This window comes from Polaromonas sp., from assembly GCF_030689685.1.
Lineage (GTDB): Bacteria > Pseudomonadota > Gammaproteobacteria > Burkholderiales > Burkholderiaceae_C > Polaromonas.
Genome location: NZ_JAUYEY010000068.1, coordinates 1 through 51702, shown reverse-complemented (window position 1 = coordinate 51702; position 51702 = coordinate 1). Strand labels below are relative to the sequence as shown.

General features: G+C 62.0%; 49 protein-coding genes, 2 pseudogenes and 1 riboswitch. Of the genes and pseudogenes, 23 read left to right on the top strand and 28 right to left on the bottom strand.

Annotation, left to right across the window (positions count from 1 at the left end; translation table 11 throughout):
* The first annotated feature begins 282 nt into the window (after positions 1 to 282).
* From Q8O29_RS16035 to Q8O29_RS16025, 3 genes are read left to right on the top strand one after another with little or no spacing between them, the layout of a single operon-like run.
* Positions 283 to 585 carry a YqjD family protein gene (locus Q8O29_RS16035; protein WP_305564563.1) on the top strand — a complete coding sequence of 101 codons (303 nt, stop codon included), beginning with the start codon at positions 283 to 285 and terminating at the stop codon, positions 583 to 585.
* A gap of 27 nt (positions 586 to 612) precedes the next feature.
* A complete protein-coding gene (locus Q8O29_RS16030) occupies positions 613 to 1041 on the top strand; it encodes a phage holin family protein (RefSeq protein ID WP_305564561.1) in 429 nt (142 codons plus the stop codon).
* A 19-nt stretch (positions 1042 to 1060) separates the two neighbouring features.
* On the top strand, positions 1061 to 1432 hold the full coding sequence (locus Q8O29_RS16025; protein ID WP_305564559.1) for a hypothetical protein: 372 nt from the start codon (positions 1061 to 1063) through the stop codon (positions 1430 to 1432).
* A 75-nt stretch (positions 1433 to 1507) separates the two neighbouring features.
* Here Q8O29_RS16025 and panC read toward each other — a convergent pair whose 3' ends face one another.
* The 14 genes and pseudogenes from panC to Q8O29_RS15955 all read right to left on the bottom strand — a co-directional run bounded on the left by panC (position 1508) and on the right by Q8O29_RS15955 (position 16246).
* Positions 1508 to 2356 (bottom strand): pantoate--beta-alanine ligase, encoded by an 849-nt coding sequence (panC, locus tag Q8O29_RS16020; protein WP_305564557.1) that lies wholly within the window; start codon positions 2354 to 2356, stop codon positions 1508 to 1510.
* A 58-nt stretch (positions 2357 to 2414) separates the two neighbouring features.
* Positions 2415 to 3287, bottom strand: a complete 873-nt coding sequence (gene panB / locus Q8O29_RS16015) for a 3-methyl-2-oxobutanoate hydroxymethyltransferase (RefSeq protein WP_305564555.1) — start codon at positions 3285 to 3287, stop codon at positions 2415 to 2417.
* Positions 3284 to 4300, bottom strand: a complete 1017-nt coding sequence (gene bioB / locus Q8O29_RS16010) for a biotin synthase BioB (RefSeq protein WP_305564553.1) — start codon at positions 4298 to 4300, stop codon at positions 3284 to 3286. Before bioB ends, panB begins: the two co-directional genes overlap by 4 nt.
* Positions 4301 to 4391: 91 nt before the next feature.
* Positions 4392 to 5624 carry an 8-amino-7-oxononanoate synthase gene (gene bioF / locus Q8O29_RS16005; RefSeq protein ID WP_305564551.1) on the bottom strand — a complete coding sequence of 411 codons (1233 nt, stop codon included), beginning with the start codon at positions 5622 to 5624 and terminating at the stop codon, positions 4392 to 4394.
* Complete coding sequence (bioD, locus tag Q8O29_RS16000) at positions 5615 to 6301, bottom strand: dethiobiotin synthase (protein WP_305564549.1); 687 nt, start codon at positions 6299 to 6301, stop codon at positions 5615 to 5617. The genes bioF and bioD overlap by 10 nt, the downstream gene beginning before the upstream one ends.
* On the bottom strand, positions 6294 to 7631 hold the full coding sequence (gene bioA / locus Q8O29_RS15995) for an adenosylmethionine--8-amino-7-oxononanoate transaminase (protein ID WP_305564547.1): 1338 nt from the start codon (positions 7629 to 7631) through the stop codon (positions 6294 to 6296). Before bioA ends, bioD begins: the two co-directional genes overlap by 8 nt.
* Positions 7632 to 7660: 29 nt before the next feature.
* The gene (panD, locus tag Q8O29_RS15990) at positions 7661 to 8041 is read right to left on the bottom strand and encodes an aspartate 1-decarboxylase (RefSeq protein ID WP_305564545.1); all 381 of its coding nucleotides are present in this window, start codon (positions 8039 to 8041) and stop codon (positions 7661 to 7663) included.
* 14 nt (positions 8042 to 8055) lie between these two features.
* On the bottom strand, positions 8056 to 9270 hold the full coding sequence (locus tag Q8O29_RS15985; RefSeq protein ID WP_305564543.1) for a thiamine phosphate synthase: 1215 nt from the start codon (positions 9268 to 9270) through the stop codon (positions 8056 to 8058).
* Positions 9267 to 10049, bottom strand: coding sequence for a thiazole synthase (locus Q8O29_RS15980; protein WP_305564541.1), 783 nt, complete (start codon positions 10047 to 10049; stop codon positions 9267 to 9269). The genes Q8O29_RS15985 and Q8O29_RS15980 overlap by 4 nt, the downstream gene beginning before the upstream one ends.
* A 1-nt stretch (position 10050) precedes the next feature.
* The gene (gene thiS / locus Q8O29_RS15975) at positions 10051 to 10260 is read right to left on the bottom strand and encodes a sulfur carrier protein ThiS (RefSeq protein ID WP_305564539.1); all 210 of its coding nucleotides are present in this window, start codon (positions 10258 to 10260) and stop codon (positions 10051 to 10053) included.
* Complete coding sequence (gene thiO / locus Q8O29_RS15970) at positions 10257 to 11327, bottom strand: glycine oxidase ThiO (protein WP_305564537.1); 1071 nt, start codon at positions 11325 to 11327, stop codon at positions 10257 to 10259. Before thiO ends, thiS begins: the two co-directional genes overlap by 4 nt.
* Before the next feature lie 28 nt (positions 11328 to 11355).
* On the bottom strand, positions 11356 to 13257 hold the full coding sequence (gene thiC, locus Q8O29_RS15965; RefSeq protein ID WP_305564535.1) for a phosphomethylpyrimidine synthase ThiC: 1902 nt from the start codon (positions 13255 to 13257) through the stop codon (positions 11356 to 11358).
* Between the two features lie 95 nt (positions 13258 to 13352).
* A riboswitch (TPP riboswitch) is annotated at positions 13353 to 13466 on the bottom strand.
* 468 nt (positions 13467 to 13934) lie between these two features.
* A pseudogene (locus Q8O29_RS15960) lies at positions 13935 to 15209 on the bottom strand (YhcG family protein).
* Positions 15206 to 16246: an N-6 DNA methylase gene (locus Q8O29_RS15955; RefSeq protein ID WP_371134259.1), complete on the bottom strand. Its 1041-nt coding sequence runs from the start codon at positions 16244 to 16246 to the stop codon at positions 15206 to 15208. Before Q8O29_RS15955 ends, Q8O29_RS15960 begins: the two are co-directional and overlap by 4 nt.
* 243 nt (positions 16247 to 16489) lie before the next feature.
* Here Q8O29_RS15955 and nadC point away from each other — a divergent pair, with 243 nt between their 5' ends.
* Together nadC and nadA are read left to right on the top strand one after the other, a co-directional pair.
* Entirely contained in the window at positions 16490 to 17362 is an 873-nt protein-coding gene (gene nadC, locus Q8O29_RS15950; protein WP_305564533.1) for a carboxylating nicotinate-nucleotide diphosphorylase, read from the top strand.
* Positions 17363 to 17370: 8 nt separating this feature from the next.
* The gene (gene nadA / locus Q8O29_RS15945; RefSeq protein ID WP_371134258.1) at positions 17371 to 18489 is read left to right on the top strand and encodes a quinolinate synthase NadA; all 1119 of its coding nucleotides are present in this window, start codon (positions 17371 to 17373) and stop codon (positions 18487 to 18489) included.
* On the opposite strand, the pseudogene Q8O29_RS15940 reads toward nadA, so the two are convergent.
* The 6 genes and pseudogenes from Q8O29_RS15940 to Q8O29_RS15915 form a co-directional block, all read right to left on the bottom strand.
* Positions 18486 to 18887: pseudogene (locus Q8O29_RS15940) on the bottom strand (hypothetical protein); the annotation flags it as partial. The gene nadA and the pseudogene Q8O29_RS15940 overlap by 4 nt on opposite strands.
* A 362-nt stretch (positions 18888 to 19249) precedes the next feature.
* The gene (locus Q8O29_RS15935; protein ID WP_305564530.1) at positions 19250 to 19795 is read right to left on the bottom strand and encodes a L,D-transpeptidase; all 546 of its coding nucleotides are present in this window, start codon (positions 19793 to 19795) and stop codon (positions 19250 to 19252) included.
* A gap of 326 nt (positions 19796 to 20121) precedes the next feature.
* Entirely contained in the window at positions 20122 to 22395 is a 2274-nt protein-coding gene (locus tag Q8O29_RS15930; RefSeq protein ID WP_305564528.1) for a filamentous hemagglutinin N-terminal domain-containing protein, read from the bottom strand.
* 46 nt (positions 22396 to 22441) lie between these two features.
* Positions 22442 to 24100, bottom strand: coding sequence for a ShlB/FhaC/HecB family hemolysin secretion/activation protein (locus Q8O29_RS15925; protein ID WP_305564526.1), 1659 nt, complete (start codon positions 24098 to 24100; stop codon positions 22442 to 22444).
* Positions 24101 to 24452: 352 nt separating this feature from the next.
* Entirely contained in the window at positions 24453 to 25325 is an 873-nt protein-coding gene (locus Q8O29_RS15920) for a ScpA family protein (protein WP_371134257.1), read from the bottom strand.
* 94 nt (positions 25326 to 25419) lie between these two features.
* Positions 25420 to 25638: a DUF3460 family protein gene (locus tag Q8O29_RS15915; protein ID WP_305564524.1), complete on the bottom strand. Its 219-nt coding sequence runs from the start codon at positions 25636 to 25638 to the stop codon at positions 25420 to 25422.
* Positions 25639 to 25763: 125 nt separating this feature from the next.
* On the opposite strand from Q8O29_RS15915, the gene bamE reads away from it, so the two are divergent.
* Positions 25764 to 26288 (top strand): outer membrane protein assembly factor BamE, encoded by a 525-nt coding sequence (bamE, locus tag Q8O29_RS15910; protein WP_305564522.1) that lies wholly within the window; start codon positions 25764 to 25766, stop codon positions 26286 to 26288.
* Between the two features lie 78 nt (positions 26289 to 26366).
* Here bamE and Q8O29_RS15905 read toward each other — a convergent pair whose 3' ends face one another.
* Entirely contained in the window at positions 26367 to 28037 is a 1671-nt protein-coding gene (locus Q8O29_RS15905) for a SulP family inorganic anion transporter (protein ID WP_305564520.1), read from the bottom strand.
* Between the two features lie 208 nt (positions 28038 to 28245).
* Between Q8O29_RS15905 and Q8O29_RS15900 the strand changes: the two genes are divergently transcribed.
* Entirely contained in the window at positions 28246 to 29958 is a 1713-nt protein-coding gene (locus Q8O29_RS15900) for a 7TM diverse intracellular signaling domain-containing protein (protein ID WP_305564518.1), read from the top strand.
* A gap of 21 nt (positions 29959 to 29979) precedes the next feature.
* On the opposite strand, the gene Q8O29_RS15895 is transcribed toward Q8O29_RS15900, so the two are convergent.
* The 5 genes from Q8O29_RS15895 to Q8O29_RS15875 all read right to left on the bottom strand — a co-directional run bounded on the left by Q8O29_RS15895 (position 29980) and on the right by Q8O29_RS15875 (position 33648).
* Positions 29980 to 30363 carry a type II toxin-antitoxin system VapC family toxin gene (locus Q8O29_RS15895; RefSeq protein ID WP_305564516.1) on the bottom strand — a complete coding sequence of 128 codons (384 nt, stop codon included), beginning with the start codon at positions 30361 to 30363 and terminating at the stop codon, positions 29980 to 29982.
* Positions 30363 to 30593, bottom strand: a complete 231-nt coding sequence (locus tag Q8O29_RS15890) for an AbrB/MazE/SpoVT family DNA-binding domain-containing protein (protein ID WP_305564514.1) — start codon at positions 30591 to 30593, stop codon at positions 30363 to 30365. Before Q8O29_RS15890 ends, Q8O29_RS15895 begins: the two co-directional genes overlap by 1 nt.
* Positions 30594 to 30677: 84 nt before the next feature.
* Complete coding sequence (gene metG / locus Q8O29_RS15885) at positions 30678 to 32918, bottom strand: methionine--tRNA ligase (RefSeq protein WP_305564512.1); 2241 nt, start codon at positions 32916 to 32918, stop codon at positions 30678 to 30680.
* Positions 32915 to 33313 (bottom strand): putative toxin-antitoxin system toxin component, PIN family, encoded by a 399-nt coding sequence (locus Q8O29_RS15880; protein WP_305564510.1) that lies wholly within the window; start codon positions 33311 to 33313, stop codon positions 32915 to 32917. Before Q8O29_RS15880 ends, metG begins: the two co-directional genes overlap by 4 nt.
* 5 nt (positions 33314 to 33318) lie before the next feature.
* The gene (locus Q8O29_RS15875; protein ID WP_305564508.1) at positions 33319 to 33648 is read right to left on the bottom strand and encodes a type II toxin-antitoxin system prevent-host-death family antitoxin; all 330 of its coding nucleotides are present in this window, start codon (positions 33646 to 33648) and stop codon (positions 33319 to 33321) included.
* 162 nt (positions 33649 to 33810) lie between these two features.
* On the opposite strand from Q8O29_RS15875, the gene apbC reads away from it, so the two are divergent.
* The 16 genes from apbC (at position 33811) to Q8O29_RS15795 (ending at position 49933) form a co-directional block, all read left to right on the top strand.
* Positions 33811 to 34899 (top strand): iron-sulfur cluster carrier protein ApbC, encoded by a 1089-nt coding sequence (gene apbC / locus Q8O29_RS15870; protein ID WP_305564506.1) that lies wholly within the window; start codon positions 33811 to 33813, stop codon positions 34897 to 34899.
* A 4-nt stretch (positions 34900 to 34903) separates the two neighbouring features.
* Positions 34904 to 35494, top strand: a complete 591-nt coding sequence (locus Q8O29_RS15865) for a DUF3305 domain-containing protein (protein ID WP_305564504.1) — start codon at positions 34904 to 34906, stop codon at positions 35492 to 35494.
* Complete coding sequence (locus Q8O29_RS15860; RefSeq protein ID WP_305564502.1) at positions 35487 to 36185, top strand: DUF3306 domain-containing protein; 699 nt, start codon at positions 35487 to 35489, stop codon at positions 36183 to 36185. Before Q8O29_RS15865 ends, Q8O29_RS15860 begins: the two co-directional genes overlap by 8 nt.
* On the top strand, positions 36115 to 38325 hold the full coding sequence (locus tag Q8O29_RS15855) for a 4Fe-4S binding protein (RefSeq protein WP_305564500.1): 2211 nt from the start codon (positions 36115 to 36117) through the stop codon (positions 38323 to 38325). The genes Q8O29_RS15860 and Q8O29_RS15855 overlap by 71 nt, the downstream gene beginning before the upstream one ends.
* Before the next feature lie 14 nt (positions 38326 to 38339).
* Positions 38340 to 38960 (top strand): molecular chaperone, encoded by a 621-nt coding sequence (locus Q8O29_RS15850; RefSeq protein ID WP_305564498.1) that lies wholly within the window; start codon positions 38340 to 38342, stop codon positions 38958 to 38960.
* A 200-nt stretch (positions 38961 to 39160) separates the two neighbouring features.
* Positions 39161 to 39367: a formate dehydrogenase gene (locus Q8O29_RS15845; protein WP_305564496.1), complete on the top strand. Its 207-nt coding sequence runs from the start codon at positions 39161 to 39163 to the stop codon at positions 39365 to 39367.
* A 39-nt stretch (positions 39368 to 39406) separates the two neighbouring features.
* A complete protein-coding gene (locus tag Q8O29_RS15840; RefSeq protein WP_305564494.1) occupies positions 39407 to 42382 on the top strand; it encodes a formate dehydrogenase subunit alpha in 2976 nt (991 codons plus the stop codon).
* Positions 42383 to 42505: 123 nt separating this feature from the next.
* Positions 42506 to 43129, top strand: a complete 624-nt coding sequence (gene fdh3B, locus Q8O29_RS15835; RefSeq protein WP_305564492.1) for a formate dehydrogenase FDH3 subunit beta — start codon at positions 42506 to 42508, stop codon at positions 43127 to 43129.
* Positions 43126 to 43356, top strand: coding sequence for a hypothetical protein (locus Q8O29_RS15830; RefSeq protein ID WP_305564490.1), 231 nt, complete (start codon positions 43126 to 43128; stop codon positions 43354 to 43356). The genes fdh3B and Q8O29_RS15830 overlap by 4 nt, the downstream gene beginning before the upstream one ends.
* Before the next feature lie 12 nt (positions 43357 to 43368).
* On the top strand, positions 43369 to 44550 hold the full coding sequence (locus tag Q8O29_RS15825; RefSeq protein WP_305564488.1) for a formate dehydrogenase subunit gamma: 1182 nt from the start codon (positions 43369 to 43371) through the stop codon (positions 44548 to 44550).
* Positions 44551 to 44572: 22 nt separating this feature from the next.
* Positions 44573 to 44962 carry a hypothetical protein gene (locus Q8O29_RS15820; protein WP_305564486.1) on the top strand — a complete coding sequence of 130 codons (390 nt, stop codon included), beginning with the start codon at positions 44573 to 44575 and terminating at the stop codon, positions 44960 to 44962.
* 69 nt (positions 44963 to 45031) lie between these two features.
* A complete protein-coding gene (locus tag Q8O29_RS15815; RefSeq protein ID WP_305564484.1) occupies positions 45032 to 45919 on the top strand; it encodes a formate dehydrogenase accessory sulfurtransferase FdhD in 888 nt (295 codons plus the stop codon).
* Between the two features lie 58 nt (positions 45920 to 45977).
* Positions 45978 to 48524, top strand: a complete 2547-nt coding sequence (locus Q8O29_RS15810) for an ABC transporter permease (protein ID WP_305564482.1) — start codon at positions 45978 to 45980, stop codon at positions 48522 to 48524.
* Between the two features lie 157 nt (positions 48525 to 48681).
* The gene (locus Q8O29_RS15805; RefSeq protein WP_305564480.1) at positions 48682 to 49098 is read left to right on the top strand and encodes a group II truncated hemoglobin; all 417 of its coding nucleotides are present in this window, start codon (positions 48682 to 48684) and stop codon (positions 49096 to 49098) included.
* Positions 49099 to 49205: 107 nt separating this feature from the next.
* Positions 49206 to 49532 (top strand): AbrB/MazE/SpoVT family DNA-binding domain-containing protein, encoded by a 327-nt coding sequence (locus Q8O29_RS15800; protein ID WP_305564478.1) that lies wholly within the window; start codon positions 49206 to 49208, stop codon positions 49530 to 49532.
* Positions 49529 to 49933 (top strand): type II toxin-antitoxin system VapC family toxin, encoded by a 405-nt coding sequence (locus Q8O29_RS15795; protein WP_305564476.1) that lies wholly within the window; start codon positions 49529 to 49531, stop codon positions 49931 to 49933. The genes Q8O29_RS15800 and Q8O29_RS15795 overlap by 4 nt, the downstream gene beginning before the upstream one ends.
* 228 nt (positions 49934 to 50161) lie before the next feature.
* On the opposite strand, the gene Q8O29_RS15790 is transcribed toward Q8O29_RS15795, so the two are convergent.
* Positions 50162 to 50824 carry a Smr/MutS family protein gene (locus Q8O29_RS15790; RefSeq protein ID WP_305564474.1) on the bottom strand — a complete coding sequence of 221 codons (663 nt, stop codon included), beginning with the start codon at positions 50822 to 50824 and terminating at the stop codon, positions 50162 to 50164.
* A 5-nt stretch (positions 50825 to 50829) separates the two neighbouring features.
* Positions 50830 to 51504: a DNA repair protein RadC gene (gene radC / locus Q8O29_RS15785; RefSeq protein WP_305564472.1), complete on the bottom strand. Its 675-nt coding sequence runs from the start codon at positions 51502 to 51504 to the stop codon at positions 50830 to 50832.
* Positions 51505 to 51702 lie beyond the last annotated feature (198 nt).

The window sequence follows — 51702 nt, the reverse complement described above, 5'->3', positions numbered from 1 at the left end:
GGCGTCGAAGCGAAAAGTGGCCCCGGCGAGGACAGTTTTTGCCGGGTTTGCAGCGCCATAGCCGTAGCTATGGGGCAAAAAGCCGGTGAAAAATGGACCGTCGCGGCCGCTTTGCAGCCGACGTTCCTTCTGCCGCCCAGGCTCCTGGCTTTGATGTCTGTGCCTGCATGAATGCGGCTTGCGCTGTGGCTTTGCTGGTGGGATAAACTGGTCTTCGTCTCCGGAGTGTCAGCCTTCCTCTGATTGCCACCACCGTTTTTTCACCTGTTTTGGGGGCCCGCCATGGACAACACCAGCAAAGACAAATTGATCACCGATATGAAGGTCGTCCTCGCCGATGTGGAGGATTTGCTCAAGGCCGCCACCGCCGCCACCGGCGAGACGGCCGCCGCCCTGCGTGAAAAGGCCGCAGGCAAACTCAAGCTCGCGACCGAAAAACTCACGGGCCTGCAGGAAGCGGTGCTGCTCAGGGGCAAAGAAGCCGCCAAGGTCACGGACGAGTATGTCCACGCCAATCCCTGGAAGGCCGTCGGCATCGCCGCTGCTGCCGGGTTTTTGATCGGTCTGCTGATCAACCGCAAATAGTCTCGGCAAGCACCGGGACCCTGCCGCATGAACCCACCCGAAACCAGCCCGCCGCCGCGCCTGCTGGCTTCACTGCGCCAGCTCGCGCTGACCGCCCTGGCCATAGCGCATACCCGCCTGGCACTGGCGGGTGTCGAGCTGGAAGAGGAGTTGCAGCGGCTGGTCGGCCTGTTGTTGAGCCTGCTGGGCTTGCTGGTGTTTGGCCTGGTCGGGGTGCTGACAGTTACCTTCACGGTGGTGTTGGCCGTCGATGCGGCCCAGCGTGTGACAGTGCTGGCTTGTTTTGCAGCGGCCTACCTGGGCCTGGCTGGCTGGTTCGTGTGGCGCGTCCAGCGCATGCTGGCCACGCGGCCGCCTTTCCTGCAGGCCACGCTGGCCGAAATGGAGCGGGACCGCGAGGCGCTGCAGGCTGCGTCGACCGGCGACATGCCGCGTGGCAAAGATGCCCATGAGTGATGCCGCCAGGCAGAGGGCCATGAGAAAGCAGTTGCTGCTGCTGCGCTCAGCGGCCGAGCGTGCTGAACTGGTCCACACCCTCAACGCAGTGAGGCAGTCGGCGACCGTGTTCGGCAAGGCGGCGCCAGGTCTGGTCATGGGTCGGGGCTTGCCACTGGCCCTCGGGCTACTCAAACGCGCTCCGCTGCTCAGCCCCTTGCTCTCGCTGGCCCTCGCGGGTGCGCGCAGGCCGGTGCTGCGTTACGGGGCGTTGGCTGCAGGCGCGGCCTTTGTGGCGTGGAAAGGCTGGCAGTGGCTGGCCGAGCAGCGTGCGCAGGCCAATGCCAGTACCGAAACGTCGGCCGTTGGCGATAGCGCTGCCCTGCAGCCCGATCCGGATGCTCCTGAATAGATAGCTGTTCATGCCCGTGGGATATGGGCTAGAGGTCAATTTGACCAATAAATCAGCCCCATTACGTGTTTGTCTCTATATCTCCAGGTTGTCGATCAGGCGCGTGCTGCCCAGCCTGGCCGCGCCCAGAACAACCAGCGGCGTTGCGGCATCGTTGCCGTGGGGTGGCAGCAGGTCGGCGCGGCGGCGCACTGTCAGGTAGTCGGGCGTCCAGCCGCGCGCGGCCAGGGCTTGCATCGTTTCTTCTTCCAGCGTTTCCCGTTTTGCCATGCCTTGCGTTGTCACAGCCTGGCCCAGCGCCTGCAGCGCGCGTGACAACGCCACCGCTTCGCTGCGCTCCTGCGCAGAGAGGTAGCCATTGCGCGAGGACAGCGCCAGGCCGTCGGCCGCACGCAGGGTTTCGCCGGGCACGATTGTTATCGGCAGCGCGAACTGCCGCACCATGCGCCGCACGATCATCACCTGCTGGTAGTCCTTCTTGCCGAACATCGCGATACCCGCCGCTTTGCCAGCGAACACGCACGAAAACAGCTTCATCACCACGGTGCTGACACCGGTGAAAAATCCGGGCCGGAAGTGGCCTTCGAGGATGTCGGCGAGTTCGGTCGGCGGGTGCACCTTGTAGGTTTGCGGTTCGGGGTAGAGGTCGGCCTCGCGCGGGGCAAACAGCACATCGCAGCCGGCGGCGCGCAGCCGGTCGCAGTCGGCCTCCCAGGTGCGCGGGTAGCTGTCGAAGTCCTCGTGCGGCGCGAATTGCAGGCGGTTCACAAAAATGCTGGCCACGGTCACATCGCCCAGCGGTTTGGCCTGGTCCACCAGCGCGATATGGCCGTCATGCAGGTTGCCCATGGTGGCCACAAAAGCGGGACGCTGGAAAGGCGCCAACTCGGCGCGCAGGTCGGTGATGGCGTGGACGATTTTCATGCGGTGCGAACAGAAGTCTGGTCGTAATGGCCGAAGCCGGAGGAGCGAATATACAGGCTCACCATGCGTGGACAGCATCGACTGGAAAACGCTGCTGTTTCACAGCCTGCACATAGGCCCGCATCGCGCCTTGTATGCTGGGTGCGTCTGCCATGAAGTTGTGCACGAACTTAGGCATCTTGCCCAGGTTCATGCCCAGCATGTCGTGCAAGACCAGCACCTGGCCAGCGGTGCCGACACCGGCGCCTATGCCAATCGTCGCGCAGTGCGTGAGCTCCTGGGTCAGCGCGGCCGACAGCGCCGCCGGCACCATTTCCAGCACCAGCATGGCTGCGCCGGCGTCCTGAAGCGCGTGGGCTTGCACCTTGAGTGTGGCGGCGGCTTCATCGCTGCGGCCTTGCACGCGGTAGCCGCCCAGTGCATGCACGGTTTGCGGCGTCAGACCCAGGTGGGCGCAGACCGGAATGCCGCGTTCCACCAGGAAGCGCACAGTCTCGGTGGTCCAGCCGCCGCCTTCGAGCTTGACCATATGGGCACCGGCCTGCATCAGCACGACGGCGCTGCGCAGGGCCTGCTCTTTGGACTCGTGGTAGCTGCCGAAGGGCAGGTCGCCGATCAGCCAGGCGGTGGCCTGGGCGCGCCGCAGCCCACGTGCCACACATTCGGTGTGATGCCGCATGGCTTCGAGCGTCACGCCCACCGTGCTGCTCAAACCCTGGCACACCATGCCCAGCGAGTCGCCGACCAGGATGCACTCGACGCCGGCTGCGTCGGCCACCGCCGCAAAGGTCGCGTCGTAGGCGGTCAGCATGGTGATTTTGTCGCCCTGACCATGCATCTCGCGCAGGCGCGGCAGGCTGATGGGTTTGCGCGAGGCCGCCGCCGGCGCGGCGGACAGCGTGCCGTAGGGGCTGGCCGAGGGTTGTGTCATGGCTGTACGGCGGGTGCTGAACGCGTCATGCCGAGTCGCGCCAGCAGCGCCACATCGGCGGCGGTGTCCGGGTTGCCGGTGGTCAGCAGCTTGTCGCCGTAAAAGATGGAGTTGGCGCCGGCCAGGAAACACAGGGCTTGCACCGCGTCGCCCATTTGCTGGCGGCCTGCCGACAGGCGCACGCGCGCCTTCGGCATGGTGATGCGCGCGACCGCAATTGTGCGCACGAATTCAAACGGGTCCAGATCGGCCTGATCCGCCAGCGGGGTACCTTCCACCTTCACCAGGTTGTTGATCGGCACCGACTCGGGGTAAGGCGTCAGATTCGCCAGCTCGGCGACCAGGCCGGCGCGCTGGCGCCGTGTTTCGCCCATGCCGACGATGCCGCCGCAACAGACCTTGACGCCAGCGCTGCGCACGCGCGCCAGGGTGTCGAGGCGGTCCTGGTAGTCGCGCGTGGTGATGATGTCGCCATAGAAGTCGGGCGCGCTGTCGAGGTTGTGGTTGTAGTAGTCAAGACCGGCACTTTGCAGGGTTTGCGCGTGGCCGTCTTCCAGCATGCCCAGCGTGGCGCAGGTTTCCAGTCCGAGGGCCTTGACGGTGCGCACCAGCTCGGCGACTTTTTCAATGTCGCGGTCTTTCGGCGCGCGCCAGGCCGCGCCCATGCAAAAACGCGTGGCACCGGCGTCCTTGGCACGCTGCGCGGCCAGCCGCACTTCATGCGGCTCCATCAGCTTGGTCGCCTCGACACCGGTGTCAAAGCGGGCGGCTTGCGGGCAGTAGCTGCAGTCTTCCGGGCAGCCGCCGGTTTTGACCGACAGCAGGGTGGCAAACTCAACCCGGTTGGGGTCGAAATTTTCACGGTGCACGGTCTGCGCTCGGTGCATCAGTTCCGGGAAAGGCAGGTTGAAAAGCGCTTCGATCGCGTCGGTGCTCCAGCCGGTCGCAGCGCTGGCGGTTACGGCCTGGCGCGGGCGGTGCAGGGTGACGGGTTGTTCAAAAACGCTGGACATGGTTTTGTTCCTTGAAGCGATACACATTTCGTATCAATTTTTTGTCGGGATGGCGCGGCAATTTCAATGGAGTTTCGACAGATTTTGAAGTCTAGCCGAAGGCTACTGCCGGCTGGCCTGCGGCGGCCAGCTCGCTCAGGGCCTGGATCAACAGGTCAATATCGGCTTCGGTGTGGGCCGCCGACAGGGCGATGCGCAGGCGCGCCGTGCCTTCGGGCACCGTCGGCGGACGAATGGCGGGCACCCACAGGCCGCGCTCGCGCAGGCCCTCCATAACCGCCAGCGCTTCGTCGTTGCGGCCAATCAGCAGCGGCTGGATGGGTGTCCGGGATGGCCCGAGTCGCCAGCTGCTGCCTCGCAGGCCCGTGGCCAAGCCCTGGCGCAGACGCTTGATGAGTTGCCGCAGGTGTTCGCGCCGCCACTCGTCATGTTCGATCAGCTGCAGGCTGGCACGCAGGGCGCTGGCCAGCAGCGCGGGTGCGGCCGTGGCATAAATATAGCTGCGGGTTTTTTGCAGCAACCATTCAACAATGGCATCGCTGCCGGCCACAAAAGCACCTGCGACGCCGGCCGCCTTGCCCAGGGTGGTCATGTAGAGCACGCGTGGTGACGCGCGCGCGCCGGTCAGTGAAAAGTGGGACAGGCAGCCGCGCCCCTGTGGCCCCAGTACGCCAAAGCCATGCGCATCGTCCAGCAGCAGCAGCGCATCATGGCGCTCGCACAGCGCCAGCAGGGCCGGTACGTCGGCCAGGTCGCCATCCATGCTGAACACCGTGTCGCTGATGACCAGTTTGCGCTGCGCCGGGCTTTGCGCCAGCGCCGCCTCCAGCGCAGCCAGGTCGGCATGGGCGTAGCGGTGAATCTGCGCGCGCGACAGGCGCGCACCGTCAATCAGGCAGGCATGGTTGAGTGTGTCTGAAAAAATCGCATCACCGCTACCCACCAGCGCCGGAATGATGCCGATGTTGGTGGCGTAACCAGCGTAAAAATAAAGCGCACGCGGCAGGCCGACGAAACTGGCCAGCGCATGCTCCAGTGCGTCGTTCGCCGCGCTGTGGCCGCTGACCAGCGGTGAGGCCGTTGCGCCCACGCCGAAGCTGCGCGCGCCCATGCAGGCCGCTTCGATCAGCGCCGGGTGATTGGCCAGGCCCAGGTAGTCGTTGCTGCAAAACGCCAGCATGCTCTGCCCGTCGACCCGCAGTCGGGCGCCGCTTTCTGGCAGCACCACACGCCGCCGGCGCCGCAGGTGAGTACGGTCCAGCTCGGCAATGCGCGCCGGAAATTCATCGAGCCAGGAAGTTGTCAGGGAAGGGTCTATTGCCATGCCGGGGGGAGGCCAAGGGTCAGTGTTCGGGCATCAGGCGTGCTCTGGTGCGCAATGTTTGCCAGCAGCGGCGCACCGAGCCGTTGTTGCAAAAAATCGATGTTGTCGTCCTGCGCCAGCATGGCGGGGTCAATATGGTTGGCTACCCAGCCGGCCAGCGCCAGGCCGCGCGCGCGGATCGCCTCCAGCGTCAGCAGCGTGTGGTTCAGGCAGCCTAGTCGCAGGCCCACCACCAGCACGACCGGCAGGCCGAGTTGCTGCGCCAGGTCAGCGCCGGTTTCCGTGGCTGAGAGCGGCACCAGAAAACCGCCCGCGCCTTCGACCACCACGGCGTCGGCAAGCTGCGCCAGCTGGCGATGGCAGGCCACGATGTGGGCGATGTCAATGCGAAGGCCGGCGCGCGCAGCGGCGATATGCGGCGACACCGGGTCAGGCAGCAGCACCGGGTTGTCCAGCGCCGGCGGCACGCCGCAGGTGGAGGCGGCGCGCAGCGCCAGCACATCGTCATTGGCTTCGACGCCTTGGATCAGGGTGGTGCCCGCCGCCACGGGTTTCATGCCGACGACACGGGCGTGGTGCCGCGCCAGCGCATGTATCAGCGCCGCGCTGACCAGGGTCTTGCCGACCCCGGTATCGGTACCGGTCACAAAGCAGGAGATGGCGCGGCGCTCAGCCATGGCAGCTTGCCTCTTCGGCCAGCGTGGCCTGCAGTGCGGCCAGCGCACCCTGCGCCAGGTGCTCAGCGCTTTCTTCGTCCATCACATACGGTGGCATGGCGTAAATGGTGTTGCCGATGGGTCGCAGCAGCACGCCGTGCGCCATCGCGTGCTGGTGGTAGCGCTGCGCAAAGTCTGGCAGGACGGTGTCCACGTCCCAGGCCCAGATCATGCCCAGCCGACGCGCATGCCGGATGCGCGCATGGCCCGTCAAGGGCGCGAAAGCCGCATCCAGTGTCTGGGCGAGCACGGCGTTGTTTGCCAGCACATCGTTTTGAGAGAACAGCGCCAAGGTCGCCAGCGCGGCGCGGCAGGCCAGCGGGTTGCCGGTGTACGAGTGGGAATGCAGAAAGCCGCGCGCCACCTCGTCGTCGTAAAAGGCCTCGTACACCGTGTCGGTGGTGAGTACCGCGGACAAGGGCAGGGTGCCACCGGTCAACCCTTTGGAGAGGCAAATGAAGTCGGGCCGGATGCCGGCCTGCTGGTGCGCGAACATCGTGCCGGTGCGGCCGAAACCGGTGGCGATTTCGTCGACGACCAGATGCACCTCGTAGTGATCGCACAGCGCGCGAACCCGGCGCAGGTAGCCAGCATCGTGCATGGCCATGCCGGCCGCGCATTGCACCAGGGGCTCGACGATCAGGGCAGCGGTTTCTTGATGGTGCTCGGCCAGCCAGGCTTGCAGCGCGTCGGCGGCGCGCTGCGCCACATCGGCAGCGCTTTCACCGAGCAGTGCCGCCCGTGCGTCGGGGCTGGGCACGGTGGCCGCCAGCCGCACCAGCGGTGCGTAGGCTTCCCGGAAAATGGCGATATCGGTGACGGCCAATGCGCCCACGGTTTCGCCGTGGTAGCCACCGGCCAGGCCCACAAAGCGGCACTTGCCGGGCCGTCCTGTGTTGCGCCAGTAGTGCGCGCTCATCTTCAGCGCGATTTCGGTGGCCGAGGCGCCGTCGCTGCCGTAAAAGGCATGGCCCAGACCCGTCAGCGCGGCCAGCTGTTCGGACAGCTCCACCACCGGCTGGTGCGTGAAACCGGCCAGCATCACGTGATCGAGCCGGCCCAACTGGTCAACCAGAGCCGCCCTGATATGCGGATGGTTGTGGCCAAACAGATTGACCCACCAGGAGCTAATGCCGTCGAGGTAGCGATTGCCTTCAAAGTCATACAGCCACACACCCTCGGCGCGCGACACCGGCACCAGAGGCACGGCCTGCGACGCGTGTTGCTTCATCTGCGTGCACGGGTGCCACACGTGCCGCAGGCTGCGCTGGCTCATCGACTGGTTGTCCATGGATGCTTCGGAATGGTTGGTGGGTAGGCTCAACGGACCTGCACCGCAATGGTGGAGTGTTCTTCCTTGATGCGGTTGGCGTCATCGACAAACACCAGCCTGGGCTGGAAGCCGGCCACCTGGTCCGCCTGCAACTGGCCAAAGGCCGCAATGATGATCAGGTCGCCAACCGCAGCGTGGCGGGCCGCCGAGCCATTGACCGAGATGGTGCCGCTGCCGCGCTGCGCGCGTATGGCGTAGGTGACGAAGCGTGCGCCGTTGTTGATGTTCCATATATGAATTTGTTCAAATTCGGCGATGCCGGAGGCGTCCAGCAAGTCGTCGTCGATGGCGCAGGAGCCTTCGTAATGCAACTCGCATTGGGTGACGGTGGCGCGGTGGATTTTTCCGGCTAAAAGAGTACGTTGCATGGGGCCTTCCGTCGTCAAACAGTGGGTGAAAGGGTGGATTTTGGCAGAAGGGGCGCGGCGGACGGTGGCCGGCTCTTGCCGCGCTGCACGGCTTGTTGCAACTGCGTGATTGCCGTTTCCGGCGAAGCGGCTGCGGTGATGGCACTGATCACCGCCACACCGGCCACACCACACTGTGCCGCCTGCTCGGTTCGTGCCACGTCCATGCCGGCAATGCCCACCACGGGGGTTGGCAGCAGCTTGCACCAATATGCCAGGTTGTCATTGCCTTGGGGGATCCAGGGCATGGCCTTGGCCTGCGTGGGATGAATAGGGCCGCAGGCGATGTAGCTGGGCTGCAGTGCCCAGGCGCGGCAAACTTCCCAGTAAGCGTGGGTGCTGATGCCCAGCCGCAGGCCGGCCTTGGCAATTGCGGCCAGATCGGCGATGTGCAGATCTTCCTGCCCCAGGTGCACGCCGTAAGCGCCTTCTTCAATGGCGATGTGCCAGTGGTCGTTGATGAAAAGTTGCGCGCCGGCCGCAACGGCCGCGGCGATGCTCTGGCGCACTTGCTGCCGGACATGCTCGCGCTGCTCCGGCCGCTCTGCATCCTTGATGCGCAACTGCACCGTGTGCACCCCGGCTGCGACGACCCGTTCGACCCAGGCGGCACTGTCCACCACCGCATACAGGCCCAGGTCCGCGTTACTGAGCGCGGCAAAGCCGCTGACGGTTGTTGAGACCGGCAAGTTGAAGTGCGGCAGGTTGCCGCTGTGCTGTGCGAAGTCGGCGCGTGGCTGCAGCGGGTCTGCTGCAGCGCCGTGGCGCAGTGCATCGGCCCTTGCCATCTTGGCCAGGATGATGGCCTCTATCGCAACAAAACCGCGTGCCAGCGCTGCGGCCGCGCTGGTGGCGAAGACGGTGCCCGTGTCGGTGCTGGGCGGCGCGGCAAGCCCTGGCAGATCAAGCCAGCCGCTGGCATGCGGGGTGTCGGCATAGTCGGCGTCATCGCCGCCGGTGATCACGACGGCCTGGCAAGCCCATGCCCGCAAAGCTTTGGCAGCCTGCTCGACAGTGTCACGGGTGGCCAGCGGGGCCATGCCCAGCAGGGCGGCGGCCTCGCTGCGGTTGACGCAGAGCAGGGCGGGGTCTGGCAGCAGTCGCTCCTTGCACGTCTGCCGCAGCCGTTCCAGCTCTTTCGCATGGCCGGGCATGGTCCAGACCTGCGCGGTGTTGGCTGGGTCGGTCATAGGATGAACGGCCGTCCGGTGACCGGGGTCGAGGCGACCGCCATGTCCTGCTGGGCCATGATGCCGGCCTCCCAAGCCAGTCGCCCGGACTCGATGCCAAGCTTGAAAGCGCGTGCCATCTGCACCGGGTCGCGCGCGTGGGCTACGGCCGAGTTCAGCAGCACCGCATCAAAACCCAGCTCCATCGCCTGCACCGCGTCGGCCGGCGAGCCGATGCCGGCGTCCACGATCAGCGGCACGCCGGGCAGGCGCGCGCGCAGGGTGCGCAGCGCATGCGGGTTGCGCAGGCCCTGGCCCGAGCCAATCGGTGCGCCCCAGGGCATCAGGATGCGGCAACCGGCGTCCAGCAGCCGCTGGCAGCTGACCAGGTCGTCGGTGCAGTAGGGAAACACTTCAAAGCCATCACGCGCCAGCTCGGTCGCGGCGGTGACCAGTTCAAACGGATCCGGCTGCAGCGTGTGTTCATCACCCACCACTTCGAGCTTGATCCAGTGCGTACCGAACAGCTCGCGCGCCATCTGCGACATGGTCACGGCTTCGCGCGCGCTGCGGCAGCCGGCGGTGTTGGGCAGCAGGCGGGCGCCGCTGCTGCGGATCATGGCGTAAAAGTCATTTTGCGTGCTGGCGCCGCCGGCCGCCATCTGGCGCTTGAGCCCGACGGTGACAACCTCGGCGCCCGAGGCCGCAATCGCCTCCTGCAAAATCTGCGGCGAGGGGTAGCTGGCGGTGCCGAGGAAAAATCGGCTGTTCAGCGTCACGTCTGCAATCTGAAAACCCATGTCAGCCTCCTGTGATGGCCTGGAAAGTGAAAATCGCGTCACCGTCGGCCAGCACGGTTTGCGCGCGCGCATCGCGTGCGACGAACTCGCCATTGATGGCGCTCGCGAAAGACTGAGCGGGCTGGCCACTGCCCGCCAGCGCTTCGGCCAAGCTGCTGTCCGCCGGGACTTGCCGCAGCTCGCCGTTGAGAGTGATGTTGATCAGTGTCATGTCAGATTTTTCAGGGTTTGTTCGACCAGCGCCGGCGCGATCAGCCAGCCGTGGCGAAACAGTCCGTTGATGCGTACCAGACCGGGGGCCTGTTCCACGCGCGGCAGATTGTCAGGCAGCGCGGGGCGCAGATTGGTTTCAGAATGAATCACGCGCGCCTCGGCCAATTCAGGAATGATGCTGTGCGCGGCGGCCAGCAGCTCAACCGTGCTGCGCAACGAGACTGGCGAGCGGTCTTCGCTTTCGATCTCGCTGGCGCCGACCACGATATGCCCGCCTTCGCGCGGCACCAGGTAGACGCGGTGGCGCGGGTGCAGCAGGCGCACCGGGCGCTGCAGCACCACACCGGGCGCATGCAGCCAGAGGATCTCACCACGCACGCCCCGCACCTGCGGCGTGAACCCATCGTCTTGCCCGTTGACCGCCGGTTTAGGCCGTGCGCCGGTGCCGCGTACATCGAACACACAGTCGAACTTTCGCAGCGTTTGCGTCGTGTGAATTTCACCGGCCTGCAGGCGGGTGACGGTGATACCCCAGTGAAAACGTGTGCCTGCTGCATCTGCTGCATGGGCCAGCGCTGTCATGGCCTGTACGCTGTGAATCTGTCCCTCGTGGGGCAGCAACCAGGCGTGCACCGCGCCGTGGAGCGCCGGCTCCAGCTCGCCCAGGGCAACTGCGTCCAGCATTTGCGGCGCATGGCCGGCAGGTGCCTTGTGTTTCAGCAGGTCCACCACGCGCCGCGCTGCACCTTCATCGCCGCGATGCGCCAGCAGCAGACTGCCGCGCCGGTGCAACTCGACCGGCATGCCGAGGGAGGCCACGATGGCGGGCCAGAGTTCCAGCGAACGCAGGCCCAGCGCAAAGACGTTTTCATCAGCCGACTCCAGCTCGGCAGTCGGGCTGAGCATGCCGGCTGCGGTCCAGCCTGCGGCATAGGGCGTTTGCTGTGAGGCAGGCGGCAGCGGGCCAGGTGCGGGGTCAAATACCTCCACCGAATGGCCGCCTTTGGCCAACTCGAAGGCCAGCAGCCGCCCGAGCAAACCTGCGCCTGCGATACCAATATGCATGGATGTGTCTGCCTTTGTCAGCGTTGCTTCAGAGTTTCTGGATCGGGATGTAAATTTCGCTGCCGCCTTCGCGGAACTCGGCCGATTTTGCCTGCATTCCCTGATCCAGCGCCGCGTTTTCCGCAATACCTTGTTGTGCCGCAAACTCGCGCACTTCCTGGCTGATTTTCATCGAGCAGAATTTTGGCCCGCACATCGAGCAGAAGTGCGCTACCTTGCTGACTTCCTTGGGCAAAGTCTCGTCGTGGAATTCGCGCGCCGTGTCCGGGTCCAGCGACAGGTTGAACTGGTCGTGCCAGCGAAACTCGAAGCGCGCCTTGGACAGCGCCTCGTCGCGCGCGCGTGAGGTCGGGTGCCCCTTGGCCACGTCGGCCGCATGCGCGGCAATTTTGTAGGCAATGATGCCCTGCTTGACGTCGTTGCGGTCCGGCAGGCCCAGGTGCTCCTTGGGCGTGACGTAACACAGCATGGCGGTGCCAAACCAGCCGATCATGGCCGCGCCAATGGCGCTGGAGATGTGGTCGTAGCCCGGGGAAATGTCGATGGTCAGCGGGCCCAGTGTGTAGAAGGGCGCCTCATGGCAGTGCTTGAGCTGCTCTTCCATGTTGGCCTGGATCATGTGCATGGGCACGTGGCCAGGGCCTTCGATCATGGTCTGCACGTCGTGCTTCCAGGCGATTTTTGTCAGCTCGCCCAGCGTGCGCAGTTCGGCAAACTGCGCTTCGTCGTTGGCATCGGCTCCCGAGCCCGGGCGCAGGCCATCGCCCAGCGAGAAGCTCACGTCGTAGGCCTTCATGATCTCGCAAATGTCTTCAAAGTGCGTGTATAAAAAGTTCTCTTTGTGATGCGACATACACCACTTGGCCAGGATGGAGCCGCCGCGCGAGACGATGCCGGTGCGGCGTTTGGCTGTCATCGGGATGAAAGGCAGGCGCACCCCGGCGTGGATGGTGAAGTAGTCCACGCCCTGCTCGGCCTGCTCGATCAGCGTGTCGCGGTAAATCTCCCAGGTCAGGTCTTCAGCAACACCGCCGACTTTTTCCAGCGCCTGGTAAATCGGCACCGTGCCGATCGGCACCGGCGAGTTGCGGATGATCCAGTCGCGCGTGGTGTGGATGTTTTTACCGGTCGACAAGTCCATCACGTTGTCTGCGCCCCAGCGAATCGCCCAGACCAGTTTCTCCACTTCTTCTTCAATGCTGGAGGTGACGGCCGAGTTGCCGATGTTGGCATTGATCTTGACCAGGAAGTTGCGGCCAATGATCATGGGCTCGACTTCGGGGTGGTTGATGTTGGCCGGAATGATGGCCCGGCCGCGCGCCACTTCGTCGCGCACAAACTCCGGCGTCACAAACTCGGGCAACTGCGCGCCCATCGGGTTGCCGCGCAGGCGCTGGGCGCGCTCGGCGTCGCCCAGGTATTCGGCCATCCATTCGCGCTTGGAGTTTTCGCGCAGCGCGATGTATTCCATCTCGGGGGTGATGATGCCGCGCCGCGCGTAGTGCATCTGGCTGACGTTGAGCCCGGCCCTGGCACGGCGCGGCGTGCGCTGCAGGCCAGCGGCCTGGGCGCGCAGGGCGGCGATGCGCTGGGCTTCGGGGTCAGACGGGTCGGTGCGGTCTTCACGCCGGGTGCCGTCATCGACGGCTTGTGCGGCGCGGCCTGTGTAAATTTCTGTGTCGCCACGCGCCTCAATCCACGGCGTGCGCGGAGCTTGCAGCCCACGGCGCACGTCGATGTCTGCCGTGGGGTCGGTGTAGGGGCCGGAGGTGTCGTACAGCGTGGCGGATTCGCCATTGCTCAAGGCGACCTCTCGCATGGGCACGCGGATGTTGGCATGAACCTGACCGGGCACGTAAATCTTGCGCGACGCGGGAAACGGCTCGCGCGTCAGGGAAAGCAACTGGGCAAATTTGTCTGGGGCGTTCATCGGGGCATCCTTGTGGTTGTGCAGGTACACAAAATGCTCCGAAGGTGTGGCCAGAACCAGCGCAGTGGTTGTGGACAGTGACTGAAAGCCCTGGGGCCGTTTCAGTCAGCTCTTCTTACGTCGGTACGAACCGATTCAAGTTCACGGGTTTGGATTGACCATCTCAGCTACCCGACCAACATGGTCGGGCAGCACCCCGGAGCAATTGCATTCTAATGCACCCGGCGGCACCGCCAACTCCCCCGCTGCTATTCCCCCGCTGCTATTGCCACTGATTGACGACGGCTTTGAGTTGACGATCAGGGCTGATGCTGCGCTTATACAGCGGACTGCAAGGGGTACCGGCCAGCTTCAGCGAAAGCGTCATTCCATTTCTAAATCATCCGTGCACTTTGTCGGCTTCGCTAGCCGTACGTCTGTACTGTCGCCCTCTTCGCCTTCGCGTTCATGAATGATGTAGAAACGGAATCAGCAGGTCGTGTGCCCCAAGATATTCGCGGTAGCCCTCGGCCAGATACGCAAACTGGTTCATCACACCCACCACGCTTCCCGCTTTACTATCCCCTGAGCATGAAGCTGTACACGGGGTCTTGTATATAGCTGTGAGTCATCAATGGTGATGAACTCCTTACGGTGAGACAGCACCTCTCCCAGTTTCACACGCGGCCACGGCTTGCTCATGCGCCCCCCTTGCCGCTGCCTTTGGCACTCTTCCTGCTGCGCACCGACTTGCTGGCCTTGCGTTCTTCCAGCAGGCGCGTGGTGTGGGTCAGCTCCTCGGCGATCACTTTTTCGCTGGGCAGCACGGTTTGGTATTCGGCAGCCAGCACCTTGTTGGACAAACCTTCCAGCGCGTAGTGCGCTTCGGCGCTGCCCTTTTGGCTGCACAGGATCAAACCCACTGGCGGGTTTTCGCCCTCGCGCATCCAGTTGGCCTTGGCGTAGTTCAGGTACAGGTGCATCTGCCCGGCATCGGCATAGCTGAACTTGCCGACCTTCAGGTCAACGATGACCAGACAGCGCAAGCGCCGGTGAAAGAACACCAGGTCAACACGGAACCATGTGTCGTCAAGGCGCAGGCGCTTTTGCCGCCCGATGAAGGCAAAGTCGTCGCCGAGTTCGAGCAGAAAATCTTGCAGCCGGTGGATCAGCGCTTCTTCCAGTTCGGCTTCGGAGTATTCGTCCTTGAGGTTCAGAAACTCCAGCACGTAGGGGTCTTTAATCGCTTCGTCCGGCGTGATCGCGTCTTCCGGTTGGGCGGCCGCGCCTTTGGTGAGCATGGCGGCCTTGTTGCGTGACAACGCGGTGCGTTCGTAAAACTGGCTGCCGATCTGGCGGTCCAGCTAGCGCACGCTCCAGCCGCCGCGCAAGGCTTCGGTTTCGTAGAAGCGCCGGGCATGGCTGCTCTTGACAGACAACAGGCGCACGTAGGCCGACCACGGGAGGGGAAAGCGGCTGGCGATGGCGGCAAGGCTTGCGGGGGCTTCGCTCACGCTCTGCGATAGTGCAGGCGCTGCCTGCAATTTTTGCGATTTTCCAGACAGTGTCGGGAGTTTTGAGGATTCTCCAGACGGTGTCTGGAGAATTGTTTCAGGCGGCCAGTTCAAGAAGAACGAGCGAATCTGCCACAAGTTTTGTCGGCTGAACCCACGTCCAAACTGGCCGCTGAGGTCATCAGCCAGCCGTTCAATCAACTGCTCACCGTATTCGGCCCTGCGTTTGCCTTTTTGTTCCGCCTCAACGATGCGGCGACCAATCTCCCAATAGCTGGCGGTCATCAGTGCATTGACACTGCGGGCAGCTTGGGCTCGCGCTGCTTGCAACAGGTCAACGATGCCGATGTGAACGGCTTCATAGCCAGCGGGCAGCGTGGCCTTTTCACGCACTGCGGGGGCACGCAAGCGCAGCGAGGTTGCGGCCGCAATTGGCTTGGTGTTGGACTTCTTGTTCATAGCGGCTCCTTCAAAAGCGCCTGCACCCGTTCCATGATCTCAATGATCTGCCGCTCTTTGGCAAGAATGCTTTCTACCAATTGCCCCGGTGGCAGGTGGGTGATGTCTTGTTTGGCGGTGGGGTTCTTGCGGTCGGGGTTGCAGCCGTTCGCCAGAATTTCAGCGGCAGGTACTTTCCACGCCTGTGCGTTTTCTTTGCGGTCGCTCCACCAAGCCACCAGCGGAGCGAATTCTTCAAACTGCAAAGGCTGGGTCTTGGTGTAGTTCTTGCGGCCTTCGGGCAAGGGCTGCTCGTAAAACCAAACGTCTTTGGTGGGGCCGTTGCGGTCAAAGAACAGCAGGTTGCTGGGGATGTTGGTGTACGGTGCAAACACGCCGTTGGGCAGGCGCACGATGGTGTGCAGGTTGAACTCGGTCAATAGTTCTTGCTTGATGCGGCCGCAGATGCCTTCAGCAAACAAGGTGCCGTTGGGGACGACGACGGCCGCGCGCCCGCCCTCACCCCCTGCCCCTCTCCCAGAGGGCGAGGGGAGTCCAGGCCGCCGTAGCTTGCGCATGATGAGTTGCAGGAACAGCAGCGCGGTTTCAGCCGTCTGCTTGTCGTCCGGAAAGTTGCCCAATATTCCGCGTTCTTCTTCCCCGTCAAACGGTGGGTTGGACAAAATCCCGTCCACCCGCTCACGGTCGCCAATCTCCTTAAGCGGAAAACGCAGCGCGTTGCCGGGGTCGATGTCGGGTGACTCCAAACCGTGCAGCAGCAGGTTCATGTTCACCAGCAGATAAGGCAATGGCTTGGCTTCGACCACGGCCAGCGTCAGGTCGCGGCGATAACGGAGGAGGTAGTCGGCACGCTTGCCTTCGCGTCGTTTTGCGCTACGGCCAGTGAGCACGATGCGGCCATCGGTAAAGCTGCGTTGCTCAGCAATCTCGAAAGGGGCGTCACCCCAGCCCGCAGCCTGAATGGCGGGCGTAACGAACTCGCGGCACGTATCGGCTTCGCTGAACTCGAGCGGGTTGGGCCGGCTGTTGACGGTCATTGTTGTGCCTCAGAGAAGGGAGCAAGCCCGTCCGAAGAGAATTTCATGCGAAAGTGACGATCATAATTTGAGCGGAGTTTTGTGCATTTTTACATCCATGCAGATGGACGGGCAAGCGGCGGCCAGACAAACTGTGGCGCCTCTGTCGTCGCCATGCCGGTAGTGTGCTAACCCGTGTGCTTGCCGCGAAGCCGCTATGCTTGCCGGCTTGCAAGCCCTCCCTCATTTCCCCGGAACCGATGAATGAATGCCGTATTTGATTTTTCTGCTGCCAGCGTAGCTGCGCTGGCCCTGGCCGATGCCAGCCGTGCACTGGATGAAGACATCGGCACGGGTGACCTCACCGCTGGCCTGGTTGACCCTGAAGCGCGCAGCCACGCCCGGATACTTGCGCGCGAGGCGGCCGTGATTTGCGGCCGGCCCTGGGTGGAAGCAGCCATGTTGCGGCTGGACCCGCAGGCCCGCCTGGTCTGGCATGTGGCTGATGGCCAGCGCTGTAGTGCCAACCAGGGCATTGTCGAGATCACCGGACAGTCGCGCGCGCTGCTCAGTGCCGAGCGCACCTTGCTCAATTTTCTGCAGTTGCTCAGTGCCGTTGCCTCGCAAACTGCGGCCTATGTGCAGGCGGTGCAAGCCGTGCCGGGCAACCGCGCCAAAATTATCGACACCCGCAAAACCCTGCCCGGCCTGCGGCTGGCGCAAAAGTACGCGGTGCGCTGCGGCGGCGGCAGCAACCACCGCATCGGTCTCTACGACGCCGTGCTGATCAAGGAAAATCACATTGCGGCCGCCAGCGGCATTGCAGCGGTTTTGCAGCGCGCCGCCCAGGTGGCAAGCCAGGCGGTTTTTGTCGAGATCGAAGTCGAAACCTTGGCCCAGTTGCAGGAGGCGCTCGATGCCGGTGCAAAAATGATTCTGCTGGACAACATGGACCTGGCCCAGCTGCGTGAAGCGGTGCGCATCACGGCGGGCCGAGCGATTCTGGAAGTCTCGGGCGGCGTCGGGCTGGACACGGTGGCCGGCATTGCCGCCACCGGGGTGGACCGCATCTCGATTGGCGCCCTGACCAAAGACATCAAAGCGGTTGATTTTTCCATGCGTTTTCAGCAACTGTGACATCAGCGATGAGTAAGGTGCAAACCCCTGTTCATTCCCTGGTCCGGATCGACTTTGAACAGCCGGCCTGCCCAACCCGCCACGCCTGGGCGCGGGTGCCGGTGGAGCCGCCGCCCGGCGAGCGTGCGGCGCTCAAGGACCAGATCCGCCGCCTGCTCAAAGAGCGCAACGCGGTCATGGTGTCGCATTACTACGTGCACCCGGACTTGCAGGACCTCGCCGAGGAAACCGGCGGGCTGGTCAGTGATTCGCTGGAGATGGCGCGTTTCGGCCGGGATCATGCAGCGACCACGCTGGTGGTTTCGGGCGTGCGTTTCATGGGCGAAACCGCGAAGATTCTCTCGCCCGGCAAACGCGTGCTGATGCCCGACCTCGATGCGACCTGCTCGCTGGACCTGGGTTGCCCCGTCGACGAATTCAGCGCGTTTTGCGACGCTCACCCGGATCGCACCGTGGTGGTCTACGCCAATACCAGCGCCGCCGTGAAGGCGCGTGCCGACTGGCTGGTGACCTCCAGCTGCGCACTGGACATTGTGCGGGCGCTGAAAGACCAGGGCCAGAAAATCCTGTGGGCGCCGGACAAACACCTGGGCAGCTATATCCAGGTTGAGACCGGCGCCGACATGCTGATGTGGAGCGGCAGCTGCATCGTGCACGATGAGTTCAAAGCCTTTGAACTCGGGGCGCTGATGAAGGACCACCCGAGAGCAAAAGTGCTGGTGCATCCCGAATCGCCGGCCGACGTGATCGCACTGGCCGACGCGGTGGGTTCGACTTCGGGCATTCTGAAAGCAGCGCGCGAGATGGATGCGCAGCAATTCATAGTGGCCACCGACAACGGCATGATGCACAAGCTGCGCACACTCAACCCCGGCAAGATTTTTATTGAAGCGCCCACTGCTGGCGAAAGCGCCACTTGCAAGAGCTGCGCGCATTGCCCGTGGATGGCGATGAACGGCTTGGCGGGCCTGGCGCAGGCGTTGCAAACCATGAGCCCCGAAGTGCAGGTGGACCCGGCGCTGGGTCTGCGCGCGCGACTGCCGATTGACCGGATGTTGGCGTTTACTGCGGCTTTAAAGGCTGGTCAGTCTGTGGGGGGAATGATTTCCGGCATTGGCGCAGCTTAGACTCGAGACGCCTGAACAAACGCTGCAACGTCGTCCCGGCGAACCGACGTTGGCACCAGCACCGTGGGCAAAGCCACCGCATCGGTCTGCGGATAGTCCCGGCTGAAATGCAGGCCCCGGCTCTCATGGCGCGATTGCGCTGAACGCACGATCAATTCGGCCACCTGCACCAGGTTGCGCAGCTCCAGCAGATCCCGTGTGACCCGGAAGTTGGCATAAAACTCGCCGATTTCCGACTGCAGCAGCGCGATGCGGTGCGCCGCGCGCTCCAGGCGCTTGTTGGTGCGGACTATGCCCACGTAGTTCCACATCAGGCGGCGCAGCTCGTCCCAGTTGTGGGCGATCACCACCTGTTCGTCGGCATCGGTCACCTGGCTCTCGTCCCAGTCGGGTAGCGAAGTTTGTGGTAACTACTGTCGCTTGAACAGCGCTGTTTCCCGTTTCACTCCTTCCCGCCTTTGGGGGAAGGCTGGGATGGGGGCTGCGAGCGATGCGAAAGACAGCAGATTTTTATAGACCGCTGGCCCTCACCCCAACCCTCTCCCAAAGGGCGAGGGAGCAATAAAGGCGTATCGCCCGCACTGAGCTGAGTAGTTTGTGCGTCATTTTGGCCTGCAGCCCTTATGTGGCGGGCGTAAGCAGCTCCTGATTTGATAGCGCCTGCATCGCCTTGCGCCAGCACGGCGGCAATGCCGCCCTGGACCCAGCCGCTAGCGCCGTCGGCCAGCGTGCCTTTGGCGAGGCATGGTCTGTGCTCACCTCACCGGCCAGGCTGTTGCACCAGAAGCGGGACGGTGGGTACCGCAGCAAGTACTACAGGTGCCGGTCGCCTTGCTGCGTCATCAAGGTCATAGGATCCGAAAACATCTTGTGCTGCGCGCGTTTCAGGCAGGATGTACACGATGCCATTGGTGCCGGTGAAGGCCGGGCTGACCAGCGTTTCGTAAAACTTTACCGGTACATTGACGCAGCCGTAGGAGATGCGGTTGTCCCGGGGTGTTGCGCTGTTCAGGCGTTGCGCACGCTGTTCGCTGGGTTTGCCCTTGACGACCCGGTGCAGCGAGAGGGCTGTACTGTAATCAATCCAGAGGAATTCCTGACCATGCACGTCCCGGTCCAGAGACGCGACGAAACGTCCTGCGGCTGTCGTGCGCTCCTCGGGGAGGATAGCGGACATTTTGCGGTCACCGATGCCGGGCGCAGAGTCGTCCCCACGCGCCAGGCCGAGCAGCGCAGGCGCTGCGCCTTGCAATTGGCCACCAGCATCAAACATCATAACCCTGGCGCGCACCTTGTCGATGATCATGAAGGGCATGCCCTGGTTGTCGGCGGAGGCAACCACCCAGTTGGCGACGTGTAGTGCCTGGGGAGAAGCTTTCTCCTGGCCGAAGCTGGCTTGCCGGGCACGGCTGCCGGAGGCAACCGCGCTTGGGCTAGATGGTGCTGCTGAAATGGGCGGTGGATGAGTAGTCGGACTGGAATTTCCGCCGGCCCATGCCATTGGCAGTACAAAACCTGCCATCACCAACGCCAGCACCCCGCGCATGGCGCCAGGCCTGTGACCAGAGGCGGGGCGTGACGCTGACGACTGCTGCATCATCGCTACAAGGCAGGGCGCTGGCAGCATGTGTATCAGTTACGCGCTGGTTTGGGCGCATACTGCGGCGCGACATAGGGTGGAGGCGGCGGTTTGAACGGTATGACCGTGGGCGCTACCACCTCTTCTTCCTTGGTGACGAAAAAGACATCGCCAGCGTCAGACATGTAGGTTGGCATCAACCCGGACCGATACGACGCCAAAGTGAAGAGCGCCGGCATGGCTAGCTCTACATAAGGAAGTTCCGTAATACTGCCATCCGGGTTCAAGATGGAACCAGCCCTGACGGCCCCCGGGATAACCGCCGGGACGATCGCCGGCCTGATGGTTCCGGTTGTTTTCTGGACAATGGTTCCACAGCAATTGGTCGCGAGGGCGAATTGGCTGGCATTTGCGCCGCCGAGGGTATAGCCGGTAAAGGTGACTGTCTTGTTCGTTCCTGCGGTCGCATTGTCGAAATTGGCGGTGGCGCCGGAGCCGGCAATCAAGCTCACGCCGGCCGGGGCACCCTTCAGGGAGGTGAGGACCGCCGTGGTTGTACCGTCGAAGTTCTTGGTGACTTCGGGAAAAACCAGCATGCGCTGTGTCAGCGCGCTGTCAACCAGGATGAAACTTGGCAAGTAATCTGTAGGCGCCGCGTACGAGACCGGGTTGTAGTTGATGGTGACCGGTGCATTGGGCCCCGTGATGCTCGGGCGGTTGGCGCCAGTGACATTCATGTTCACGGTGCCGCCGGCAACGCCCGGTCCGGTCCCGTCCGTATCGGCGGTCAGAGTCAGGCCGAGTGGCAGGCCCAGGCTTCGCGAAGGAATGCTGGTGCCCCGGGTCAGGGTGATCTTGGCGTTGACGTTGACATCGTTGGCCGCGCACATCATGAGATTGCCGTCGGTGACCGTGATGGCCGCGCTCTGATTCACGTTGCGGCCTGCGGCCAACAAAACGCTTCCGCGCGTCGTTGAGATGGCCGCATTCACATTGATATCGCGGCCGCAACACACGACAAAGTTGCCATCAACGGCCGTTACGGCCGCATTGATGATCACGTCGCGGTCGGCGTTCAGGGTCAGGGTTGTGGGGGTTCCGCTGGCCGTCCAGCTGACCGCTTCGTTGACGAAAATATCGCCGTTGCCGGGTCCGGGTGCCGTGGTGATGGTGATGTTGTTGGTGACTAGCTGGCCTGACAGCGTGGCGCCGGAAATGTTGCCGCCGGGGCCGATGATGAAGTCCTGCGGGTCGATCAGCCATGTGCCCATCAGGCCCTGCGGCGCGGCGGTGGTGACGCGCACGTCGTCGCGGATTCTGACGTTGGCCGCCGAGGTTTCAATAAAACCGCCATTTCCGCCATTCGGTGCGCTGGCATCCAGCGTGCCGCCGACGTTCATGGTGCCGCTCTGCATGTCGCCCAGGAGCAGGATGGTGCCGTTGCGGTTTCCAATGGTCTGCGCCTGGATCACACCGGTGTTGTTGACCGTGGTTTGCAGCAGGTTGCCAGCCGCCTGGGCCGTCAGCAGCACGCGGCCGCCATCGGCGCGAATCAGACCGCCGTTTTCAACCAGCGCGTTGACAGCACCTTGAGCCACCGACATATTGAGCAGGCCGTCGCCGGCCACGTCCATGGTCACGGCATTGCCGGCGGCAAGCGCCACCGACCCCAGTCTGGCGGAAATGACGCCCTGGTTACTGACCGTTTTGCCCATCAGGGCCACGTAGCCGCCGCCGGCCGCGGTGATGTTGCCCTGGTTGACAACCGAGCCGTTGCCCGCGTCGGTGAAGGCATAGTCGCCGGCCATGAACCTGGCATCGCTAAGACTCATGGTGGACGCGACGAGCCCGCCGACATTGACCTGGGCGCCGCTGCCAAACAGGACGCCGTTCGGGTTGAGCAGAAAGACCCTGCCGTTGGCCGAGAGGTTGCCCATGATGCTGGACGGATCGGCGCCCAAGACCCGGTTCAGTGCCACCGACGTGCTGCCGGGTTGCACAAACTGCACCGTCTGGCCGGCGGCAATGCCGAAGCTTTGCCAGTTGATCACCGTGTTGGCGGTGGACTGCGTGATGGTCGTGGTGGACGCGCCGCTGGTGATGCTGGCGCCGCCGACTGCCACCACGCCGCCTGTAGGCAAGGCGTAGGCAGAGGCGCCCAAGCCGAGCATCAGGCAGGCTGACAGGGCCTTGACAGCGAAGCTCGCGGCGCTGGGCCGTCCCGTCGTGGACGAGGATTTTTTCTTGCCTGCGCCGCCTGCGTTTTCAGACACGGCGACGAAGGCGCCTGAGCTGTCGTTCCAGATGGATTGGTGAATGCGGTTCATGGGGAGTCCTTGTGTGCTGTCGGATTGGCGCGGATGCGGGCAAATGTCAGAAATACTTGATGGCCTGGATCCAGAACCGGCCTGACTTGTCGGGGGCTGAAAGCGCCGGCTCGTTGCCGAGCTTGCGGGCGTAATACGTCCTCACCAGGAAGTTGCCGGGTTCACCCCAACTCGCACCCACGCCGTAAGCGCCCAGGTTTCTGTGGTTGTTCCCGGTGAACCAGGGGTTTTTGTGAATGGTGACGCTGCCGCCGTCGACGAAACCAATCAGGTGCACCTGGCCTGGAACGCGGTCAGAAAGCTTGCCCAGCAGCAGTCTGGCTTCGAGGTTGACCAGGTAGCCCTGGTCGCCGGAGGCTTCACCTTGGGGATAGGCGCGCACACCGGTCATGCCGCCCAAGTCCATCTTCTCCGAGGAATCGAGGTTTTTCGAGGCGACCTGCCCGCTGATGGACCCATAAAGCGACACGAGGTCGGTGACGCGCTGCAGCCGCGTGGCGGTGAAGGCGAGCTTGTTGTAGGAACCGTTGGTGCGGGCGCTCAGCGCATCCGCAGCCAGCGCAGACGGCGTTTGTATGTCGAGGTTGCCGATCGACCAGGTCAGCGAATAAGCGCTGATCCCGCCGCCGCCCAGATTGTCGCGGTGGTTGCCATAAAGACTGGCCATCAACACGTCCGCTTTCTTGTCGGTGACTGATCGCGGGATGGTGTTGTCGATCCTGTCCTGGAAAGTCCGGGCTTCATACGTGAGCTGGCCGTACAGGTTGGTGTTGCGCGAGCGGATCAGCGGACGGATGGCGTAGATGCTGGCAATCTCTGCCGTGCCGTTGGCCTGCAGGGACTCGAATTCCTCGCCCAGCTCATACTCCAGCCGGCTGTAAGCGACGCCCACGGTGGTTTTGCCGAACGGCACCTGATAGGACGCACGACCGTAGTTGAGCCCCGAACCGGAAGTGACGGCGCGCACGCTGGCCTGGTCGCCCAGCCCCAGCGGATTGTTGAGGTTGACGGTCGCGCCGAGGCGGTATTCCCCGGTATAGCGGTTGCCGGCGTTGTCGAAGTCGATGCTGCCGCTCACGCGTTTGCCCGGCGTGAGGTCCACAATGAGGTCGGAAGTACCCGGCGTAGCGCCCGGGACCAGCGTCGATTTGACATTCACGCCCGGCGTGTCCGAGAGCAGCAACAGGCGGCTCTCCAGCGGGTCATTGGTGATGGGGTCGCCGCTGTTCAGGCCGTCAAGCAGTCGGTAGGCCTGATTGTCGGAAAGCGTGCTCTGGTTGCGCAGGATGATCTTGCCGTATTGACCTTCGCTGACTTCGATGGTGACGGTGTCGTCCGCTATTTGTTGCGCGGGCAGGTAGGCCCGGGCCACGAAATAGCCGTTCTTGGCATAGTGCGTCGTGATCTTCGACGCCATGCCGCGCAGGTCGGTGAGCGTGAGTTCGGTCCCTGGCGTGAAGCCCGTGATCGCAATGAGCTCGGCTTCGGTATAGGCCTTTGCACCGGTGACGCGCAGGCTGCGAACCAGGATTTTGGCCTCATCGGCTGCCGAGGTGGCGGGCGCGCTTCCCCGTTCGATGCGGATTTCAGGCGGTACTTTCTGTGGGGCCGGCGCTGGCGGGAGTTGCTGAATCTGACTGCCGGCGCCGGGGAGCTGCTGGGCAAAGGCGTGTTGGCTCAGTGCCAGCAGCGCAAAAGGGAGCACTCCTCTTGCGAGAACGGTGGGAAGGGGACTGCGATTTTTCTCACGGTCGCGGGGGGTGGGTGACGCGAGGCAGGAGCTGGGGAAGATCTGTCGGGGTCTTTGCGGGGTCATGATGGTTCACCTGAAGTTCAAGCCCATCATGTCTGTAACTAATGTAAAACGCTGTAGGACAATGAGCTTTCCATCGGTGGTTGAATTACTAAAATCACAATTTCGTTACTGATCAGTAATTATGATAAATGTGATAATTCATCAGATTTTACGTTCGTAATTCGCTGCGAGCATCGCATCAACCAACCGCAGGACGCGACGGACGGTCCATTGTGGGTCGCGCCGTCGGCACGCCGCAAGATCAGGCAGTTGTGTAGGCCAGGCGCACGTAGATAGGCGCATAGGCCTCGGCCTGGGTCACGTCGACCAGGCCTTCCTTGGACAGCTCCAGCAGCGCGATGAAGGTGACCACCAGTACCGGCATGCCGCGGGTGGGGTCAAACAGCGCTTCAAACTCGACAAACTTCTGCCCTTGCAGCTTGCGCAGCACGATGCTCATGTGTTCGCGCACCGAGAGTTCTTCTCTGGAGATCACATGGTGCTGCACCAGCCGCGCGCGGCGGGCGATGCCCTGCCAGGCTTCCTGCAGATCGACCACGGTGACATCCGGGAAACGCGGCTGCAGCGCCTGCTCCACGTAGACCTGGGCGCGCAGAAAGTCGCGGCCGTACTGCGGAATCTCATTGAGCTTGTGCGCGGCCAGCTTGATCTGCTCGTACTCCAGCAGGCGGCGCACCAGCTCGGCGCGCGGGTCTTCCGCTTCCTGGCCACTGGCCACTTTTTTCGGCGGCAGCAGCATGCGCGACTTGATTTCAATCAGCATCGCCGCCATCAACAGGTATTCAGCGGCCAGCTCCAGGTTGGTGCTGCGGATCTCGTCCACATACACCAGGTACTGGCGCGTCACCGCCGCCATCGGGATGTCGAGAATGTTGAAGTTCTGCTTGCGAATCAGGTAGAGCAGCAAATCCAGCGGGCCTTCGAAGGCTTCCAGGAAGACCTGCAGCGCGTCCGGCGGGATGTACAAATCCTGCGGCATCGCAAACAGCGGCTCGCCATACAGTTTGGCCAGCGCCACCTGGTCGATCACGCCTGGCATCCCAGGCAGCGCCAGTACGCCGGCGGGCTGGCCCGGCTCGGACGGGGAGGGTGGCAGTTCGGTGATGCTGGTCATGGCGGACGCGGCTGGGGCTCAGTCGCTATGAAAAAAATAGCTATCGACGCCCGCCCAGCATGGGCTGGAGGCCTTTTTGACCATTAATTCCAGCCTACTTGCTGTTCGGGTGGCCGCTGGTGCCGTAGACATAGGGCTGCTGCGGAACGGCGGCGTCCAGGTAGTCGGCCTGCTCGGAGAGGTCCAGCTTCTTGTCCCACCAGATGGCGCGCCCCTGGCGCTGCTCGGCCTCCAGCGTGGGCTTGTTGGCCTTGAGTTCTTCGATGAAGTTGGTGACTTCCGAGGTGTAGTGCGGCCGGGCGAAGATGGACATGGGATTAAACTGCCTGAAGCTGAAGTTGGCTGATTTTACCGGGGACCGCCATGCACCTGTCTTTCTTTGCTTTCCGGGGGAAAGCGGCGCTGGCAGCCCCGCTTATCACAAGGTGGCTCCTCATCATGGGACTGTTGTCGGCCCTGCTGGGCCTGGTGGGCTGCGACCCCCAGCGCATTGCGGAACTCGAGGAGGGCGTGGCCACCGAGGCCGATGTCCGCACGAAGTTCGGCGAGCCCGAAAAGATCTGGAGCGCCGCCGACCTGGCTGGCAACCCGTTTCCCGGCGCGGCGGCCCAGCCCGGCGCCCGCACGCTGGAGTACAACCGCCAACCCCAGGGCCAGGTCAACTACATGATCACCATCGCCGCCGACGGAAAGATGAGCGCCCTGCGTCAAGTGCTCACGCCGCAGAACTTTGCGCTGGTGCTGCCCGGCATGCCCATGGAGCAGGTGCGCAAAATGCTCGGCAAGCCGATGAAAATCACGCCGATGGCCCTCAAGCGCGAGACCCATTACGAGTGGCGCTATAGCGACGGGCCGAACACGCCGCGGATTTTTCGGGTCGAGTTTGACAGCGACCTGAGGGTGTTACGGACTGGTTCGGTGCCCGACGAAAGCCAGCCGGGCGTCAACGGCAATGTGACCTGACGCCTGTTAAAAAAACGAGCCAAATAGCCCTCCAGCCCTTTACAGACAAGGGAAAGTAGCTATGCTATTGATAGCGTTTCAGGCTTCCTCGATTTTGGCCAGAAAGCCTGAGCGCTCCATCACGTGGCGCGGCTGGGCGTTCAGGCCGGAGATCACCAGCTTGCCCTCACGCAGCACGATGGCCTTGTGCAACTGCCCCAGCACATCGAGTCCCGACGCATCCAGCGACTGCAGCGACTGCGCATCTAGGCGCACCAGCAGGCCGCGCGGCGCACTTTCGACCGCCGACAGGATGGGGTCGATCTTGGCGACCGCGCCGAAAAACAGCGAGCCGTAGAGCTGGAAGCAAATGGAGTCGTCGCTGCGCGCTGTCTCCACCACCTGGAACAGGCTGCTCATGCGCCGAACAAACAGCACGCAGGCCAGCAACAGCCCGACCTGCAGCGCCACCGTGAGGTCGAACACCACCGTGAGAAAAAAAGTGCCCAACATCAGCAGGCGGTAATGGCTGCTGTACTGGCGCATCAGCGCAAACTCGTGCCATTCGCCCATGTTCCAGGCCACGTAGAGCAGCATGCCGGCCAGCACCGCCAGCGGCACATGCATCGCCAGCGGCGCGGCCACCAGCACAATCACCACCAGCATCAGCGCATGCACCAGCCCCGCGACGGGTGAGCTGGCGCCGGAGCGCACATTGGTCACGGTGCGGGCAATCGTGCCGGTGGCTGGCATGCCGCCGAAAAAAGGCACGACAAAATTCGCCACGCCCTGGGCCATCAGCTCCTGGTTGGGGTCGTGTTTGGGCAGGCCCGAAAGCTGGTCGGCCACACGCGCGCACAGCAGCGACTCCACCGCGCCCAGCATGGCAATCGTCAGCGTCGGCGCGAACAGCAGGCGCACCGTGTCCCACGAAAAGTCCGGCAGCGCAAACGGCGGCAGGGCGCGCGGAATGCCGCCGAAACGCGAGCCTATGGTCTCGACCGGCAGGTTCAGAAAAAAGGCAAACGTCGTTAGCGTCACCAGCGCCACAATCGGGCCCGGCACACGCGAGGCGGCGCGGGTGGCGCGCAGTAGCTGCACCCCTTCGACCGCCTGCACCACTTTGACCAGGCGCGCCGCCAGGCCCTTGCCGGCCGCATCGCGTGGCGCGAACAGCTTGGGCCACAGGATTAATCCCAGAAAACACACCAGGCCCAGGCCCAGCGCATAGGCGTTGAAGGAGCCGATGTGCAGGCTGATGGCCTTGATTTGCGAGAAAAAATCCGCTGGCATTCTGGCGATCTCCAGGCCCAGCAACTCCTTGAGCTGCGACAGCGCGATCAGCACGGCGATGCCGTTAGTGAACCCGACCACGATGCTGACCGGCACATAACGCACCAGCGTGCCCATCTTGAGCAGGCCCAGCAAAAACAGGATGACGCCGGCGCAGGCGGTAGAGATCAGCAGGTTGGGCAGGCCGTAGCGCTCGACAATGCCGTAGACAATCACGATGAAGGCGCCGGCCGGTCCGCCGATCTGCACCGCCGAGCCGCCCAGCAGGGAGATCAGCCCGCCCGCGATGATCGCCGTCCAGATGCCGGCCTGTGGCGACAGGCCCGAGGCAATGGCAAAAGCCATGGCCAGCGGCAGTGCCACAATGCCGACCGTCAGGCCTGCGCCCAGGTCCTTGCCGAAGCGCTCACGCGTGTAGCCTTTCAGGGCGGAGAAGATGCGGGGACGAAAAGGGGCGAGGTAAGCGGGTAAATTCATCAAAAAATCCAGATCACCGACCACGGCCATCCTCTACCTGTGGGATGGTCAGGCCACAAGCCTCTTGTTAAAGTGCAGTGTGGTTTGGATGCACAAGCTAAATTCCAAAACACCTTGAGTGGTTATCTTAAGGCTGCTCTCTGCTCTCTGATTGCTCTCCGATTTAATGCTACTTCTTATCCGCCGTGTGACCTTGCTTTTGAGTAGCTTGCGAGCAAGCCCCGCCTTGTGGGGCCAATGGCGCGCTCTGCCGGGTATTTTTCTGCTTGCGCTGGCGAGTGGCTCGCTGGCCTCGGCACATCGTGAACTGGAGTCCGGCGAGCCATGGTTTGGCCAGCACGGTGAGGCCCAGGTCCTGATTGATGTGTCTGGCGAGCAGACGCCCGATCAGGTGCAACAGCGTTTCGAGCGCGGCGAAGCCTCGCCGACCCAGGTGGACCGCATCATGCCGACGGGTGGCGTGTCGTCCATGTGGTACCAGCTCGCCTTGCCCGCCGTGAATGTGCCCACCTTGCGGGTGCTGGCCTTGCCGCACCCCGGCATGAATCGGGTGAATTTTTACCGACCGCTGGCCGCAGGCGGCTGGCGCGTTGAACAATCGGGGGATTCAATTGCGGTGGCCGACTGGCCGCTGCGCTACCTGCACCCGGCTTTTGAGTTTGTGCAGCAGCCCGACGAGATGCGCCCCACCTACCTGCGGGTGCAGCACAGTCACCCCATCAATGTGCGCTGGACGCTCTGGAGCATGCGCGACTTCCAGGAGTCCAGCAAACGCTGGCATTTGCTGCTGGGTGCCTACATGGGGCTAGTGGGGCTGGTGATCTTGCTTTGCGTCGTCAACGCCTATACCTGGCGCGACTCGATTCATTCTTATTACGCCGCTTATGTCGCTGTCATCGCCGTCGGGCAGATGTCCTTGACCGGTCTGGCCGGCGAGTATTTTTGGCCGCGTAACCCGTGGTGGAACGATGTTGCATCGAATGTGCTGCCGATGGCCGGTGCTGCGCTGGGCCACCTTTTCATGCGCCAACTGGTGCTTGACCGTGGTGCCCGCTGGGCCACCCGCCTCATGCTTGCCATGGCGGCCACTGGTGTCGGCTTGGCGCTGGGTTTTCTATTGCTGGGGCGCGATCCATTTTTTGCCATCAGCGGCCCCTACTACCTGGCCAGTTTTGCCGTCTACCTGGGTGCGGCGCTGTGGTACGCCTGGCGCATTCCGCGCGTGGGCCTGTGGGTGCTGGCGGGAATGCTGGCCCTGCTGGCCGGGGCGGTGTTTCCCATTTTGCGAAACATGCAGCTGCTGCCTATTTCCTTTCTGACGCAATACGGCGCGCAGTTGGGCGCCGCTGTCGAGATTCCCCTGCTGCTGGTCGCCCTGTATCTGCGCAGCCGGGAGCAGCGTCAAACCATGGCTCGCGTGGGCGCCATGGCCACGGCCGACCCGCTCACGGGGGCGGCCAACCACCAGGTCATGCTGCAGCGCCTGGCGCATTTGCTGGAGCACCAGCAGCGCGACCCCGGCGCCGGCGTGGTGATACGTGTGCGTATCGGCAATATCCATGACATCCGGGCCGAATACGGCTTGCAGGTGGCGCAGATGGCGCTGGTCCATGCGGGCGCCTGCATCAGCCAGGTGGTCAGGGAAGGCGACACCGTGGCGCGACACCGCGACGGCGATTTTGTGCTGATTTTGCAGGGCCGGATGGAGCGGGACGATATCTCGAGCATAGGCCAGCGGCTGATTGCGCGCGGCTTGGCCCCAAGCGATGTGTTACCCCCGGGGGCTGTGCTACAGCTCAAGCTGGGCATTGCCGCTGCACCTTTTCAGGCGCAGGATGTGGCAGCTTTGCTGCAGGCGCTGGAAGCTGTGGTCACCGAGCTGGCGGCGCGACCGGGCAAAGCGTTGCGTTTCGTGGCCTGAGGAGGGCTATTGCAAATGGGCTCAGCCCTGAGGCGGCTTGACCTCAAAGTGCACGCCCGGAAGACCCTGGTAATCGGCATCCTGTGTCCAGAAGGTGGCATCGAATTCGCGGGCAATGCTGTACATCACTGCGTCAGCCATGGCCAAACCATGCCTTTGCGCTACTTCGGATGCGGATACGGCCCGGGCGTCGGTCAGGTCAACGACGGTGCCTCGGCGCATCAAGCCCAGACATGCATCGCGCCGTGATGCGTCGGTGGCGCGACTGAGAAAACGATGAACTTCAAAAATCGATAGAGACGGCACGATCAACTGATGGGTCCGCTCTATCGCTGGGGCAAAGTTGTCAGCGCGAACGGAGTCTACCAAGTACTCAATCCAACCAGAAGAGTCAACGACGTTCATCAAAATCGATCAGGCTCTTTGGGAATCGTCGTATCAATATTCCCGAGGTGGCGCAAGATTCCGCGATACGCGCTCACGGGCAACTCCGCCTCCAGCCGGGTCTGTTTTCCGTCGTAAATGAATTTCACTTTGGAGCCCTCGATCAGGCCAAGTTTGGTGCGCAACGCGGCGGGCACCGTAATTTGCCCTTTGCTGGTCATGGTTGCTTCGAGTTCGAGAATGGCGGACATGACGCTCTCCTTTGTTGCAAGGATGTAAGTTTACACCAAAAGTAAGGAGAAATAAAATTCCTTACTTTCGTCTTACGGGGGCAGTCAAGCCACCCGCATCCCTGGTGTCGCACCAAGCGAAGGCTCCAGCACATAGATGCCCGGTTGGGTTTTCCCGTCGGCATGGCTGGCGGCCAGCACCATGCCTTCGCTGACGCCAAACTTCATCTTGCGCGGTGCCAGGTTGGCGACCATGACTGTGTGCTTGCCGATCAGGTCGGCCGGTTTGTAGGCTGAGGCAATGCCGCTGAAGACGTTGCGCATGGTTCCTTCGCCCACATCCAGTGTCAGGCGCAGCAGCTTGGTTGAACCCTCGACGGCTTCGCAATTCACGATGAGCGCGATGCGCAGGTCGATTTTGGCGAAGTCGTCAATCGTGATGGTGGGGGCGATGGCCTCGCCCCCCGGTTCGCTCCCTCTCCCTCCGGGAGTGGGTTGGGGTGAGGGCTCTGCGGTAGGCGGCTCAAACAATGCATCAAGTTGTTGGATGTCGACGCGTTGCATCAGGTGCTGGTAAGTTCCGATTCGGTGACCCCACGGCAACTTTTCGTCGATTGATGCCCAAGTCTGGACTGGTAAATTGAGAATTTCTTCGACTTTTCCCGCCAATGCTGGCAGTACCGGCTTGAGATAAATAGTAATTAGCTTGAATGCGTTGAGCGTTGATACACAAATTGCATTCAAATCCGCAAGTCGATCTTCTTTGGCCAATATCCAAGGCTTTTTTGAATCAAAGTTTTGATTCACCACATCGCAAAGCTCCATGATCCGCCGGAGGACTTTGCCGAATTCTCGTCGCTCGTAATCCTGCGCAATATTCTCTGCATTGGATCTAATTGTCGTAAGCATGATTTCGTCCGGCAAGCCTCGAAATGCCTCGAATGCATAAGCAAATTCTTTTTCGAAATCAGAATTCGGTCCGGCAAGTGCAACGGTCATCTTTGTCGAACTCTTGGCAAATTGGGCGTCCGTTTGAGGAAGGATTTGCCCAGAAAAATGTTTCGTGACAAATCCCGCAGCACGTGAAGCAATATTCACATACTTGCCGATCAAGTCGCTGTTCACCCGCGCCATGAAATCATCAGCGTTGAAGTCAATGTCTTCATTGCGTGCATTGAGCTTGGCTGCCAGGTAGTAGCGCAGCCATTCCGGGTTCATGCCCAGGCTCAGGTACTTCAGCGGGTCCAGCCCCGTGCCGCGGCTTTTGCTCATTTTTTCGCCGTTGTTGACGGTCAAAAAGCCGTGTACAAATACGTTGTCGGGCGTCTTGCGGCCGCTGAAATGCAGCATCGCCGGCCAGAACAGGGTGTGGAAGGTGACGATGTCCTTGCCGATGAAGTGGTACTGCTCCAGCCCGGGGCTGGCCATGTAATCGTCATAACTTTCACCACGCTTTTCGAGCAGGTTCTTCAGCGAAGCCAGATAGCCGACAGGTGCGTCCAGCCACACATAAAAATACTTGCCTGGTGCGTCGGGGATCTCGATGCCAAAGTAAGGCGCATCCCGGCTGATGTCCCAGTCGCCCAGGCCTTCGCTTTTGCTGCCGTCAGGGTTGGTGCGAACGCTGAACCATTCCTTGACCTTGTTGGCCACCTCGGGCTGCAGCCGAGGCTTGCCGGACTCATCTGGGTCCTGCGTCCATTTTTCAAGAAAGTCCACACAGCGCGGGTCGGACAGTTTGAAGAAAAAGTGCTCTGAACTCTTGAGCACGGGCGTTGCGCCCGACAAGGCCGAATACGGATTGATCAGATCCGTGGGCGCATACACCGCGCCGCAGTTTTCGCAGTTGTCGCCGTACTGGTCTTTGGTGCCGCACTTAGGGCAGGTGCCCAAGATGTACCGATCCGGCAAAAACATGTTTTTTTCAGCATCAAAAAACTGCTCAATGCTTTTGGTCTCAATCAGCGAGCCGTGCGGGTTGTCACGCAAATCGCGGTAGATCTGCCGTGCCAGTTCGTGGTTTTCCGGCGCATCGGTCGAGTGCCAGTTGTCAAAGCTGATGTGAAAGCCATCCAGGTAGGGCTTGCGGCCGGCGGCGATGTCGGCCACAAACTGCTGTGGGGTTTTGCCGGCTTTTTCGGCGGCGATCATGATGGGCGCGCCGTGCGCGTCGTCTGCACAGACGAAGTTCACCGCCACGGGGGACCCGTCGTCATTCACCTGCATGCGTTGAAACCGCACCCAGATGTCGGCCTGGATGTACTCCATGATGTGCCCGATGTGGAAATTGCCGTTGGCGTACGGCAGGGCGGTGGTGACGAAAAGTTTTCTTTTTTCTTGAGTCATAGTCGGTCAATCAATTCGCGGGCGGTCAATACGGGGTAGTCTTTTTTGCAGGCTAAAACATCTTTATCGCCTGAGATGATGAGATCGGCGTGCCCTTGGTCGTAAAGCGCAAAAAGATAATCGTCTCGGGGATCGCGACAAACGGCCGGCAACGGCGCGAGAAGCGCTTTCCAGTGACAGGACTCGCGCATTTCATGGAGCAATTTCTCGACGGGTTCGACGCCTTGGGCTATTCTTGAAATCAGATAGGGGCGTGTGAGCGCAGCCCTCAATTCGGAAAGCTGAATCTCGCAACATACCCAGTCAAAGTGTCCCGCACGCCATGCGCCCAGTACGGCACCGGGTACGGAGCTTGGCTTGAGTACGCTTGAGAAAATCAAGTTGCTGTCAATCACCAGCCTCATTTTTTGGCGCTTGGGAGCGAAGACGCTGAAGAGGTGGTCTTTGCTTGCTGGCCTATTTCATCGCGCGCTTCTTCCAATGCTTGGGCGGCTAGTTTTTCAACTTCTTCCTCACTCAAGTCCTCGAACCCTTTGGCAATTTGTGCCCAAGCGCGCTCAAACTCGCCATCATTCTGGCGACGCATTCGCTCAAACGTGGCCATGTCAACCAAGGCCGCGACTGGCTTGCCCGCTTTGGTGATGACGATGTTGTCGTGGCGGTACTGCACGCCGTTGAGCAATTCGCCCAAAGTTTGGCGTACGGTCATGGCGGTGGCTTCACGCAGCATGGTGCAACTCCTGTGTGGTATTTACTGTATCAATTCATGCAATTATATCAATCGATATAATTGCATCAATTCACAAAGCCGATAGACGGCTCCGGTAGACTGTCCGCTTGCTACGCTTAAGTCCCAGATCGCCTCCGAGTTTCCCCTCATACCGACCTTCTCATGCCCACAAACGAAAATATTTTGACTGCGCTTCAGCTGGTTTTAGACCCCAACACGGGCCAGGACTTTGTCAGCACCAAAGCCCTGAAAAACCTGCATATCGCTGGCGACGACGTCTCGTTTGACGTGGAGCTCGGTTACCCGGCCAAAAGCCAGCTCGCGGGCATCCGCAAGCTGCTGATTGCAGCGGTCAAAGGTGTGGCCGGTGTGGGCAATGTATCGGTCAACGTGAGCTTCAAGATCGCCAGCCACAGCGTGCAGCGCGGCGTGCAGTTGCTGCCCAACGTGAAAAACATTGTGGCTGTGGCTTCCGGCAAGGGCGGCGTGGGCAAAAGCACCACCGCCGTGAATCTGGCTCTGGCGCTGGCGGCCGAGGGCGCCAGTGTGGGCCTGCTGGATGCCGACATTTACGGCCCCAGCCAGCCGATGATGATGGGCATTGAAGGCCGGCCTGAAAGTGTGGATGGCAAAAACATGGAGCCGATGGAGAACTACGGCATTCAGGTGATGTCGATTGGTTTTCTGGTGGCGCAGGACGAGGCCATGATCTGGCGCGGCCCGATGGCGACACAGGCGCTGGAGCAGTTGCTGCGCCAGACCAACTGGCGCGATCTGGACTACCTGATCGTGGACATGCCGCCCGGCACCGGCGACATCCAGCTGACGCTGAGCCAGCGTGTGCCCATGACCGGCGCGGTGATTGTCACCACGCCGCAGGACATTGCGCTGCTCGATGCGAAAAAGGGCATCAAGATGTTCGAAAAAGTGGGTGTGCCGATTCTGGGCATTGTCGAAAACATGGCTGTCCATGTGTGCAGCAACTGCGGCCATACCGAACATATCTTTGGTGAAGACGGCGGCAAGAAGATGGCGGCCGACTACAACATGCCTTACCTGGGCGCGCTGCCGCTGGACATGCAGATCCGCCTGCAGGCCGACAACGGCCGGCCCACCGTGGTGGCTGACCCTGATGGTGAGGTGGCCGGTATTTACAAGGCGGTAGCGCGCCAGGTGGCCATCACCATTGCGGCCAAGGCGAAAGATTTTTCCGCCAAATTCCCGACCATCAAGATATCGAAAGACACCTGAGCTGATGACCACTTCCGGCTTCCTCCTGCAGTCACCCCCAGAGGAAGGGGTGCAGCGGCCCTGCGTGGAGGTCGCGGTGCTGATGCGCCGTGAGCGCATCGACAACCGGTGGCAACCATGGCGCTGGTCGCTTGCCGACATCGTGCCCCAGGAAGACGGATTCGGTGCGCAGCCGCGCCTGTTGCTCAAGGACGCGAACGAAGAGCGCTGGCTGCACCCCGGCTTCAAGGTCGAGCTTTTCACCGACGACGCAGAAGGTTATTACCTCAATGTGTCCACCTCCCAGCCCTGTTTTTGGGTGGTTTGGCGCATGGAGGAGGAAGCTGCGCTGGCCGATGAGCCGGTTGCCGTGCCGCAGATCGTGACGCTCAGCTATCACGATGCCGGACGCTGGCTGGACGCGCAGGAAACGGTGGAGCAGGTGGCCGCGCCGCGCGATGTGGTGGAGTGGGTGCAGGCTTTTGTGGATGCCCATTACGTGCTGGAGGCCAAACGCCGGCAACGCCCACAAAGCTTCAAGTCACTGCAGGACCGGTTTGGCAATCCGGCGCGTGTGAGCACCGACAAGACGTTTGGAGGCGGTGGTCATGGCTGAAGAGTCCCCCGGATTTCTGGGCCGTTGGGCCCGCCGCAAGACGGACGTCGTGCAGGGCAAACCGATGGCCGAACCCGTGCCGCCTGTGCCCGTTCCGGTCGTGGTTCCACCAGCAGTTTCGTCACAGGGCGGGGTGGCGTCAGCGTCAGCGTCGGCGCCAGTGACCGAAGCCGCCAGCGAGCCCGAAAAAATTCTGTCGCTCGACGATGTGAAGCTGTTGAACAAGGACTCGGACTTCAAACCTTTCATGGCCGGCAATGTCGGCGCTGAAGTGCGCAACGCGGCAATGAAGAAACTGTTTGCCGACCCGCATTTCAACATCATGGACGGCCTCGATATCTACATCGACGACTATTCGAAGCCCGATCCCATTCCCGAGTCCATGCTGCGGCAGATGACCAGCTCGAAGTTTCTCAAGCTGTTCGACGCTAAAGAGGAAGACGCTGACGCACCGAAAACCCCTGCGGCAGCCTTACCGCGGGAAAATGCGAATCATCCCGCAGATAAAACCGTGGCACAGTCCCATGAAAGTTCAGACATAAGCCGTCCGGACCTGCCCCACACCGAACATCCCAGCCAACCTGAGCCATTGCCTGGCTCCGGCGCCAGCCAAGAAGACCATGCCCACACTGATTTGCGACTGCAACCAGACCATGCCGCTCCAGCCCCAGACGCTGGGCGCGGCACTTAATGAAACCCTGACCCTCCATTCGGCGCTGTGCAGGCGCGAGGCGGGTGCCTTCCAGAAAGCGATTCAGTCGGGTGATGATGTCATCGTCGCCTGCACCCAGGAAAAACGTCTGTTCGCCGAAGTGGGGCGGCAAACGGCTGGCGCCAGTTCGGTAGTTAAGTTCGTCAACATCCGCGAAACGGGTGGCTGGGGCAGGGACGCTGCGCGCGCCATGCCCAAGATTGCCGCCTTGCTGGCGGCGGCACATCTTCCGGACGCCGAGCCCGTGGCCACGGTGACCTACAAAAGCGCAGGCCGTCTGCTCATCGTTGGCGCGCTGGACCAGGCCGAACAGGTCGCGGCGCTGGTCGCCGACACGCTGGACGTGACCATTTTTGCGCGCGGTGTTTCCCCCCAGCCGCTGGCCGGCTTGCCCGGCCAGGAGCGCAAGTACCCGGTCATCAGCGGCGACAAACTCACGCTTTCCGGCTGGCTCGGTGCCTTTGAAGCCAGGTGGGACAAAAGCAACCCGATTGACCTGGACTTGTGCACCCGCTGCAATGCCTGCGTGGCCGTGTGTCCCGAAGGTGCGATAGACCTCAGCTACCAGATCGACAGCAACAAGTGCACCTCGCACCGCGATTGCGTGGCCGTCTGCAAGGTGGCCGGTGCCATTGACTTTGGCCGCGAGGCCCAGCCGCTCAGCGAGGCCTTTGACCTGGTGCTGGACTTGGGTGAAAAACCGCTGGTGGTGCTGCATGCGCCGCCGCAAGGCTACTTTGCCCTGGATGGGGCGCAGGGCCTGGCTTCTCCTGGCCTGCTGGCGACGGTGGTCAAGCTGCGCGACATGGTGGGCGAGTTCGAAAAACCCAAATTTTTCGCCTACAAACAGACACTGTGTGCCCACAGCCGGAACGAAACCATTGGCTGCAATGCCTGCGTGGATATCTGTTCAGCGGGCGCTGTCAGCAGCCAGATATCCGCCGCCGGGCCGCCCCAAGGCGGGGTGCGCCCCCTCGGGGGGCAGCGCAGCGTGGGGGCCGCAGATTTTCGTCAGCAAATTTTTGTCAACCCCAACCTGTGTATAGGTTGCGGCGCCTGCACCACGGTTTGCCCCACCGGTGCGTTGACCTATGCCTACCCGCGCGCCAGCGAGCAGGGCGTGCGTCTCAAGACCTTGCTGGCCACCTATGCCAAAGCCGGTGGCCGACAGGCTGTGGTGTTGTTTCACAGCCAGGGCAGCGGTCAGCAAGCTGTCGAAGCGCTGGGCCGCGCCGCGCAGTTGCACAAAAACCTGCAAGGCATGCCTGCCAACGTCATTCCCCAGGCCTTGTGGCACACCGCGAGTGTGGGGCTGGACCTCTGGCTGAGCGCGATTGCATTTGGGGCGTCCCAGGTGGCCGTGCTGGTGACCGACGAAGAGGCGCCCGCCTACCTGGCGGGACTGACTGAGCAAATGGCGGTGGCCCAGGCCGTGCTCCATGGCATGGGCTACAGCGGCCTGCACTTTCACTTGCTGCAAGGCCCTGGTGCGCCAGACGCCGGGGCGCTGGCCGCGCTTGATGCCAGCCTGAAAAAGCTGGCCGGTCACCAGCCGGTGGTCCCGGCAGCGGCAGCCCGGTTTGCGGTGGCGCAGGAAAAACGCAGCACGCTGGACATGGCGCTGGACCACCTGATGACGCAGGCGCCAACGTCTTTGCCTGAGCTGATAGAACTTCCGGCGAAGGGCTCACCTTTTGGCAGCCTGCTCGTCGACAAGCAGGCCTGCACGCTGTGCCTGAGTTGTGTCAGTGCCTGCCCGTCCAGTGCCCTGCAGGACAACCCGGAGCGGCCCCAGCTCAAGTTCATCGAGAAAAATTGCGTGCAGTGTGGCCTGTGCGCCACGACCTGTCCGGAAGATGCCATCACCCTGCAACCGCGCTTGCTGCTCACACCGCAAAGAAAGGAGGCGCGCGTGCTCAACGAGAGCCAGCCTTATCAGTGCATACGCTGCAGCAAACCCTTCGGCACCCTGAAAGCGATTGAATCCATGCTTGGCAAACTTGCGGGCCACGCTATGTTCCAGGGCGCGGCGGCAGAGCGGCTGAAGATGTGCAGCGACTGCCGCGTCATTGATATTTATTCGGCCGACAACGAAGTCAAGATCACTGATATCCGATAACCCCCGTATTACCCATGACCCAGCCAGCCCAACTCCTGTCGTCAAGCCTTGACGAAGAAACCGCCCGCGCCGAAGTTTATGGCCTGCTGGCTGCGCTGTATTACGCGCCGCCGTCGGCAGAGCTGCTTGACAATCTCCGGGTGGCTGTGACCGAGGCACCTGCCGCTGGTGCCCTGCTTGAAGCCCCGTGGGGTGAGCTTGTAAAAGTCGCGCGCAATTTGTCCCATGAGGCCATCGCCAGAGAATACGATGGGCTGTTCGGCGGGGTGGGCAAGCCTGAGGTCTACTTGTTCGGCTCCCACTACCTCAGTGGTTTCCTCAATGAAAAACCGCTGGCAGCCCTGCGCACCGATCTCGATGCGCTGGGTCTGGCGCGCGACGACGCCATGTCCGAAACCGAAGACCACCTGGCCTATCTGTGCGAGGTCATGCGTTACCTGATTGCAGGGGAGGATGTGGAAGTTGCCAACCTGACGCGCCAGCGTGAGTTTTTTGCGCGGCATCTCCAGCCCTGGGTCAGCCTGTTGTGCGACGCGGTTGCCGCCCACCCGAAGTCAGATTTTTACCGCAGCGTGGCGGGATTTACGCAGGTATTTGTCAGCGTTGAAACGCAAGGTTTTGACATGCTGGTTTGAAGACGGCGACCTAATTTTTCTCAAAATGAAACAGTTTTGTCCGATAGGTGTTGTTAGGGTAAAAACTAAGCTTACTTATCTTCCCCTATCGTTTTCCCTTAAGAGTACGCTTGATTGAGGTGCTGTCATTGCCGTGTAAGTGGGAGTGACGTAAAGTAGGCATGCAAATCATTTCATAGCAAGCTTCCTTGGAGACAAACATGCAGGACAGCCAGCCAAAACCCTCGCGCCGGGGTTTCTTTTTCGGCGCCGCCGCCACGGGCGCGGCCGCAGCAGCGGTGGTCGCCCTCCCCCGCATGCAGGTTCCGGAAGCTTCAGCTCCAGAGTCCAGGCCAGCCCCTGAAAAAGGCGGCGGTTACAGCCTGTCGGAACACGTCAAGCACTACTACCGCACCACTCGCATCTAGTTTCAAGCCCATCCCGGTTTCATTCTTACGGAGAGCTTCATGCTGCTCACGAAAAAAATTCACAGTATTTCCGGCGGCCAGGTGCATCGCGACGGCTCGGCACGTTTTGTGCAAAGCCTCGCGCGCGGCCTGTCCAATGCGCTGCCCACCATGGACCGCCGCGCCTTCCTGCGTCGCTCTGGCATGGGGGTCGGCGTTGGCCTGGCCGCCACGCAGTTGACTCTCGTCAAAAAAGCCAAAGCCGCAACACCTGGCGCTGGTGACGGCACCGGGAAGATCGAGGTCAAACGCACGATCTGCACGCATTGCTCGGTCGGCTGTGCGGTGGATGCAGTCGTCGAGAACGGCGTCTGGGTGCGGCAAGAGCCGGTGTTTGACTCGCCGATCAACCTCGGCGCGCATTGTGCCAAGGGAGCGGCGCTGCGCGAGCACGGCCACGGCGAGTACCGCCTGCGTTATCCGATGAAGCTGGTGAATGGTAAATACGAACGTATCAGCTGGGACGTTGCGCTCAGTGAGATCACCGCCCGCATGCAGGAGCTGCGCAAGACCAGCGGCCCGGACTCGGTGTACTGGGTCGGCTCGTCCAAGCACAACAATGAGCAGGCGTATTTGATGCGCAAGTTCGTCAGCTTCTGGGGAAGCAACAACTGCGACCACCAGGCGCGCATCTGCCATTCCACGACGGTGGCCGGGGTTGCCAACACCTGGGGCTACGGCGCCATGACCAATTCGTACAACGACATGCAAAACAGCAAGTGCGCGTTGTACATTGGCTCCAACGCGGCTGAGGCGCACCCGGTCAGCCTGCTGCACATGCTGCATGCGAAAGAGACCGGTTGCAAGATGGTGGTGGTGGACCCGCGCTTCACGCGCACCGCCGCCCGGGCCGATGAATACATCCGCATCCGCTCCGGCTCGGACATTCCTTTCCTGTTTGGCATGCTGTATCACATCTTCAAGAACGGCTGGGAAGACACCAAGTACATCAACGACCGTGTTTATGGCATGGAAAAGGTCAAGGAAGATGTGCTGGCCAAATGGACGCCAGACAAGGTCGAGGAAGCCTGCGGTGTGCCCGAAGCCAAGGTCTATATGGCCGCCGAAATGATGGCCAAAAACCGGCCTTCGACGATTGTCTGGTGCATGGGCCAGACCCAGCACACCATCGGCAACGCCATGGTGCGTGCATCGTGCATCCTGCAACTGGCGCTGGGCAACGTCGGCGTTTCTGGTGGCGGCACCAATATTTTCCGTGGTCATGACAACGTGCAGGGCGCGACCGACGTCGGCCCCAACCCTGATTCATTGCCTGGCTATTACGGCCTGCTTGAAGGTTCGTGGAAACACTTCGCCAAAACCTGGGGCGTGGACTTTGACTGGATCAAGGGCCGCTACGCCTCACCGGCCATGATGGGCAAACCCGGCATCACGGTATCACGCTGGATTGACGGCGTATTGGAGAAAAACGAGTTCATCGACCAGGACTCCAACCTGCGTGGTGTGGTGTTCTGGGGCCATGCGCCCAACTCGCAGACCCGCGGTCTGGAGATGAAGCGCGCGATGGACAAGCTGGACTTGCTGGTGGTGATCGATCCCTATCCTTCGGCTACGGCGGCGATGGCGGCCATGCCCGGCAAGGCCGAAGACCTCAATGCCAACCGCGCGGTGTACCTGCTGCCGGCTGCCACCCAATTTGAAACCAGTGGCTCGGTGACGGCTTCCAACCGGTCCATCCAGTGGCGTGAAAAAGTGATTGAGCCGCTGTGGGAAAGCCGCAGCGACCACATGATCATGCATCAGCTGGCCGAGAAGCTGGGCTTTGCCAAAGAGCTGTCCAAGAACTACAAGATGCAGAAGGTCAAGGGCATGGACGAGCCCGTGCCCGAAGACATTCTGCGTGAGATCAACAAGTGTGTCTGGACCATTGGCTACACCGGCCAGAGTCCGGAGCGCCTGAAGGCGCACATGCGCAATATGCACCTGTTCGATGTCAAAACGCTCAGATCCAAAGGCGGCAAGGACAAGGAAACCGGTTACGACACCACAGGCGACTATTTCGGCCTGCCATGGCCGTGTTACGGCACGCCGGAGATGAAACACCCCGGTTCGCCCAATCTGTACGACACCTCCAAACATGTGATGGACGGTGGAGGCAACTTCCGCGCCAACTTTGGCGTGGAGCGCGAGGGCAAGAACCTGCTGGCGGAAGACGGCTCGCACTCCAAGGGTGCCGACATCCAGACCGGCTATCCAGAGCTTGACCACTTGCTGCTTAAAAAGCTTGGTTGGTGGGATGAGTTGACCGAGCCAGAAAAAGCGGCTGCAGAAGGCAAGAACTGGAAGACCGACTCGTCGGGCGGCATGATCCGCGTATTCATGAAGGGCCACGGCTGCCATCCTTTCGGCAACGCCAAGGCGCGGGCCGTGGTCTGGAACTTTCCCGACGCGATTCCGCAGCACCGCGAGCCTTTGTATGGCAACCGGGCTGACCTGATGGTCAAGTACCCGACACACGATGACAAGAAAGCTTTCTGGCGCCTGCCGACGTTGTACAAGACGATCCAGCAGAAAAACCTGGCAGACAAGGTACACGAGAAGTACCCGCTGATCATGACTTCTGGGCGCCTGGTCGAATACGAGGGTGGCGGCGAGGAAACCCGCTCCAACCCCTGGCTGGCCGAGCTGCAGCAGGAGATGTTCATCGAGATCAATCCCAAAGTGGCGGCCGACAAAGGCATTCGCAATGGTGAGCGTGCCTGGGTCAGTACACCGACCGGCGCACGCATCAACGTGCAGGCCATGGTGACCGAGCGTGTAGGCCCGGACACCGTCTTCCTGCCATTCCACTTCTCGGGCCGCTGGCAGGGTGCCGACATGCTGGCCTATTACCCCAATGGTGCTGCACCCATCGTGCGGGGCGAAGCCGTCAACACGGCAACGACCTACGGTTATGACAGCGTGACGATGATGCAGGAAAGTAAAACGACGGTTTGTAATGTCGAACGTGCGTGAACAAGGGCTGCTGTCATCCCGGACTCGATCCGGGATCCAAGCTGGCACAAAGCAGATGGGCGGGTCAGCGAGGCATGGATTGCGGGTCAAGCCCGCAATGACAAAAGAAATTAAGGAGACATCATGGCAAGAATGAAATTTGTCTGTGACGCCGAGCGCTGCATTGAATGCAACGGCTGCGTCACTGCCTGCAAAAACGAAAACGAAGTCCCGTGGGGTGTCAACCGCCGCCGCGTGGTGACACTGAATGACGGCGTGCCGGGCGAAAAATCCATCTCGGTGGCCTGCATGCATTGCAGCGATGCACCCTGCATGGCGGTGTGCCCGGTCAACTGCTTTTACCGCACCGACGAAGGTGTGGTGCTGCATGACAAGGACGTCTGCATAGGCTGCGGTTATTGCTCGTATGCCTGCCCGTTTGGTGCGCCGCAGTTCCCGTCGCAGGGCACTTTCGGTGTGCGCGGCAAGATGGACAAGTGCACTTTCTGCGCTGGCGGCCCCGAGGTCAACGGCAGCCAGGCCGAGTTCGAAAAGTATGGTCGCAACCGGCTGGCAGAGGGCAAACTACCGGCCTGCGCCGAGCAGTGTTCGACCAAGGCCCTGATCGCAGGCGACGGCGATGTCGTCGCCGACATCTTCCGCAACCGGGTCGTGCAGCGCGGCAAAGGCGCCGAGGTCTGGGGCTGGGGCACAGCCTACGGCTCCAAACAGGCCGGTCAACCACCCGCCAACGGAGGCAAATCATGATGCGTCTAGCCTTCATCGCTGCCGCCGCACTGGTCTTGTCCGCCTGCGGCGACAAGCCGCAAACCGCTGCTGGGGTCAAGAGTGATGCACCTGCCTTTCAAAGCGTGACCGGCCCGGGCAATGCCTACAACGCGCCCGGCTGGAAGGCCGGCGACAAGGCCGCGTGGGAGCAACAGCTCAAAACACGTACCCAGGCCGGGCAAAACGAATACAACCGCGTGAAATAACCGGGAGTTCTCATGCAAGGCCCCCTGCGATTTTTGCGAGTTCTGGCAGCACTGCTGTTGACAGCCTTCGGTCTGGCCGCTGGCGTTTCAGCGCAGACGGCTGCGGCACCGGTTGCGCCTGCTGCCGTTGCGACGCCTTCTGGCGGTATAAAAAGCGCCAATATCTTTGAAGTCAAGCCCGATGCTGACGCCGATCCGAATTACGCCAACCAGACCAACGCTGAGCGGGCAAAAGTTCAGCCTGGCAACAATGCACCCATCTGGCGCCAGGTGGGCACAGGTGTTAACGGCTTCACCAGCTTGCCCAAAAGCGAGGCGCCGGAAGCCGGCAACCTGATCCAGCCTTTTGTGCAATACCCTGGCTCCCGCCTGACCAACGCGGGCGAAGCCTGGCGCCAGGTGCGCAACAACTGGCTGATTCCCTACGGCGGTGCCTTTCTGCTGATAGTGATTGGTGCCATTGCCCTGTTTTATTTTGGCAAGGGCAGCATCAAGCTGCATGGTGCCGAGACCGGTCGCAAGATCGAGCGCTTCACGCCGTTTGAGCGATCAGCACATTGGGCCAATGCCATCGCGTTTTGCATTCTGGCCATCTCTGGCGTCGTCCTGGCGTTTGGCAAGTTCTTTTTGCTGCCGGTGATGGGCCTCACGCTGTTTGGCTGGCTCGCCTATGTGCTCAAAATCATGCACAACTTTGCCGGCCCGCTGTTTGCTGTGGCGCTGGTGATTGTGTTTTTTACTTTTCTACGAGACAACATGCCCAGCCGCGGCGACCTGGTCTGGCTTCTCAAAGGCGGCGGTCTTCTGTCGGGCAAGCATGTCCCGTCGCACCGATTCAACGCCGGTGAAAAGGTGATGTTTTGGGGCGGCGTGTTTTTTCTGGGCATCATCGTTGTGGTCTCGGGCTTCGTGCTCAACAAGCTGCTTCCGGGTCTCGTCTATGAGCGCGGCACTATGCAGATTGCGCACATGGTTCACGCCGTGGCCTCGGTACTGATGACGGCCCTGTTCGTCGGGCATATCTACCTTGGCACCATTGGCCTGGAAGGTTCCTACCAGAGCATGAAAACGGGTTCTGTGGATGAGACCTGGGCCAAAGAGCACCACGAATACTGGTATGACGATATAAAAGCCGGCAAAATCCCGGTTCAGCGCAGCGAGCCTGTGCCGCCCAGCCAGACCGCGCAAGCCTGATCAGACCGACAGCGAGGACCTTATGAAAAAACTTCTTATTGCAACTTTGTTCGCTGGTGTCTCCGTTGCGGCACTGGCCAAACTTCCCCCCTTGAGCGATGAGGCCAAGGCCAAAGCTGCCGAGGCTGCGGCCAAGGCCGCGTGGGCTGGCAAGGTGGACGGCTACCTGTTGTGCAAATCGCTGGACAAGGTGGCGGCCAGCTATTACAAAACCGCCAAAGCTGCTGGCAAGGAAACCAAACCGCCCACACCAACCCCCCCTTGTGCCGACCCAGGCGCATTTGCGTACAAAGCGCCTGAAGCGGTCAAACCGATTGAAGCCGCAGGCGCGCATTCCCCGGCTGGTACTGCCGTGAGCCCTCCCAGCACCAAGCAGCCTGATGCGGTGATTAATCCAGCCCAAAAATCCTGATATTTTTTTGCGCTGACCCAGGCCGACCCGCAAGGTGTCGGCCTTTTCTTTTTGCTGTAGTCTTCAGAGATGCCGCTGTCTTCATTGCCCCACCTCACACGCGCGCAGGCGCCGCTGACCTGCGAGATTGATGCCGTCAATGAATACGGTGAATTGCAGAGAGTCGCCATTCCTGCTGAGCGCGCGCTGACGGTTTATGTCGACAAGCGTGAGTTGGTGACGCTGATGACCCTGGGTGCGCATCCTGAATTGCTGGTGCTCGGTTACCTGCGCAACCAGCGCCTCGTCAGGCAGGTGGGCGACATCGAGTCCATCACGGTCGACTGGGACGTGGGCGCGGCCGCCGTCAAGACCCGCTGCGGCATCGAAGACATTGAGGAAAAAACCGCCAAACGGGTGGTCACGACGGGCTGCGGGCAGGGCAGTGTGTTTGGCGGCCTGATGGACGAGGTGGACCAGATTGTGTTGTCTGCCGATGCCCGCATCACGCAAGGCCAGCTGTATGAGCTGGTCAACACCATACGGCTCAAGGAGACCACCTACAAATCTGCAGGTTCGGTGCACGCATGTGCGCTTTTTTCGTGCGGCCAGGGTGCGCCCGAAATGCTGCTGTTTGTAGAAGACGTGGGCCGCCACAACGCCATCGACACCATCGCTGGCTGGATGGCGATGAATATGGCCCCCACGCTCGCCCCCAGCGATTCCGGTCTGGTCTTCTACACCACCGGCCGCCTGACCAGCGAGATGGTCATCAAGTCGGCGCAGATGGGCGTGCCGATTGTGGTCTCGCGCAGCGGCATCACGCAGATGGGCCACCAGGTCGCGCAGGCGGTCGGGCTGTGCGCGGTTGGCCGCGCCACCAACAAGCGTTTTGTTTGTTATTCCAGCACGCAGCGGCTCAAGCTTGAGCCTGCACTGGCGGGCCCCAGGCCGCGTGCGGCGGCATCAGAGCTCTGACAAGAGCGACAAGTCCAGCCGTGGTTCAGGGCTGTGAACTTTGCGGTATGGTCTGTCCATGAACCCCCTTTTTCTTCAACTCGGCTGGCGCACCCTGCTGCGTGACCTGCGTGCCGGCGAGCTGCGCCTGCTGATCGTGGCCGTCACCCTTGCGGTGGCAGCGCTGACCGCCGTCGGTTTTTTTGCCGACCGGCTCAAGGGCGGCCTGCAGCGCGATGCGCGCCAGTTGCTGGGCGGCGATGCCGTGCTGCGCAGCGACGGCGTGACCCCCGAAGCTTTTGTCGCCAAGGCGCGCAGCCTGGGCCTTCAGGCGATTTCGACGGTGACCTTCCCGACCATGGGCCGCGCCTTGGACGCCGACGGCGGCGCCAGCAAGCTGGTGGCCTTCAAAGCCGTGCCTGAAGGCTACCCCTTGCGCGGCAATGTAACTGTGGCCGACAGTGTCGATGCCGCCGGCGCCGCCACGCGCGAGATTCCCGCGTCCGGCACCGCCTGGGCCGATGCGTCGCTGCTTGATGCGCTGGGCCTGCGCGTCGGCCAGACCCTGCTGATGGGCGATGCCAGCTTCAAGCTCACGCGCGTGATCGTGCAGGAGCCTGATCGTGGTGCGGGCTTCATCAACTTCTCGCCACGGGTCATGGTCAACAGCGCCGACCTGGCCGCTACCAACCTGATTCAGCCGGCCAGCCGCACCCACTACCGGTTTGCCGTGGCTGGCAGCGATGCGGCGGTGAATGCTTATGTGCAGTGGGCCACGCAAGAAATTAAAAAAACTGACGTGCGCGGAGTACGCCTGGAGTCGCTTGAAAGCGGCAGCCCCGAGATGCGCCAGACGCTGGACCGTGCCGAAAAATTTCTTAATCTGGTGGCCTTGCTGGCGGCGCTGCTCAGTGCCGTGGCGGTTGCCATCGTGGCGCGCGGCTTTGCCGCCAAACACCTCGACGACTGCGCCATGCTGCGTGTGCTGGGCCAGCCGCAACGCACCATCGCGCTGGCCTACACCTTCGAGTTTGTGCTGGCCGGCATGATGGCCAGCGCGCTCGGCGTGCTGATTGGCTTCGGCGTGCATTACGGTTTTGTATTGCTGCTGGCCGGCCTGGTCGAAACCGTGCTGCCGGCCGCCACCTTCTGGCCGGTGGCTTTTGGCATGGGCATGGGCCTGACCTTGCTGCTGGCCTTCGGTTTGCCGCCGGTGCTGCAACTGGCGCAGGTGCCCCCGCTGCGCGTGATCCGCCGCGATGTCGGTAACCTGCGACCTGCATCGCTGGCGGTGTTGCTGGTTGGCATGCTGGGTTTTTCGGCCTTGCTGGTGGCCGCCAGCAGCGACCTGAAACTCGGCCTGATCGCGGTGGGCGGGTTTGCTGGCGCCGTTCTGGTGTTTGCAGCCAGCAGCTATCTGGCGGTGCGGCTGCTGCGGGCCAGCGTCAATGAGACAACCGCGCCGCGCTGGCTGGTGCTGGCCACGCGCCAGCTCTCGGCGCGTCCCGCCTATGCGGTGGTGCAGGTCAGCGCGCTGGCGGTTGGCTTGCTGGCGCTGATGCTGCTGGTGCTGCTGCGCACCGACCTGATCAGCAGTTGGCGCAATGCCACGCCGCCCGATGCGCCGAATCGTTTTGTCATCAACGTGCAGCCGGAGCAGGGCGAGGCTTTCCAGAAGGCCTTGCGTGACGGCGGCGTGAGCAAGTTCGACTGGTACCCGATGATTCGCGGCCGCCTGGTGGAGGTCAACGGCAAGGCCATCACGCCTGACGACTTCACAGATGATCGCGCCAAACGCCTGGTGGACCGCGAGTTCAACCTGTCCAACAGCAGCGACATGCCTTCGCACAACCAGGTGGTGGCGGGGCGCTGGACAGCCGATGAACAAGACGCCATCAGCGTGGAGGACGGGATCGCCCAGACGCTGGGCCTCAAGCTCGGCGATGCCTTGAGCTTTGACATTGGCGGGCAGATCAAGGTCACGAAGATCAGCAGCCTGCGCGAAGTCGATTGGGGCTCGATGCGTGTCAACTTTTTTGCGATGTACCCGGTGGCGCAACTTGCCGACGTGCCGGTGTCTTACATCAGCGCCTTCCGCGCGCCCGAGCGGGTGGCGGCGGTTGCTGGCCAGCCCACACCGCGCAGCTTTGACAACGAGCTGGTCAAGGCTTTCCCCAACATCACCAATGTCGACATGAGCAGCACGATTGCCCAGGTGCAGCGCGTGCTCGACCAGGTGATTCGCGCGGTCGAATTTTTGTTCGGCTTCACGCTGGCTGCTGGTTTGGTGGTGCTGTTTGCGGCTATCACGGCAACGCGTGAGGAGCGCGCGCACGAGTTTGCCATCATGCGTGCCGTCGGTGCGCGCGCCTCGCTGCTGCGCCAGGTGCAGCGCGCCGAGCTCGCCGGTGTTGGTCTGCTGGCCGGCTTTCTGGCGTCCATCGTGGCGCTGGCGGTGGGCTGGGGGCTGGCGCGTTTTGTGTTTAACTTCAACTGGACCGGTTCCTGGACGGTGCCGCTTCTGGGCAGCCTGGCTGGCGCGGCGCTGGCGCTGGCGGCGGGGTGGTGGGGCTTGCGTTCGGTGCTCAACACCCCAGTGGTCGAGACGCTGCGCAAGGCCCAGTGAACGGGGCATCATAAGAATTCAATTTGAACAAGGAGATCAATGAGATCAATGAGGTCAAGGAGGTCAAGGAGGTCAAGGAGGAATTCAATCAATCAATAGTGATGTCTCTTCCCCCTCCTGAACTCCTTGATCTTTTTGTAAATACTCCCCTTTCCCCATGCACATCGAAGAAAAACCACCCGGTACGCCGCCGTTTGAAACGCCTTTCGCATGGATAGGCGGCGAAGAAAAAGTCAAAACCCTGGTCGAGCGTTTTTACGACCTGATGGACATCGAGCCCGCCTACACCGCATTGCGCGCCGCACATGGCAGCGAGCTGGTCAGGGCGCGCCAGCACCTGTTCTGGTTTTTGTGCGGCTGGCTGGGTGGGCCCCAGCACTACACCGAGCGTTTTGGCCACCCCAAGCTGCGCCTGCGCCACATGCCTTTTGTCATCGGTATTCTGGAGCGCGACCAATGGCTGGCCTGTATGGACCAGGCCATGGGTGAGAGCGGTGTGGATGAAGCGCTGCGCGCCCGGCTGCGCGAGTCTTTTTTCCAGACCGCCGACTGGATGAGGAACGCCCCCGGATGAGGCTGCCAGATTCGCCGTGGCGAACCTCGGCGCAACCGCAGCATGGCATACATACAATTTCATACTTGTTGTGGCATACTTTGACTATCAGGCAACAAAGGTACACCATGCAAACCATTGACGTGACGCTGGCCGAGCGTGGCCAGATCGTTATTCCCAAGGAGGCGCGCGATGCGCTGGGCCTCAAGCCCGGGGCGCGCTTGCAGCTGCGTGTTGAAGACGGTCGCTTGCTGATTGAAAAGCGGGTGCAGCTCGATTTGAGCCGCTGGATCGGCAAGGCAGCAGATGACGGTCTGTCCACCAATCAGGCGCTCGCCGAGCTGCGTGGCCGACCGGTACCGTGGCAGGCTGACCTTGCTGGGCAGCCCAAGCTCGCGGCTCCCAAGCGTGCAGCGCCAAAGCGAGCCGCGAGCGTCAAAGCCTCGCGCGCATGAAAACAGCCGTTGATTCCTGTGTGTTGTTCGACATTGTCAAAGGCGCGCGCGGTGCCGCAGCGGCGCAAACCGCGCTGGAGGCGGCGCTTGCGCACGGCAGCCTTTGTGTGTGCGCGGTGGTGGTGGCTGAGTTGGGCCGGTACTTTGCCACCGAGCAAAACCTGCGTGAGTTCCTGGTCGATTGCCAGATTGATCACGATCCCCTCAACCTGGATGCAGCGCTCGAGGCCGCGCGCATCATGCGCGGCTACGCGAAAAATAAAGGACCGCGCGAACGCGCCGCTCCCGACTTTTTAATCGGTGCCCACGCCATCAAGCAGGCTGACGCACTGCTGACCACCGATGCGGGCTTCTTCCGTCACTACTTCACGGGGCTGACCGTCGTCACGCCCAAGTCTTGAAAAGTGATCACCCTGCGCAATGCGCTGGAGGGCGTCGCCGCTCAATTGCTACAGATTAAATAGCGGCTTACGCCCGACTGGTATGGGCTGGAGGCACTTTTTGCTTGCAAATAGCGAGTAAAAACAGATTTCAACCGGTAGTTAAGCCAGTTTTATAGATGAAATTGGCCTCTCGCCCATATCCAGCGCGCATGACCAGCTACTAAATCAATAGCAGTTTGGCAGCCATCAGCTCTGCGCCAGCAGCACCACCAGCGCCCCCGCACCGCCTTCGGCCGGCCGCGCCTGCACAAAGGCGATGACCTCGGCTTTCTGGATCAGCCAGCTTTGTACCCGGCCTTTGAGCACCGGGGTTTTGCCCGGTGAGCCCAGGCCCTTGCCGTGTACCACGCGCACGCAGCGCAGGCCCGCCTTGTGCGCCTCGCGGATGAACACCGACAGCGCATCGCGTGCGTCCTCGCGGCGCAGGCCGTGCAGGTCGAGCTGACGCTGTATGCTCCAGCCGCCGCGGCGCAGCTTGCGCACCACGTCCGGCCCCATGCCGGGCCGGCGAAAACTCAGGGCCTCGTCGGTGTCGAGCAGGGTTTCGGCATCAAAACCGTCGGAGAGGGCTTCGCGCATCACCGCCAGTTCGTCGCGTTGCTGCTGCACCGGAATCGGCGCGGCTTGTACCTGCGGAAGTCTGGCGCGCTGGCCCGGCAGGTGTTTGGCAGGCAGGGCCCTGACGTGACCGACGGCGCGCGAAAACAATTCTTTTTCGGCCTTCGCCTTGGCTGCGGCGGCCGCGCGTGCCGCTTTGAGCTCGGCTTCCTGCCGCGCTCGCGTTTCAATTTCGAGCTTGACGGCCTTGAGCCCTTTCAGGTCCTTGATGGCGGGTGTTTTGACGGGCATGGGTTTCAGAGCAATCCGAGCTCGGCCATGGACACGGCCTGTGTGCGGGTCACGACAAAATGATCGAGCACCCGCACATCGACCAGGCCCAAGGCGGCCTTGAGCGTCTGCGTCAGCGCCTCATCGGCGCGCGACGGCCTGGCTTCACCGCTCGGGTGGTTATGCGCCAGCACCACACTGCCGGCCTGCAGCGCCAGTGCGCGCACCACCACTTCACGCGGGTACACCGAGGTTTGCGTCAGCGTGCCGCGAAACAGCTCTTCCAGCGCAATCAGGCGGTGCTGGCTGTCGAGGAATAGCACGGCAAAAATTTCATGCGGCCGGCTGCCTAGCTGCAACTGCAGATAGTCGCGCACCGCCTGCGGGGTGCTGAACAGTGGTTTGTCCTGCAACTGCTGCGTCAGCGCGCGGCGGGCCAGCTCCAGCACCGCCACCAGCTCGGCGCGTTTGGCGGGGCCCAGGCCTTTGATTTTTTTCAACGCTTCATGGCCGGTGTGCAGCAAGCCGGCGACACCGCCAAAGGTATCGACCAGCTCTTGGCCCATCTGTAGGGCATTTTTACCGGGGATACCGCTGCGCAGCAGCAGGGCCAGCAACTCGGCGTCGCTGAGCGCGCCGGGGCCGCGTGCCAGCAGCTTTTCGCGCGGTCGGGCGTCTTCAGGCAGGTCTTTGAGAAGCATGGGTAAGCATAGCCGGACCGGCAGCAAGCCGGTAAACCTGGAAACCGCAGTTGACCGCTCATTCCATTTCTACTTCATAAATGAAGTAATCAAGGAGCTCACAATCCAATCCCAAGAGACAATGGTGCGCACAGTTTCAGGGTTTTGCTCCAAAGTTCTGAGTCCCAGTGCAAGCTGCTCCTCCAGCGCGTCAAGGCT

What these genes read in the sequence shown, in the direction of transcription:
- fdh3B (WP_305564492.1), top strand. Translation starts at nt 42,506, where the DNA reads ATGGCAAGAATGAAATTTGTCTGTGACGCCGAGCGCTGCATTGAATGC.
- Q8O29_RS15895 (WP_305564516.1), bottom strand. Translation starts at nt 30,363, where the DNA reads ATGAACGTCGTTGACTCTTCTGGTTGGATTGAGTACTTGGTAGACTCC.
- bioB (WP_305564553.1), bottom strand. Translation starts at nt 4,300, where the DNA reads ATGTCCAGCGTTTTTGAACAACCCGTCACCCTGCACCGCCCGCGCCAG.
- bioD (WP_305564549.1), bottom strand. Translation starts at nt 6,301, where the DNA reads ATGGCTGAGCGCCGCGCCATCTCCTGCTTTGTGACCGGTACCGATACC.
- Q8O29_RS15795 (WP_305564476.1), top strand. Translation starts at nt 49,529, where the DNA reads ATGAAAACAGCCGTTGATTCCTGTGTGTTGTTCGACATTGTCAAAGGC.
- panC (WP_305564557.1), bottom strand. Translation starts at nt 2,356, where the DNA reads ATGAAAATCGTCCACGCCATCACCGACCTGCGCGCCGAGTTGGCGCCT.
- Q8O29_RS16025 (WP_305564559.1), top strand. Translation starts at nt 1,061, where the DNA reads ATGAGAAAGCAGTTGCTGCTGCTGCGCTCAGCGGCCGAGCGTGCTGAA.
- Q8O29_RS15890 (WP_305564514.1), bottom strand. Translation starts at nt 30,593, where the DNA reads ATGTCCGCCATTCTCGAACTCGAAGCAACCATGACCAGCAAAGGGCAA.
- thiS (WP_305564539.1), bottom strand. Translation starts at nt 10,260, where the DNA reads ATGACACTGATCAACATCACTCTCAACGGCGAGCTGCGGCAAGTCCCG.
- Q8O29_RS15810 (WP_305564482.1), top strand. Translation starts at nt 45,978, where the DNA reads ATGAACCCCCTTTTTCTTCAACTCGGCTGGCGCACCCTGCTGCGTGAC.
- Q8O29_RS16035 (WP_305564563.1), top strand. Translation starts at nt 283, where the DNA reads ATGGACAACACCAGCAAAGACAAATTGATCACCGATATGAAGGTCGTC.
- apbC (WP_305564506.1), top strand. Translation starts at nt 33,811, where the DNA reads ATGCCCACAAACGAAAATATTTTGACTGCGCTTCAGCTGGTTTTAGAC.
- Q8O29_RS15875 (WP_305564508.1), bottom strand. Translation starts at nt 33,648, where the DNA reads ATGCTGCGTGAAGCCACCGCCATGACCGTACGCCAAACTTTGGGCGAA.
- Q8O29_RS15920 (WP_371134257.1), bottom strand. Translation starts at nt 25,325, where the DNA reads ATGACCAGCATCACCGAACTGCCACCCTCCCCGTCCGAGCCGGGCCAG.
- Q8O29_RS15905 (WP_305564520.1), bottom strand. Translation starts at nt 28,037, where the DNA reads ATGAATTTACCCGCTTACCTCGCCCCTTTTCGTCCCCGCATCTTCTCC.
- thiC (WP_305564535.1), bottom strand. Translation starts at nt 13,257, where the DNA reads ATGAACGCCCCAGACAAATTTGCCCAGTTGCTTTCCCTGACGCGCGAG.
- Q8O29_RS15805 (WP_305564480.1), top strand. Translation starts at nt 48,682, where the DNA reads ATGCACATCGAAGAAAAACCACCCGGTACGCCGCCGTTTGAAACGCCT.
- Q8O29_RS15980 (WP_305564541.1), bottom strand. Translation starts at nt 10,049, where the DNA reads ATGGGTTTTCAGATTGCAGACGTGACGCTGAACAGCCGATTTTTCCTC.
- Q8O29_RS15855 (WP_305564500.1), top strand. Translation starts at nt 36,115, where the DNA reads ATGCCCACACTGATTTGCGACTGCAACCAGACCATGCCGCTCCAGCCC.
- Q8O29_RS15935 (WP_305564530.1), bottom strand. Translation starts at nt 19,795, where the DNA reads ATGATCATCGACAAGGTGCGCGCCAGGGTTATGATGTTTGATGCTGGT.
- nadA (WP_371134258.1), top strand. Translation starts at nt 17,371, where the DNA reads ATGAGTAAGGTGCAAACCCCTGTTCATTCCCTGGTCCGGATCGACTTT.
- bioF (WP_305564551.1), bottom strand. Translation starts at nt 5,624, where the DNA reads ATGGCAATAGACCCTTCCCTGACAACTTCCTGGCTCGATGAATTTCCG.
- Q8O29_RS15985 (WP_305564543.1), bottom strand. Translation starts at nt 9,270, where the DNA reads ATGACCGACCCAGCCAACACCGCGCAGGTCTGGACCATGCCCGGCCAT.
- Q8O29_RS15820 (WP_305564486.1), top strand. Translation starts at nt 44,573, where the DNA reads ATGAAAAAACTTCTTATTGCAACTTTGTTCGCTGGTGTCTCCGTTGCG.
- Q8O29_RS15845 (WP_305564496.1), top strand. Translation starts at nt 39,161, where the DNA reads ATGCAGGACAGCCAGCCAAAACCCTCGCGCCGGGGTTTCTTTTTCGGC.
- Q8O29_RS15815 (WP_305564484.1), top strand. Translation starts at nt 45,032, where the DNA reads ATGCCGCTGTCTTCATTGCCCCACCTCACACGCGCGCAGGCGCCGCTG.
- thiO (WP_305564537.1), bottom strand. Translation starts at nt 11,327, where the DNA reads ATGCATATTGGTATCGCAGGCGCAGGTTTGCTCGGGCGGCTGCTGGCC.
- metG (WP_305564512.1), bottom strand. Translation starts at nt 32,918, where the DNA reads ATGACTCAAGAAAAAAGAAAACTTTTCGTCACCACCGCCCTGCCGTAC.
- Q8O29_RS15865 (WP_305564504.1), top strand. Translation starts at nt 34,904, where the DNA reads ATGACCACTTCCGGCTTCCTCCTGCAGTCACCCCCAGAGGAAGGGGTG.
- Q8O29_RS15830 (WP_305564490.1), top strand. Translation starts at nt 43,126, where the DNA reads ATGATGCGTCTAGCCTTCATCGCTGCCGCCGCACTGGTCTTGTCCGCC.
- Q8O29_RS15930 (WP_305564528.1), bottom strand. Translation starts at nt 22,395, where the DNA reads ATGAACCGCATTCACCAATCCATCTGGAACGACAGCTCAGGCGCCTTC.
- panD (WP_305564545.1), bottom strand. Translation starts at nt 8,041, where the DNA reads ATGCAACGTACTCTTTTAGCCGGAAAAATCCACCGCGCCACCGTCACC.
- Q8O29_RS15915 (WP_305564524.1), bottom strand. Translation starts at nt 25,638, where the DNA reads ATGTCCATCTTCGCCCGGCCGCACTACACCTCGGAAGTCACCAACTTC.
- nadC (WP_305564533.1), top strand. Translation starts at nt 16,490, where the DNA reads ATGAATGCCGTATTTGATTTTTCTGCTGCCAGCGTAGCTGCGCTGGCC.
- Q8O29_RS15800 (WP_305564478.1), top strand. Translation starts at nt 49,206, where the DNA reads ATGCAAACCATTGACGTGACGCTGGCCGAGCGTGGCCAGATCGTTATT.
- Q8O29_RS15790 (WP_305564474.1), bottom strand. Translation starts at nt 50,824, where the DNA reads ATGCCCGTCAAAACACCCGCCATCAAGGACCTGAAAGGGCTCAAGGCC.
- panB (WP_305564555.1), bottom strand. Translation starts at nt 3,287, where the DNA reads ATGACACAACCCTCGGCCAGCCCCTACGGCACGCTGTCCGCCGCGCCG.
- Q8O29_RS16030 (WP_305564561.1), top strand. Translation starts at nt 613, where the DNA reads ATGAACCCACCCGAAACCAGCCCGCCGCCGCGCCTGCTGGCTTCACTG.
- Q8O29_RS15840 (WP_305564494.1), top strand. Translation starts at nt 39,407, where the DNA reads ATGCTGCTCACGAAAAAAATTCACAGTATTTCCGGCGGCCAGGTGCAT.
- radC (WP_305564472.1), bottom strand. Translation starts at nt 51,504, where the DNA reads ATGCTTCTCAAAGACCTGCCTGAAGACGCCCGACCGCGCGAAAAGCTG.
- Q8O29_RS15850 (WP_305564498.1), top strand. Translation starts at nt 38,340, where the DNA reads ATGACCCAGCCAGCCCAACTCCTGTCGTCAAGCCTTGACGAAGAAACC.
- bioA (WP_305564547.1), bottom strand. Translation starts at nt 7,631, where the DNA reads ATGGACAACCAGTCGATGAGCCAGCGCAGCCTGCGGCACGTGTGGCAC.
- Q8O29_RS15825 (WP_305564488.1), top strand. Translation starts at nt 43,369, where the DNA reads ATGCAAGGCCCCCTGCGATTTTTGCGAGTTCTGGCAGCACTGCTGTTG.
- Q8O29_RS15860 (WP_305564502.1), top strand. Translation starts at nt 35,487, where the DNA reads ATGGCTGAAGAGTCCCCCGGATTTCTGGGCCGTTGGGCCCGCCGCAAG.
- Q8O29_RS15955 (WP_371134259.1), bottom strand. Translation starts at nt 16,246, where the DNA reads ATGACCGTCAACAGCCGGCCCAACCCGCTCGAGTTCAGCGAAGCCGAT.
- bamE (WP_305564522.1), top strand. Translation starts at nt 25,764, where the DNA reads ATGGGACTGTTGTCGGCCCTGCTGGGCCTGGTGGGCTGCGACCCCCAG.